Source organism: Nocardioides scoriae, from assembly GCF_900104965.1.
Classification (GTDB): domain Bacteria; phylum Actinomycetota; class Actinomycetes; order Propionibacteriales; family Nocardioidaceae; genus Marmoricola; species Marmoricola scoriae.
The window spans coordinates 3911137-3967313 of record NZ_LT629757.1 but is presented as its reverse complement, the minus strand read 5'-3'; the positions used below and the strand labels follow the sequence as shown (position 1 = coordinate 3967313).

At 74.9% G+C, this 56177-nt stretch carries 53 protein-coding genes (2 of these 53 only partly in view); 23 read left to right on the top strand and 30 right to left on the bottom strand.

Going from position 1 to position 56177, the window contains the following annotated elements; translation table 11 throughout:
- Both cimA and BLU55_RS18775 read right to left on the bottom strand, forming a co-directional pair.
- Positions 1-744 carry the beginning of a citramalate synthase gene (gene cimA / locus BLU55_RS18780; RefSeq protein ID WP_091732954.1) on the bottom strand. The gene continues 837 nt to the left of window position 1, outside the view, so 744 of the gene's 1581 nt are visible here — the first part of the coding sequence; the start codon lies at positions 742-744; its stop codon lies off the left edge, out of view.
- Between the two features lie 174 nt (positions 745-918).
- The gene (locus tag BLU55_RS18775) at positions 919-2553 is read right to left on the bottom strand and encodes a serine/threonine-protein kinase (RefSeq protein WP_091732951.1); all 1635 of its coding nucleotides are present in this window, start codon (positions 2551-2553) and stop codon (positions 919-921) included.
- 250 nt (positions 2554-2803) lie between these two features.
- Here BLU55_RS18775 and BLU55_RS18770 point away from each other — a divergent pair, with 250 nt between their 5' ends.
- The gene (locus BLU55_RS18770; RefSeq protein ID WP_157682946.1) at positions 2804-3253 is read left to right on the top strand and encodes an SRPBCC domain-containing protein; all 450 of its coding nucleotides are present in this window, start codon (positions 2804-2806) and stop codon (positions 3251-3253) included.
- 33 nt (positions 3254-3286) lie between these two features.
- On the opposite strand, the gene BLU55_RS18765 is transcribed toward BLU55_RS18770, so the two are convergent.
- The 3 genes from BLU55_RS18765 to BLU55_RS20080 form a co-directional block, all read right to left on the bottom strand.
- Positions 3287-4387, bottom strand: a complete 1101-nt coding sequence (locus BLU55_RS18765) for a branched-chain amino acid aminotransferase (RefSeq protein ID WP_091732946.1) — start codon at positions 4385-4387, stop codon at positions 3287-3289.
- Between the two features lie 91 nt (positions 4388-4478).
- Complete coding sequence (locus BLU55_RS18760; protein ID WP_091732943.1) at positions 4479-5552, bottom strand: 3-isopropylmalate dehydrogenase; 1074 nt, start codon at positions 5550-5552, stop codon at positions 4479-4481.
- Positions 5553-5562: 10 nt separating this feature from the next.
- Entirely contained in the window at positions 5563-5685 is a 123-nt protein-coding gene (locus tag BLU55_RS20080) for a hypothetical protein (protein WP_269457926.1), read from the bottom strand.
- Between the two features lie 352 nt (positions 5686-6037).
- Here BLU55_RS20080 and BLU55_RS18755 point away from each other — a divergent pair, with 352 nt between their 5' ends.
- Positions 6038-6604, top strand: a complete 567-nt coding sequence (locus BLU55_RS18755; protein ID WP_091732940.1) for an O-methyltransferase — start codon at positions 6038-6040, stop codon at positions 6602-6604.
- Between the two features lie 168 nt (positions 6605-6772).
- Here BLU55_RS18755 and yczE read toward each other — a convergent pair whose 3' ends face one another.
- On the bottom strand, positions 6773-7462 hold the full coding sequence (gene yczE, locus BLU55_RS18750) for a membrane protein YczE (RefSeq protein ID WP_091732938.1): 690 nt from the start codon (positions 7460-7462) through the stop codon (positions 6773-6775).
- Positions 7463-7524: 62 nt separating this feature from the next.
- Here yczE and yczR point away from each other — a divergent pair, with 62 nt between their 5' ends.
- Positions 7525-8976: a MocR-like transcription factor YczR gene (gene yczR / locus BLU55_RS18745; RefSeq protein WP_091732934.1), complete on the top strand. Its 1452-nt coding sequence runs from the start codon at positions 7525-7527 to the stop codon at positions 8974-8976.
- 52 nt (positions 8977-9028) lie between these two features.
- Positions 9029-10768 carry an alkaline phosphatase D family protein gene (locus BLU55_RS18740; protein WP_091732931.1) on the top strand — a complete coding sequence of 580 codons (1740 nt, stop codon included), beginning with the start codon at positions 9029-9031 and terminating at the stop codon, positions 10766-10768.
- A 45-nt stretch (positions 10769-10813) separates the two neighbouring features.
- Here BLU55_RS18740 and serA read toward each other — a convergent pair whose 3' ends face one another.
- Positions 10814-12409, bottom strand: a complete 1596-nt coding sequence (serA, locus tag BLU55_RS18735; protein WP_091732928.1) for a phosphoglycerate dehydrogenase — start codon at positions 12407-12409, stop codon at positions 10814-10816.
- Positions 12410-12493: 84 nt separating this feature from the next.
- Positions 12494-13198 carry a DsbA family oxidoreductase gene (locus tag BLU55_RS18730; protein ID WP_091732927.1) on the bottom strand — a complete coding sequence of 235 codons (705 nt, stop codon included), beginning with the start codon at positions 13196-13198 and terminating at the stop codon, positions 12494-12496.
- 139 nt (positions 13199-13337) lie between these two features.
- Between BLU55_RS18730 and BLU55_RS18725 the strand changes: the two genes are divergently transcribed.
- Entirely contained in the window at positions 13338-14237 is a 900-nt protein-coding gene (locus BLU55_RS18725; protein ID WP_172833937.1) for an ABC transporter ATP-binding protein, read from the top strand.
- On the top strand, positions 14234-15058 hold the full coding sequence (locus BLU55_RS18720) for an ABC transporter permease subunit (RefSeq protein ID WP_231916963.1): 825 nt from the start codon (positions 14234-14236) through the stop codon (positions 15056-15058). Before BLU55_RS18725 ends, BLU55_RS18720 begins: the two co-directional genes overlap by 4 nt.
- A 111-nt stretch (positions 15059-15169) precedes the next feature.
- Here BLU55_RS18720 and BLU55_RS18715 read toward each other — a convergent pair whose 3' ends face one another.
- From BLU55_RS18715 to BLU55_RS18700, 4 genes are all read right to left on the bottom strand, one after another.
- Positions 15170-15694, bottom strand: a complete 525-nt coding sequence (locus BLU55_RS18715; RefSeq protein ID WP_091734255.1) for a rhomboid family intramembrane serine protease — start codon at positions 15692-15694, stop codon at positions 15170-15172.
- Between the two features lie 211 nt (positions 15695-15905).
- A complete protein-coding gene (gene ilvC / locus BLU55_RS18710) occupies positions 15906-16934 on the bottom strand; it encodes a ketol-acid reductoisomerase (protein WP_091732925.1) in 1029 nt (342 codons plus the stop codon).
- A gap of 47 nt (positions 16935-16981) precedes the next feature.
- Positions 16982-17530 carry an acetolactate synthase small subunit gene (gene ilvN, locus BLU55_RS18705; RefSeq protein WP_091732923.1) on the bottom strand — a complete coding sequence of 183 codons (549 nt, stop codon included), beginning with the start codon at positions 17528-17530 and terminating at the stop codon, positions 16982-16984.
- Positions 17530-19353, bottom strand: a complete 1824-nt coding sequence (locus BLU55_RS18700) for an acetolactate synthase large subunit (protein ID WP_091732921.1) — start codon at positions 19351-19353, stop codon at positions 17530-17532. The genes ilvN and BLU55_RS18700 overlap by 1 nt, the downstream gene beginning before the upstream one ends.
- A gap of 311 nt (positions 19354-19664) precedes the next feature.
- Between BLU55_RS18700 and BLU55_RS18690 the strand changes: the two genes are divergently transcribed.
- Positions 19665-20351: an AMIN-like domain-containing (lipo)protein gene (locus BLU55_RS18690; RefSeq protein ID WP_157682945.1), complete on the top strand. Its 687-nt coding sequence runs from the start codon at positions 19665-19667 to the stop codon at positions 20349-20351.
- A gap of 20 nt (positions 20352-20371) precedes the next feature.
- Here the strand turns inward: BLU55_RS18690 and BLU55_RS18685 are convergent, their stop codons facing one another.
- Genes BLU55_RS18685 through BLU55_RS18670 form a run of 4 tightly spaced genes read right to left on the bottom strand, consistent with a single transcriptional unit; the run spans position 20372 to position 24475 of the window.
- Complete coding sequence (locus tag BLU55_RS18685; protein ID WP_231916961.1) at positions 20372-21034, bottom strand: 4a-hydroxytetrahydrobiopterin dehydratase; 663 nt, start codon at positions 21032-21034, stop codon at positions 20372-20374.
- Between the two features lie 33 nt (positions 21035-21067).
- The gene (locus BLU55_RS18680) at positions 21068-21481 is read right to left on the bottom strand and encodes a VOC family protein (RefSeq protein ID WP_091732916.1); all 414 of its coding nucleotides are present in this window, start codon (positions 21479-21481) and stop codon (positions 21068-21070) included.
- Positions 21482-21530: 49 nt separating this feature from the next.
- Entirely contained in the window at positions 21531-23231 is a 1701-nt protein-coding gene (ilvD, locus tag BLU55_RS18675) for a dihydroxy-acid dehydratase (protein ID WP_091732915.1), read from the bottom strand.
- A 59-nt stretch (positions 23232-23290) separates the two neighbouring features.
- Positions 23291-24475 (bottom strand): ROK family transcriptional regulator, encoded by a 1185-nt coding sequence (locus tag BLU55_RS18670; protein ID WP_091732912.1) that lies wholly within the window; start codon positions 24473-24475, stop codon positions 23291-23293.
- A gap of 121 nt (positions 24476-24596) precedes the next feature.
- Between BLU55_RS18670 and BLU55_RS18665 the strand changes: the two genes are divergently transcribed.
- Genes BLU55_RS18665 through BLU55_RS18645 form a run of 5 tightly spaced genes read left to right on the top strand, consistent with a single transcriptional unit; the run spans position 24597 to position 29021 of the window.
- Positions 24597-25613 carry a sugar ABC transporter substrate-binding protein gene (locus tag BLU55_RS18665; RefSeq protein WP_091732909.1) on the top strand — a complete coding sequence of 339 codons (1017 nt, stop codon included), beginning with the start codon at positions 24597-24599 and terminating at the stop codon, positions 25611-25613.
- Positions 25614-25654: 41 nt separating this feature from the next.
- On the top strand, positions 25655-26662 hold the full coding sequence (locus BLU55_RS18660; RefSeq protein ID WP_091732906.1) for an ABC transporter permease: 1008 nt from the start codon (positions 25655-25657) through the stop codon (positions 26660-26662).
- Positions 26659-27468, top strand: coding sequence for an ATP-binding cassette domain-containing protein (locus tag BLU55_RS18655; RefSeq protein WP_091732903.1), 810 nt, complete (start codon positions 26659-26661; stop codon positions 27466-27468). The genes BLU55_RS18660 and BLU55_RS18655 overlap by 4 nt, the downstream gene beginning before the upstream one ends.
- 56 nt (positions 27469-27524) lie before the next feature.
- Positions 27525-28409 carry a sugar phosphate isomerase/epimerase family protein gene (locus BLU55_RS18650; RefSeq protein WP_091732900.1) on the top strand — a complete coding sequence of 295 codons (885 nt, stop codon included), beginning with the start codon at positions 27525-27527 and terminating at the stop codon, positions 28407-28409.
- A gap of 9 nt (positions 28410-28418) precedes the next feature.
- Entirely contained in the window at positions 28419-29021 is a 603-nt protein-coding gene (locus tag BLU55_RS18645) for a nucleoside/nucleotide kinase family protein (protein WP_091732897.1), read from the top strand.
- Here BLU55_RS18645 and BLU55_RS18640 read toward each other — a convergent pair.
- On the bottom strand, positions 29011-30156 hold the full coding sequence (locus tag BLU55_RS18640; protein ID WP_091732894.1) for a sialidase family protein: 1146 nt from the start codon (positions 30154-30156) through the stop codon (positions 29011-29013). The genes BLU55_RS18645 and BLU55_RS18640 overlap by 11 nt on opposite strands.
- 207 nt (positions 30157-30363) lie before the next feature.
- Here BLU55_RS18640 and BLU55_RS18635 point away from each other — a divergent pair, with 207 nt between their 5' ends.
- Together BLU55_RS18635 and BLU55_RS18630 are read left to right on the top strand one after the other, a co-directional pair.
- Positions 30364-30636, top strand: coding sequence for a hypothetical protein (locus tag BLU55_RS18635; protein ID WP_091732890.1), 273 nt, complete (start codon positions 30364-30366; stop codon positions 30634-30636).
- Positions 30618-31532, top strand: coding sequence for an alpha/beta fold hydrolase (locus BLU55_RS18630; RefSeq protein WP_231916960.1), 915 nt, complete (start codon positions 30618-30620; stop codon positions 31530-31532). The genes BLU55_RS18635 and BLU55_RS18630 overlap by 19 nt, the downstream gene beginning before the upstream one ends.
- A gap of 3 nt (positions 31533-31535) precedes the next feature.
- Here the strand turns inward: BLU55_RS18630 and BLU55_RS18625 are convergent, their stop codons facing one another.
- From BLU55_RS18625 to gatC, 8 genes are all read right to left on the bottom strand, one after another.
- Positions 31536-32681, bottom strand: coding sequence for a PQQ-dependent sugar dehydrogenase (locus BLU55_RS18625; RefSeq protein ID WP_091732888.1), 1146 nt, complete (start codon positions 32679-32681; stop codon positions 31536-31538).
- A gap of 10 nt (positions 32682-32691) precedes the next feature.
- On the bottom strand, positions 32692-33537 hold the full coding sequence (locus BLU55_RS18620) for an ECF transporter S component family protein (protein ID WP_231916959.1): 846 nt from the start codon (positions 33535-33537) through the stop codon (positions 32692-32694).
- The gene (locus BLU55_RS18615) at positions 33534-35135 is read right to left on the bottom strand and encodes an ABC transporter ATP-binding protein (protein ID WP_091732885.1); all 1602 of its coding nucleotides are present in this window, start codon (positions 35133-35135) and stop codon (positions 33534-33536) included. The genes BLU55_RS18620 and BLU55_RS18615 overlap by 4 nt, the downstream gene beginning before the upstream one ends.
- Positions 35119-36291: a CbiQ family ECF transporter T component gene (locus BLU55_RS18610; RefSeq protein ID WP_231916958.1), complete on the bottom strand. Its 1173-nt coding sequence runs from the start codon at positions 36289-36291 to the stop codon at positions 35119-35121. The genes BLU55_RS18615 and BLU55_RS18610 overlap by 17 nt, the downstream gene beginning before the upstream one ends.
- A 9-nt stretch (positions 36292-36300) precedes the next feature.
- Entirely contained in the window at positions 36301-37056 is a 756-nt protein-coding gene (locus BLU55_RS18605; protein WP_091732880.1) for an LPXTG cell wall anchor domain-containing protein, read from the bottom strand.
- Positions 37057-37289: 233 nt separating this feature from the next.
- Complete coding sequence (gatB, locus tag BLU55_RS18600) at positions 37290-38801, bottom strand: Asp-tRNA(Asn)/Glu-tRNA(Gln) amidotransferase subunit GatB (protein ID WP_091732878.1); 1512 nt, start codon at positions 38799-38801, stop codon at positions 37290-37292.
- Positions 38798-40333 (bottom strand): Asp-tRNA(Asn)/Glu-tRNA(Gln) amidotransferase subunit GatA, encoded by a 1536-nt coding sequence (gene gatA / locus BLU55_RS18595; RefSeq protein ID WP_172833936.1) that lies wholly within the window; start codon positions 40331-40333, stop codon positions 38798-38800. Before gatA ends, gatB begins: the two co-directional genes overlap by 4 nt.
- Complete coding sequence (gene gatC, locus BLU55_RS18590) at positions 40330-40629, bottom strand: Asp-tRNA(Asn)/Glu-tRNA(Gln) amidotransferase subunit GatC (RefSeq protein ID WP_091732876.1); 300 nt, start codon at positions 40627-40629, stop codon at positions 40330-40332. Before gatC ends, gatA begins: the two co-directional genes overlap by 4 nt.
- Positions 40630-40713: 84 nt before the next feature.
- Here gatC and BLU55_RS18585 point away from each other — a divergent pair, with 84 nt between their 5' ends.
- From BLU55_RS18585 to BLU55_RS18575, 3 genes are read left to right on the top strand one after another with little or no spacing between them, the layout of a single operon-like run.
- Positions 40714-41871 carry a type III PLP-dependent enzyme gene (locus BLU55_RS18585; protein WP_091732874.1) on the top strand — a complete coding sequence of 386 codons (1158 nt, stop codon included), beginning with the start codon at positions 40714-40716 and terminating at the stop codon, positions 41869-41871.
- A 4-nt stretch (positions 41872-41875) separates the two neighbouring features.
- Positions 41876-43285 (top strand): MFS transporter, encoded by a 1410-nt coding sequence (locus tag BLU55_RS18580; protein WP_091732873.1) that lies wholly within the window; start codon positions 41876-41878, stop codon positions 43283-43285.
- Positions 43272-44021, top strand: coding sequence for an SGNH/GDSL hydrolase family protein (locus BLU55_RS18575; protein WP_157682944.1), 750 nt, complete (start codon positions 43272-43274; stop codon positions 44019-44021). The genes BLU55_RS18580 and BLU55_RS18575 overlap by 14 nt, the downstream gene beginning before the upstream one ends.
- Before the next feature lie 6 nt (positions 44022-44027).
- Here BLU55_RS18575 and ligA read toward each other — a convergent pair whose 3' ends face one another.
- Positions 44028-46109, bottom strand: a complete 2082-nt coding sequence (ligA, locus tag BLU55_RS18570; protein ID WP_269457963.1) for an NAD-dependent DNA ligase LigA — start codon at positions 46107-46109, stop codon at positions 44028-44030.
- Positions 46110-46318: 209 nt separating this feature from the next.
- Between ligA and BLU55_RS18565 the strand changes: the two genes are divergently transcribed.
- From BLU55_RS18565 to BLU55_RS18545, 5 genes are all read left to right on the top strand, one after another.
- On the top strand, positions 46319-47005 hold the full coding sequence (locus BLU55_RS18565; protein WP_197681043.1) for an alpha/beta hydrolase: 687 nt from the start codon (positions 46319-46321) through the stop codon (positions 47003-47005).
- Positions 47006-47012: 7 nt separating this feature from the next.
- Positions 47013-48398, top strand: a complete 1386-nt coding sequence (locus BLU55_RS18560; RefSeq protein WP_091732868.1) for an MFS transporter — start codon at positions 47013-47015, stop codon at positions 48396-48398.
- Between the two features lie 120 nt (positions 48399-48518).
- Positions 48519-49289 (top strand): hypothetical protein, encoded by a 771-nt coding sequence (locus BLU55_RS18555; RefSeq protein ID WP_091732867.1) that lies wholly within the window; start codon positions 48519-48521, stop codon positions 49287-49289.
- A 135-nt stretch (positions 49290-49424) separates the two neighbouring features.
- Positions 49425-50051 (top strand): TetR/AcrR family transcriptional regulator, encoded by a 627-nt coding sequence (locus tag BLU55_RS18550; protein WP_231916957.1) that lies wholly within the window; start codon positions 49425-49427, stop codon positions 50049-50051.
- Positions 50048-51715, top strand: a complete 1668-nt coding sequence (locus BLU55_RS18545) for an MFS transporter (protein ID WP_091732861.1) — start codon at positions 50048-50050, stop codon at positions 51713-51715. Before BLU55_RS18550 ends, BLU55_RS18545 begins: the two co-directional genes overlap by 4 nt.
- Positions 51716-51806: 91 nt before the next feature.
- Here BLU55_RS18545 and BLU55_RS18540 read toward each other — a convergent pair whose 3' ends face one another.
- The 4 genes from BLU55_RS18540 to BLU55_RS18525 all read right to left on the bottom strand — a co-directional run bounded on the left by BLU55_RS18540 (position 51807) and on the right by BLU55_RS18525 (position 55765).
- The gene (locus BLU55_RS18540) at positions 51807-52346 is read right to left on the bottom strand and encodes a type 1 glutamine amidotransferase domain-containing protein (protein ID WP_091732857.1); all 540 of its coding nucleotides are present in this window, start codon (positions 52344-52346) and stop codon (positions 51807-51809) included.
- A gap of 68 nt (positions 52347-52414) precedes the next feature.
- The gene (locus tag BLU55_RS18535; protein ID WP_091732854.1) at positions 52415-53389 is read right to left on the bottom strand and encodes a uroporphyrinogen decarboxylase/cobalamine-independent methonine synthase family protein; all 975 of its coding nucleotides are present in this window, start codon (positions 53387-53389) and stop codon (positions 52415-52417) included.
- Between the two features lie 10 nt (positions 53390-53399).
- Entirely contained in the window at positions 53400-54518 is a 1119-nt protein-coding gene (gene mnmA, locus BLU55_RS18530) for a tRNA 2-thiouridine(34) synthase MnmA (protein ID WP_231916956.1), read from the bottom strand.
- Positions 54515-55765 (bottom strand): cysteine desulfurase family protein, encoded by a 1251-nt coding sequence (locus BLU55_RS18525; protein WP_091732852.1) that lies wholly within the window; start codon positions 55763-55765, stop codon positions 54515-54517. Before BLU55_RS18525 ends, mnmA begins: the two co-directional genes overlap by 4 nt.
- 103 nt (positions 55766-55868) lie before the next feature.
- Here BLU55_RS18525 and BLU55_RS18520 point away from each other — a divergent pair, with 103 nt between their 5' ends.
- Positions 55869-56177: the 5' portion of a GntR family transcriptional regulator gene (locus BLU55_RS18520; protein WP_091732849.1), read on the top strand. Its footprint extends 60 nt past the window's final position; only the first 309 of its 369 coding nucleotides appear in the window; it begins with the start codon at positions 55869-55871; its stop codon lies beyond the right edge, outside the window.

Below are 56177 nucleotides of genomic sequence, written 5' to 3'. Positions count from 1 at the left end.
GGCGTTGCCGGTGCGCTCGCCGTAGCCGTTGAGGGTGCCCTGCACGTGGGTGGCGCCGGCGTCCACGGCGGCCAGGGTGTTGGCCACGGCGCAGCCGGTGTCGTTGTGGCAGTGGATGCCGACGCGGCCGCCGGTCGCCGCGACCACGTCGCCCACGACGTCGCCCACCCAGGTGGGCAGCATGCCGCCGTTGGTGTCGCACAGCGCCGCCACGTCGGCCCCGGCCTCGAACGCGGTGCGCAGCACCTCCAGGGCGTAGTCGCGGTTGTCGCGGTAGCCGTCGAAGAAGTGCTCCGCGTCGAGGAAGACCCGCTGGCCCTCGGCGCGCAGGTGGGCCACGGTGTCGCGCACCATCGCGAGGTTCTCCTCCAGCGTGGTGCGCAGCGCCAGCTCGACGTGGCGGTCGTGCGACTTGGCCACCAGCGTCACCACGCCGGCGCCCGAGTCGCGCAGCGCCGCCACGAGCGGGTCGTCCGCGGCGGCCACGCCGGCCCGCCGGGTCGCCCCGAACGCCGCCAGCCGCGCGTGCCGGAGGTCCAGCTCCTCGCGGGCGCGGGCGAAGAACTCGGTGTCCTTGGGGTTCGCGCCGGGCCAGCCGCCCTCGATGAAGCCGACCCCGAGCCCGTCGACGTGGCGCGCGATGGCCAGCTTGTCGGCGACAGACAGGTTGAGGCCCTCCTGCTGGGCGCCGTCGCGCAGCGTCGTGTCGTAGACGTGGAACAGGTCACCGGTGCGGCTGGTCATGGTCCGGGTCCTTCGGTGCGGGGGGCAAAGAAAAAGACCCCCCGTGAGGACGAGAGGTCGGCGCGGCGGCCCGTCGAGCGGGGCCGTCGCGCTAGGCGATGATCAGGCGGCTGAGCACGCGGCCACTCTGCCACGAGACGTCCGCCCCTCGGAACGGCGTACCAGGATGCGGCCTCAGCGGTTCCAGGGAGCCGCGACGTCGGGGGCCCAGTTGGGACCGGCGGAGAGCAGCACGCCGAGCAGGGCGGCGGCGCCGACGGCGCCCATCACCGCGACGAACCAGCCGAGGAACTCGGTGCGGGCGGTCCGGGTGACCAGCGAGCGGGTCGACTCGCGCAGCCGCTGCGACCCGGGACCCCACCACAGCGTGGGCACGAAGCCGATCCCCGCCAGCACGAGGCAGACCGCGATCCGCAGCTGCAGCAGGTAGCCGATGGAGAACATCGCCAGGCCCACCACCGCCCCCACGACCACGCCCGAGACGGTGCCGAGCAGCGCGAGCGCGAGGTAGCCGGGCGAGGCGAGCACCGAGGCGGGCACGTCGTACCACCGCTCGCGGCCGCGCAGCCGGCGCCGTCGGTCGTGGCGCTGGCGGGTGATCGACCCGGCCCGGAGCAGCAGCACGGCCAGGCCGACGAGCGCGGTGCCGAGGTACGGCGCGTAGGCCACCGTCGCTCCGGCCAGCGCGGCGAGGCCGGCCAGCTGCAGCACCCGCTGCGCCCGGCTCGGCTCGGTCGGGGTCGGGGCCAGCCAGGCCGGCGGCCCCGGAGCCAGGGTGGTGGTCGGGGCGGGCGCGACGGCCGGGGGCCGCTGGTAGGGCTCGGCCTCGCGGTACGCCGGGAAGGTGGTCGTCGCGGCCGCGGCCGGGTCCTCCTCGTGCGCCGCCGAGGCCAGCGGCACGACGTCGGTCTCCTGGCCGGGCACCGGGGTCGGCGCGAACGGCATCGTCCACAGCTCGGGGGCCGGGGCGGCCGCCACGGGCAGGTCGCCCCGGCGGGTCCCGTCCTGGCCCGCGCGCTCCTGGGCCAGCCACTGCCGCACCTGCGGCAGCGTCGGCCGGTCCTCCGGCTCGGGCGCGAGGCAGCGCGCCAGCAGCGCCGACATCGGGGCGGGCACGCCGCCGAGGTCGTGCTCCCCGCGCCGGACGCGGTCCATGATCGCCATCGCCGGGCCCCCGCCGTACGGCGGCCGGCCGGTCGCCGCGAACACCAGCGTCGCCGCCCAGGCGTGCACGTCCGAGGCCGGGCTGGCCTCCTCGCCGTAGAGGATCTCGGGCGCCAGGTAGCCCGGCGTGCCGAGCAGCCACCCCGTCTGGGTCAGCCGGGGGTCCTCGGCCACCCGGGCCAGGCCGAAGTCGATGAGGACGGGCGAGCGGCCCTCCATCAGCACGTTGGTCGGCTTGATGTCGCGGTGCAGGACGCCGCCGGCGTGGACCGCGCCGAGGGCCTCGGCCAGGCAGTCGGCGGCGTGCACGAGGTCGCGGCCGGTGATCGGCCCCTCCTCGGCGACGTGGTGGTAGAGGGGCAGGCCGGGCACGTAGCGGGTCACGACGTAGGGCACCGGGCCGTCGGGGTCGGCGTCGAGGATCTCGGCGATCCGGGGGCTGGTGATCCGGCGCAGCGAGCTGACCTCGCGCGCGAGCCGCTCGCGGGCCTCCTGGTCGCCGACGATGTGCGGGCGCAGCACCTTCAGGGCCACCCGGCGGCCGTCGGGAGCCATCGCCAGGTGGACCACGCCCATGCCGCCCTCGCCCAGCGGGGCCAGCAGGCGGTAGGGGCCGACGAAGACGTCCTCGCGTGCGCTGGTCACCCGAACACGGTAGCCGGGCCCACCCGTCCAGCGCGGTCGCGCGACCTGCGCGTCGGCGACGAGCACCCCGCAGTGGCCCCGGTCACTCCGGGACGGGTAAAGTCCCTGACCAGCGACGACGCCCGTCGCTCGTCACCGACCGCGACGGCCCACCTCGGCTCGTGTCCGACCCGGGCCTCGCCGGTCCCCCATCTCGACGACTGGATGCCCCATGTGGAGTGAAACGACGGCGGGCTCGCCCGTCGGACAGGTGGCCCCCCGCGCGGCCGTCGTGCACGTCGACGTCGACGTCGAGCCCGAGGCCGTCTGGTCCGCGCTGACCCGGCCCGTGGAGCTCTCGACCTGGCTCGCCCGCGTCGTCGAGGGCGCTCCCGGTCCGGGCCCCGGCTACTCCCTCGAGCACGACTCGGGGGTGCGCACCCGCCACGTCGTGCGTCGCTGGGAGCGCCGCAGCCGGCTGACCATCAGCTGGGAGGTCCCCGACCAGCCCAAGACCACCGTCGGGTTCGACATGGAGGTCCTCGAGGAGGGCAGCCGCGTGACGGTGCGCCACGAGGACCTCACCGACCCGGTCGAGCAGGCCGCCACGTGGCACCGCCGCCTGGAGTACCTCGCCGCCCACCTCGCCGGCCAGGACCTGCCCATGGACCAGTTCTGGGCCACCCACGACGAGCTCGTGGCGGCGTACTCCCCCTCCTGAGGGAGCTGCCGCCCGCGCCGGGCGGGCACCGGGTCACACGACCCGGTGCATCCACCCGAACGCGTCGTCGGCGCGGCCGAACTGCAGGTCGACCAGGTCCTGGCGGATCTCCATGGTCAGCGGCCCGGCCTCCTCGGTGGCCTCGCCGCTGACCTCGCCGCCGTCCCAGCGCAGGGTGCCGACCGGCGTCACGACGGCCGCGGTGCCGCAGGCGAAGATCTCGGTGATCTCGCCGGAGGCGACGCCCTCGCGCCACTCGTCGATCGCGATCTTGCGCTCCTCGACGCGGTGGCCCTTCTTCTGGGCCAGCTCGATGATCGCCGAGCGGGTGATGCCCTCGAGGATCGTGCCGGTCTCGGGCGTCACGACGTGGCCGTCGCGGTAGACGAAGTACATGTTCATGCCGCCGAGCTCCTCGACGTACCTCCCCTCGGCGACGTCGAGGAACACGACCTGGTCGCAGTCGTGCGCGGTCGCCTCCTGCTGCGCCACCAGCGAGCTGGCGTAGTTGCCGCCCGTCTTGGCCGCCCCCATCCCGCCCCGTCCGGCGCGGGTGTAGTCCTCGGTCAGCCACAGGCTCAGCGGCTTGACGCCGCCCTTGAAGTAGGCGCCGGCCGGCGAGGCGATCACCATGAAGGTCACGTGCTGGGAGGGCCGCACGCCGAGGAAGGACTCGGAGGCGAACATGAACGGCCGCAGGTAGAGGCTCTTCTCCCCCGCGCCCGCGTCGGCGTTCTCCGGGACCCAGCGCTGGTCGACCTCGACCAGCGCGTCGACGCAGCGCACGAAGTCCTCGGGCTCGAGCACCGGCAGCGCCAGCCGGTGGCTGGAGCGGGCCATCCGCGCGGCGTTCTCCTCGGGCCGGAAGGTCCAGACCGAGCCGTCCGCGTGGCGGTAGGCCTTCATCCCCTCGAAGGTCTCCTGCGCGTAGTGCAGCACCGCCGTCGCCGGGTCCAGGCTGATCGGGCCGTACGCCGTGATGCGGGCGTCGTGCCAGCCGAGCTCGGGCGTCCACTCGACCGTGAGCATGTGGTCGGTGAAGTGGGTGCCGAAGCCCGGGTTGGCCAGGATCTCGGCGACCTCGGCCTCGCTGCGCGGGGAGTCCGACGTCGTGACGGTGATGTCGAAGGTCATGGGGGCACGCTATCTCTCGGATCGGAGGGGCCTGGACGTGGCGCTGCTGCCCGCTCCGGTCGCCCCGGGTCGTCGCGCCCCGGGGGCCGCGTCAGCCCACGACGCGCTTCGCGACCGAGTCGCCGACCTCGCTGGTGACCAGGGGGGCGCCGGGGGTGCGGGCGGCGAGCTCGGCGACGACGGCGTCCTCGATGGTGCGGGCGGCGTCCTCGTGGCCGAGGTGCTCGAGCAGCAGGGCGCCGGAGAGGATCGCGGCGACCGGGTCGGCCTTGCCCTGGCCCGCGATGTCGGGCGCGGAGCCGTGGACGGGCTCGAACATCGACGGAGCGGTGCGGTCGGGGTTGACGTTGCCGCTGGCCGCCAGGCCGATGCCACCGGTGATGGCGGCGGCGAGGTCGGTGATGATGTCGCCGAAGAGGTTGTCGGTGACGATCACGTCGAAGCGCGACGGGTCGTTGACCATGAAGATGGTGGCCGCGTCGATGTGCATGTAGTCCACGGTCACGTCGGGGAACTCCGGCGCGACCTCCTGGACCAGGCGCCACCACACGGCGCCGGCGTGGACGAGCACGTTGGTCTTGTGGACCAGCGTGAGCGTGCCGCGGCGCTTGCGGGCCCGGGCGAAGGCGTCGCGCACGACGCGCTCCACGCCGAAGGCGGTGTTGACCGAGACCTCGGTGGCGACCTCGGCCGGGGTGCCGACGCGCAGGGCGCCGCCGTTGCCGGTGTAGGGACCCTCGGTGCCCTCGCGCACGACCACGAAGTCGACCTCGCCCGGGTCGGCCAGGGGTGAGGCCGCGCCGGGGAAGATGCGCGAGGGGCGCAGGTTGACGTAGTGGTCGAGCTCGAAGCGGAGCCGGAGCAGCAGGCCGCGCTCGAGCAGGCCGGGCGGCAGGTTCGGGTCGCCGGGCTTGCCCCCGACGGCGCCGAGGAGGATCGCGTCGTGGCCGCGGACCTCCTCGAGCACCGTGTCGGGCAGCACCTCGCCGGTCGCGAGGTAGCGGTCCGCGCCCAGCTCGTAGGGGGTGGTCTCGAACCGGACGCCGGTGGGCGCGGCCTGCTCGAGCACCTTGAAGGCCTCGGTGGTGACCTCGGGACCGATGCCGTCGCCCGGGATGAGGGCGAGGCGGATCGTCGAGCTGGTGGTGGCGGGGGCGTCGGGCATGCGGGCGATGCTAGTTGTCGTCAGGACGCAGCCCGCTGGTGTCCCGCGGGTCGAGCGCGACGTGCAGCGCGTGGTGGGCGGGGCTGTCGGGGTTGTTCTTGGCCGGGCCCCACTCGGGGAAGGTCTCGTACATGGTCGTCTCCTGGGTTCGCGTGTGGGTGGTGCAGGGACGCGAGGAGGTGAACGAGCTCTCGAAGCCGGATCGCAGCAGAAGACCTGTTCGGCGAGAGGTGAGGGGTGGACGTCTCTGTCTCGCTCGCGGGATCAACAGGCCTGAGGTGGCGTGGGTACGCCGAGCTCCGCGGCGAGGTGGCCTGTCTGTCAGGCCCCGCCACGGCAGCGAATAAGTACGCACAGGTTCCGCATGAGGGCACCAGGGTGCGCCCGGCGACGAGCCGGTGACCACCCCTCGGGAGAACTGTCCCAAGGAATGGGACAACTTCGCCGCGTCACGCAGGGGGCGGCCGGTTTGCGAGGATGGGCCGATGAGTGCCCCTCCCGAGCTGCCGCCGATCGTCTCGCGCGCCTTCGACGTCTCCCGGCGAGCGGGCTACGTGTCCTTCTGCCGCAACGAGACCGGCCGGCTCCTGGCCGCGCTGGCCGCGACCCGCAGCGGGATCATGGCCGAGTTCGGCACCGGCTGCGGGGTCGGCACGGCGTGGCTGCGCTCGGGCGTGCGGCCCGGGACGCACATCCTCTCCGCCGAGCTCGACCCGCGCCTGGCCACGGCCGCGCAGGACATCTTCACCGACGACCCGCAGGTCGAGGTGCTCGCCGCCGACTGGTCGACGCTGCGCAACAAGGGCCCCTACTCGCTGCTCTTCCTCGACCCGTCGGTCCCCGAGGACGCCAGCGCCGAGGCCGTCGCCGACCTCGTCGAGCCGGGCGGCATCGTGGTGCTCGACGACTTCACGCCCTGCGAGTTCTGGCCGCCGATCACCGGCGGGCGGGTCGACGTGCTGCGCGAGACCTGGCTGACCGACGAGCGCTTCACCGCCGTCGAGGTCATGGTCGCCCCCGACGCGGCCGTGCTCCTGGCGACCCGGCGCTGACCCTTCGAGACGGGCCTGACCTTCGGGACGGGCCTGGCCCTTCGAGACGGGCCTGGCGGCCCTCCTCAGGGACCGACGGACGGGCCTGGCGGCCCTCCTCAGGGAGCGAGGGACGGGGCTGACCCTGCCGGTCCCTGAGGAACGACGGAGTCGTGTCTCGAAGGGCCGTCAGCCGCGACGCTCGGGGAGCTCCACCACGCACCAGGGCAGCGCCAGCTGCACCAGTGGCCCGATGGCCAGGGTGTAGACGAGGGTCCCGAGGCCGACGACGCCGCCGAGGAGCCAGCCGAGCGCGACCACGGTCACCTCGATGCCGGTGCGGACCACGCCCAGCGGCAGGCCGGTGCGGCGGTGCAGCCCGGTCATCAGGCCGTCACGGGGACCGGGGCCGAACTGCGAGCCGATGTAGAGGGCGGTGGCCAGGGCGTTGAGGACCACGCCGGCGACGAGCAGGCCGGCGCGCAGGCCCAGGTGATCGGGCGCGGCCACCACGGCCAGCGCCCGGTCGGCGACCAGGCCGACGAGGAACGAGTTGGCGAGGGTGCCCAGCCCCGGCTTCTCCCGCAGCGGGATCCACAGCAGCAGCACCAGCAGGCTCATCACGATCACGGCCGTGCCGATCGACATCGGCAGGTAGCGCGCCAGCCCCTGGTGGAGCACGTCCCAGGGCGCGTTGCCCAGGGTGGAGCGGATCAGCAGCGCCAGCGTGACGCCGTACAGCGCCAGGCCGACCAGCAGCTGGGCCAGCCGGCGCGGCAGCCGTCCGGCGCGGAGCTGGGCCACCGGCCCCAGCGACGCGAGCCGGCGGTCCCGGCGCGCGACGGGAGCGGCGGCCTCGTGGGTGGGGCAGGTCGTCATGGGTCCACCCTGGAGCCGAAGTGGCCTGGTTGACGAGGGCCAATCGTGATTCACTGGCCTGCATGACGCGTCACCTCGCCGCCTCCCGCGTGGCCACCCTGCTGGGCGACTTCGACCGGTCCCCCGCCTACCGCGGGCTCGCCGAGGGGCTGCGGGTGCTCATCACCGACGGCCGGGTGCCGGTCGGCGTGCGGCTGCCGAGCGAGCGCGACCTGACCGAGGCGCTTGAGGTCAGCCGCACCACCGTCGCCCGGGCGTACGCCGAGCTGCGCGACCACGGGTTCCTGGTCTCGCGGCAGGGATCGGGCAGCGTGGCCCACCTGCCGGCCGGTCGCCGGGCCGGCCACGGCGACCACCTGCTGCGGCTGACCGAGCACCCCGACGGCAAGGTCGACCTCACCTGCGCCGCGCCGCTGCCCGGCCCGGGGCTGCTCGCGGCCTACGAGCGCGCGGTCGCCGAGCTGCCCCGCCACCTCGCGGGTCCGGGCTACTTCCCCTCGGGGCTGCTGGTGCTGCGCGAGGCGATCGCCGAGGCGTACGCCGCCCGCGGGCTGCCCACGAGCCCCGAGGAGGTGATGGTGGTGCCGGGCGCGCAGGCCGGGGTCGCGATCGCCGCGCGGGCGCTGCTGGGCCCCGGCGACCGGGCGGTCACGCAGAGCCCGACCTACCCCAACGCCATCGCCACCCTGACCGGGAGCGGCGCCCGCCTCGTGGGGGTCGAGGTGCCCCACGACGACGCCGACACCGAGGCGATGACGACGACGCTGCGCCAGGTGGTGCCGCGCGCGGCGTACCTGATCCCCGACTTCCACAACCCGACCGGCGCGCTGCTGCCCGACGAGGGCCGCGCCCGGGTGGCCGACGCCCTGGCGCGCACGCGGACCACGGCCATCGTCGACGAGTCGATGGCGATGCTGCCGCTCGAGGGCCAGGCGATGCCGCTCCCGTTCGCGGCCCACGCCCGCGACCGCGTCGTCGAGCACGTCAGCGTCGGCAGCGTGAGCAAGCCCTTCTGGGGCGGGCTGCGGATCGGCTGGGTCCGGGCGCCCGCCGCCCGGATGGACGCGCTCTTCCGCGCCCGGCTCAGCCTCGACCTCGGCACCTCGCCGCTCGAGCAGCTGGTGGCCGCCGACCTGCTCCGCGACGGCGCCGACCTGCTCGCCCACCGCCGCGAGCAGCTGCGGGTCTCGCGCGACGCCGCCCTGGCGGCGCTGGCCGAGCACCTGCCCGACTGGCGCACCACCCGGCCCACGGGCGGGCTCAACCTGTGGTGCGAGCTGCCGCGGGCGCTCTCGACGGCCCTGGTCTCGCGCGCCGAGCGCCACGACGTGCTGCTGGCCTCGGGCCCGAGCTTCGCCCCGGAGGGCGGCCTCGACCGCTTCGTGAGGATCCCCTTCACCCAGCCCGCCCACGTGCTCGCCGAGGCGGTCGCGCGGCTCGGGCCGGCCTGGCGCGAGACCCTCGCGGACCCCTACCCGCGACCGCTGCGCGCCACCCCCGGTCTCGTGGCCTGACGTTCACCTGGGGGTCGGCCCCCGGCCCCCGGGGCGGTCGAGCGTGGAGGCCATGCACCCCTCTCGGACCCCTTCCACGCCCACCGCCCCCACCCCGGCGGGCGGGCTCACCTCGCGTCGCACCCTCGTCAGGACGGGCCTGGTCACCGGCGCCGTCGTCGCAGCCGGCGGCCTCGTCGGACCCCGCCCCGCCGGCCTCGACAGCCGGGCCAGCGCCGCGTCGCCCCGGTTGCGCACCGACCCCTTCACCCTCGGCGTCGCCAGCGGCGACCCCAGCCCCGACGGCGTGGTGCTGTGGACCCGCCTGGCCCTGGACCCGCTCGACGACTCGGGCTACGGCGCGATGCCGCTGCGCGACTACCAGGTCCAGTGGCAGCTCGCCCGCGACGAGCGCTTCCGCCGCCCGGTGCACAGCGGCACCGTCCGCGCCGCGGTCGACGCCGCCCACTCCGTGCACGTGGAGCCCGACGGGCTGGCCCCCGGCACGGAGTACTTCTACCGCTTCCGCGTCGGCGAGTGGGTCTCGCCGGTGGGCCGCACCCGCACCGCCCCGTCGTACGACGCCCGCGGCGGCGCCCTGGCGATGTCGTTCGTCAGCTGCAGCCAGTACGAGCACGGCTTCTTCACCGCCTACCGCCGCCTGGCCGAGGACGAGCCCGACCTGGTGCTCCACCTGGGCGACTACCAGTACGAGTACACCGCCCAGGACTACGTCGCCCCCGGCGGCAACGTCCGCGACCACCGCGGCCCCGAGACCACCACGCTCGCGGGCTACCGCCAGCGCCTCGCGCAGTACAAGTCGGACGCCGACCTGCAGGCCGCGCACGCCGTGGCGCCGTGGCTGGTCGTCTTCGACGACCACGAGGTCGACAACAACTGGGCCGACGACGTCTCCGAGCACCCCGAGGAGAGCCCGGCGCTGCCCGCACGCCGCGCGGCCGCCTTCCAGGCCTACTACGAGAACATGCCGCTGCGACGCACCTCGGTCCCGCGCGGACCCGACATCTCGGTCTACCGCCGGCTGCGGTGGGGACGGCTGGCGAGCTTCCACATGCTCGACACCCGCCAGTTCCGCGACGACCAGGCCTGCGGCGACGGCTACGACGACTGCCCCGACGCCGCCCGGCCGGACCGGTCGCTGCCGGGCTTCGAGCAGGAGCGGTGGCTCGCCGAGGGCTTCGCCGGGTCCCGGGCGCGCTGGGACGTGATCGGCCAGCAGGTCTTCTTCGGTCGCCGCGACAGCACCGCCACCCCCGACAACACCGTCTCGATGGACGCCTGGGACGGCTACACCGCCTCCCGCGACCGGGTCGTCTCCTCGTGGGTCAGGGCCCAGGTGCGCAACCCCGTCGTGCTCACCGGCGACGTCCACGCCCACTGGGCCTCGGAGGTGCTCCAGGACTTCCGGGCCGCCGACTCCCCCGTCGTGGGCTCGGAGTTCGTCTGCTCGTCGATCACCTCCGGCGGCGACGGGTACGACGAGCCGACCGGCCAGCACCCGTGGGCGGCGTACAACCCCAACCTGCGCTTCTGGACCAACCTGCGCGGCTACGTCAACACCCGCATCACGCCCGACCAGCTGCGCGTGGACTACCGCTGCGTGACCCGGGTCAAGGTGCCCGACCAGCCGGTCTTCACCCGGGCGTCCTTCGTCGTCGAGGACGGCGTGCGCGGGATGCGGCAGACCTTCGACAACCCGCTGCCGAGCCGGGGCGCGGGCCTGCGGGTGCTGCCGGCGCCGCGCAGCGACGCGCAGAAGATCGCCGACACCATCGAGGCCGAGACGCACTAGGCCGGGACCCACCACCGAGCCGGCAGGGTCCGGGCGGTCAGGCCCTCAGAGGTCGATCGCCCGGACCCGCTCGGCGCGGATGGCGACCCGGATCTGCTCGAGCACCTCGGCGGGGACCGCCGAGTCGACCGACAGCGCGACCAGCGCCTGGCCGCCCTTGCGGTCGCGGCTGACCTGCATGCCGCCGATGTTGACCCCGGCCTCGCCCAGGATGCCGCCCACCACCCCGACCACGCCGGGCCGGTCCTCGTAGCGCAGGAAGGCGAGGTGCTCGCTGGGCTCGAGGTCGACGCCGAACCCCTCGACCTCGACCAGCCGCTCGCGCTGGGCGAGGCCCACCAGGGTGCCCGACACCGAGACCGACGAGCCGTCGCCGAGGGTGCCGCGCAGGGTGATGAGGTTGCGGTGGTCGGGGCTCTCGGGGTCGGTCAGCAGCCGGACCTCGACCCCGCGCTCGGCCGCCAGCAGCGGGGCGTTGACGTAGGAGACCTGGTCGTTGACGACGTCGGCGAACACGCCCTTGAGAGCGGCGAGCTCGAGCACCTTGACGTCGTGGTCGGCGATCTCGCCCCGCACCTCGACGTCGATCTGGTGGGCGACCTCGCCGGCCAGGGCGGTGAAGATCCGCCCCAGCTTCTCCACCAGCGGGATGCCGGGGCGGATGTCCTCGGCGATGGAGCCGCCCTGCACGTTGACGGCGTCGGGCACGAGCTCGCCCGAGAGCGCGAGCCGCACCGAGCGCGCCGCGGCCAGGCCGGCCTTCTCCTGCGCCTCGAAGGTGGAGGCGCCCAGGTGGGGCGTGGCCACCACGTTGTCGAGGTCGAGCAGCGGCGAGTCGACGGCCGGCTCCGCCTCGAAGACGTCCAGGCCCGCCGCGCGCACCCGGCCCTCCTTGAGGGCGTCGAACAGCGCCGCCTCGTCGACGATCCCGCCGCGCGCGGCGTTGACCAGGAGCAGCCCGGGCCGGGCCAGCGCGAACTGGGCGGCGCCGATGAGGCCCACGGTCTCGGCGGTGCGGGGCAGGTGGACGCTCACGGCGTCGGACTCGCGCATCAGCTCGGCCAGGCCGACCATCCGCACGCCCATCTGGGCGGCGCGGCCCGCCTGCACGTAGGGGTCGTGCGCGATCACCGTCATCCCGAACGCCGCCAGCCGCTGCGCGACCAGCACGCCGATGCGGCCCAGGCCCAGGATGCCGACGGTCTTGCCGGCCAGCTCGGTGCCGGTGAAGCGCTGCCGGTCCCACTCGCGGCGCTGCAGCGAGGCGTGCGCCGGGCTGATCTGGCGGGCCGCGGCCAGCAGCAGCGCGACGGCCAGCTCGGCCGCGCTGACGACGTTGGCCGTGGGCGCGTTGACCACCATCACGCCGGCGTGGGTCGCCGCGCGCACGTCGACGTTCTCCAGGCCGACCCCGGCCCGCGCGACCACGCGCAGCCGGGGTGCCAGCCCCAGGGCCTCGGCGTCGACACGGGTGCCCGAGCGCACGAGCAGCGCGTCGGCCTCCGGCAGCGCGGCGAGCAGGGCCTCGCGGTCGTCGCCGTCGAAGCGGCGCACGTCGAAGCCGGGGCCCAGGGCCGCGACGGTGGCGGGGCTGAGCTCCTCGGCGATGAGCACGACGGGCAGGTCGGGCCTTGAGGTCACGGCAGTCCTGACGGAGGGGGCCTGACGGGTGAGCGGCACGACGCTGTGCGCGCCCGCCACCCTAGCCGACGCGGGGCCTGCGCCTCAGAGGGCGCAGCCGTCCGGGCCGCAGGCGTCGTCGCCGCCGCCGACGGTCTGCAGCTGGGGGTGCGCGGCCGTCCACGCCTGGTCGAGGACCTGCAGGAAGGTCTCGGCCGGCTGCGCCCCCGAGATGCCGTAGGCCCGGTCGACGACGAAGAACGGCACGCCGGTGGCGCCGTACGCCGCGGCCTGGCGGATGTCGGCCTCCATGGCGTCGGCGTACTCCTGGGAGGCGAGCACCTCGTCGACCCGGCGGGCGTCGAGCCCGACCTTCGCCGCCGCGGCACGCAGCACGTCGTGGTCGGCGACGTTGTCGGCCCGCAGGAAGTACGCCGCCAGCAGCTCCTCCTTGAGGGCCACCTGGGTCTCGCGCCCCTGCTCCAGGGCGAGGTGCAGCACCCGGTGGGCGTCGACCGTGGCGACGTGCTGGGCCTGGCCGAAGCGGAACAGCAGGCCCTCCTCGGCGGCCACGGCCTCGACGCGGTCGACCATCTGCTGGCCGGCCGCGGTGCCGCCGCCGTACTTGCGACCCAGGGCCTCGGCGATGGTCTCGGTCGCCTCCAGGGGCGCCGAGGGGTCGAGCTGGAAGGAGCGGTAGACGATCTCGACGTCGTCGGCGTGGGCGAACTCGCCCAGGGCCGTCTCGAGGCGGCGCTTGCCGATGTAGCACCAGGGGCAGACGACGTCGGACCAGATCTCGATGAGCATGCCCGTCCAACACCGCGGGGCGTCCCCGTGTTCCGACCCCCGTGCCCGCTCGACCCTGAGCCTCCCCGGGTGGATCCCGGGGTCGGGTCAGCAACCTCCCCGATGTGGCCGGCCCCGCCCGCGGGACAGGCTGCGGGACATGATCACCCTCGAGCACCTCACGAAGCGCTACGCCGGCTTCACCGCCGTCGACGACGTCAGCTTCACCGCCCGTCCGGGCCGCGTGACCGGGTTCCTCGGTCCCAACGGCGCCGGCAAGTCGACCACCATGCGCGTCATGGTCGGTCTGACTCCCCCGACCTCCGGGACCGCCACCGTCGACGGGCGCCGCTACGCCGAGCTGCCCAACCCGGGACGCGAGGTCGGGGTGCTCCTCGACGCGTCGGCCCAGCACGCCGGCCGGACCGGGCGCGAGATCCTGCGCGTGGCCGCCGCGACGATGGGCCTGCCCCGCGCCCGGGTCGAGACGATGATCGAGCGGGTCGGCCTCACCGACCGCGAGGCCGAGCGGCGGGTGCGGCACTACTCGCTCGGCATGCGCCAGCGCCTCGGCATCGCCACCGCCCTCATCGGCGACCCGCGGGTGCTGGTCCTCGACGAGCCCGCCAACGGCCTCGACCCGGCGGGCATCCGCTGGATGCGCGACCTGCTCCGCGGCTACGCCGACCAGGGCGGCACGGTGCTGCTGTCCTCCCACCTGCTCCACGAGATCGAGGTCGTGGCCGACGACCTCGTCGTCATCGGCAACGGCCGGATCGTGGCCCAGGGCACCAAGGCCGAGCTGCTCGCCGGCGCCGGGAGCGTGGTGCGGGCCTCGGACACCGCCCGGCTCGTCGCGGCGCTCGCCGACGCGGGCGTCGAGCACACCGTGGCGCCCGACGGCGCCGTCCTGGCCTCCGCCGAGGCCGCCCGGCTGGGCGCCGTCGCGTTCGCCGCCGGGGTCGTGCTGACCGAGCTCCGGTCGGCCGACAGCGCCGGGCTCGAGGAGATGTTCCTCGAGCTCACCGCCACCAGCCGGCGCGAGGGAGTCGCAGCATGAGCACCCAGACCGTCACCGAGCCGTCGCGGGTCGTCGGCACCCACCGGTCCGCCGAGGTCTCCCCGACCTTCGCCCCGATCCCGTTCTCCCGGGTGGTGGCGGTGGAGGCCCGCAAGACCTTCGACACCCGCTCGGGCTTCTGGCTGCTGGCCGGGATCGCGATCGCCGCCACCGTGGCCACCGCGTCGGTCATCGTCTTCGCGCCCGACTCGGCGCAGGTCTACGGCAGCTTCGCGCAGGCCGTCGGCTTCCCGATGGCGCTGCTGCTCCCCGTCGTCGCGATCCTCTCGGTCACCAGCGAGTGGAGCCAGCGCAGCGGCCTGACCACCTTCACGCTGGTCCCCCACCGCGGTCGGGTGCTGCTCGCCAAGGCCGTCGTGGCCGTCGCCGTCGGCGTGGTCTCGATGCTGCTCGCCATGGCCATCGGGGCCCTGGGCAACCTGCTGGGCGCCGCCATCAACGGGGTCGACCCGGTCTGGGACTCCTCGGTCGGGCAGCTGGCCACCATCGTGCTGGCCAACGTGCTGGGCCTGCTGGTCGGCTTCACGCTGGGGGTGCTGCTGCGCAGCTCGCCGGGCGCCATCACGGCGTACGTCGTCTACTGGTTCCTGCTGCCGACCGTGTTCGGCATGCTGGCGGCCTTCCAGTCGTGGTTCGCCGACGTGCAGGGCTGGGTGGACTTCCAGTACAGCTCCACGATGCTCTACGAGGGCGACCTGGGCGCCACCGACTGGGCCCACCTCGGGGTCTCCGGTCTCGTCTGGCTCGTGCTCCCGCTCACCGTCGGCGTGCTGCTCGTGCGGCGGGCCGAGGTCAAGTAGGCGCCGCGGCGGGTGACTGATCACCCGGACGTCCGGGGAATCAGTCACCTGGCGCGTGTTGCAACAGACGTCAGGTCACCGAGAAGGACGTCGAGTGACCGTGTCGGCCGTTCAACTGCTCGTACGCCGACGGCGCAGCCTGGCCGCGAGCAGGCCGCCGACGGCCCCACCGAGGTGGGCCTGCCAGGAGACGCCGGCCTCCGAGGGCAGCACGCCCCACAGCAGGCCGCCGTAGACCAGGAAGACCACCACGCCGATCGCCACCTGGGCCCCGCTGCGGGCGTAGAACCCGCGGACCAGCACGTAGGTCAGCCAGCCGAAGACCAGACCGCTGGCGCCCAGGGTCACGGCACCAGGCGGGCTGAGGAACCACACCGCGGCGCCCGAGACGACGGTGACGACCATGGTGGTCAGCGCGAACCGGCGCCACCCGTCGAGTGCCACCAACACGCCGAGGCCGAAGAACGGCACCGTGTTGGAGACGAGGTGCGACCAGCCGCCGTGCAGCCACGGCGCGAGGAAGACGTGGTCGAGGCTGTCGAGCCGGCGGGGCTCGATGCCGTAGGGATCCAGCCGGTTGCCGCTCAGCTGGTCGAGGGCCTCCAGGCCCCAGAGCACGGCGACCAGCACGGCCATGCCCAGGACGGCCGAGCCCAGCGTCGTGCGCCGGGGGCGGGCGGTGCTCGGGGCCGGGACCGTGCTCATGGGACCAGTGTCGCGAGCCGGACAAGCGGGCCGAGCGGAGGCACCCAGCCGGAGGAGCTGGAGCCGGGCCGGGGTTGCGACCCCCGCGCAGCGCCGGTCCCCCGAGCGGGCTCGGGAGACCGGCGCTCAGGTGCGCCGCCGATCAGCGGGCCGAGCTGCCCTCGACGTAGTCCGAGTCGTGGCTCTTGACCCAGGCCATCAGCTTGCGGAGCTCGCGGCCGGTCGACTCGATCGGGTGCGACTCGCCCTGCTTGCGGAACTCCGTGAACTCCGGGGAGCCGTTGTCCTGGTCGGTGATGAAGCGCTCGGCGAACTTCCCGTTCTTGATGTCCTCGAGCACCTCGACCATGTGCGCCTTCACGTCGGGGGTGATGACGCGCGGGCCGGAGACGTAGTCGCCGAACTCGGCGGTGTCGGAGACCGACCAGCGCTGCTTGGCGATGCCGCCCTCGTACATCAGGTCGACGATCAGCTTGAGCTCGTGGAGGCACTCGAAGTAGGCGACCTCGGGCTGGTAGCCGGCCTCGGTGAGGACCTCGAAGCCGTACTGCACCAGCTGGGAGGCGCCGCCGCAGAGCACGGCCTGCTCGCCGAACAGGTCGGTCTCGGTCTCCTCGGTGAAGGTGGTCCTGATGCCGCCGGCGCGGAGGCCGCCGATGCCCTTGGCGTAGGACAGCGCGAGGTCCCAGGCCGTGCCCGAGGCGTCGGCCTCGACGGCGACGAGCACGGGGACGCCGCGGCCGTCGACGTACTCGCGGCGCACCAGGTGACCGGGGCCCTTGGGGGCGACCATGAAGACGTCGACGCCCTCGGGCGGGGTGATGTAGCCGAAGCGGATGTTGAAGCCGTGGCCGAAGACCAGCGTGTCGCCGGGGGTGAGGGCGGGCTCGATCTCCTCGGCGTACAGCTTGCGCTGGTGCTGGTCCGGCGCCAGGATCACGATGACGTCGGCCTCCTCCGCGGCCTCGGCCGGGGTGACGACGCGCAGGCCCTCGGCCTCGGCCTTGGCGCGGCTCTTCGAGCCGGGCTGCAGGCCGACGCGGACGTCGACGCCCGAGTCGCGCAGCGAGAGCGCGTGGGCGTGACCCTGCGAGCCGTAGCCGATCACGGCCACGTTCTTGCCCTGGATCAGGGACAGGTCGGCGTCGTCGTCGTAGAACATCTCAGCCACGGGGCTGACTCCTTCGGTTGCGGTTGTGTGGAGGGAAAACGGGTGGTTCAGCCGGGCACGGAGGCGGCGACCGGGACCGGCACCGGCACGGGGCGCAGCGTGCGCTCGGTGATCGACCGGCTGCCGCGGCCGATGGCCACGACGCCGGACTGCACGAGCTCGCGGATGCCGAAGGGCTCCATGACGGCGAGGAAGTCGCGCAGCTTGTCGCTGTTGCCGGTGACCTCGACGGTGATCGAGTCGGGCGCCACGTCGACGACCTTGGCCCGGAACAGCTGGACGGCGTCGACGACCTGGCCGCGGGTCTCGGCGTCGGCCTTGACCTTGACCAGGAGCAGCTCGCGGGTCACGGCCTCGCGGTAGTCGAGCTCGACGATCTTGATGACCTCGACCAGCTTGTTGAGCTGCTTGGTGACCTGCTCGAGGGGCAGGCCCTCGACGTTGACCACGATCGTCATGCGCGAGATCTCGGGGATCTCCGTGGGGCCGACCGCCAGCGAGTCGATGTTGAAGCCGCGGCGGCTGAACAGGCCCGCGATGCGCGCGAGCACGCCGGGCTTGTTCTCCACCAGGACCGACAGGGTGTGCACGCTCATCAGAGCTCGTCCTCCTCGAAGTCGGGCGCCAGGTCCCGGGCGTACTTGATCTCGTCGTTGGAGGTGCCGGCGGCCACCATCGGCCACACCATCGCGTCGCGCTCCACCCGGAAGTCGATCACGACGGGGACGTCGTTGATCTCCATGGCCTTGCGGATGGTCGCGTCGACGTCGGCCGGGTCGTCGCAGGTGAGGCCGACCGCACCGTAGGCCTCGGCCAGCTTGACGAAGTCGGGCACCCGCTTGGAGTGCAGGTCGGTGTTGGAGTAGCGGCCCTCGTAGAACAGGGTCTGCCACTGCCGCACCATGCCGAGCGACTCGTTGTTGATGAGCGCGACCTTGATCGGGATGCCCTCGATCGTGCAGGTGGCCAGCTCCTGGTTGGTCATCTGGAAGCAGCCGTCGCCGTCGATGGCCCACACGACCGCCTCGGGGCGGGCGACCTTGGCGCCCATCGCGGCCGGCACGGCGTACCCCATGGTGCCGAGGCCGCCGGAGTTGAGCCAGGTGTTGGGGTTCTCGTACTGCACGAAGTGGGTGGCCCACATCTGGTGCTGCCCGACGCCGGAGACGTAGACCGCCTCGGGGCCGGCGATGGCCGAGAGCCGCTCGATGACGTACTGCGGGGCCAGGCCCTCCTCGGGGGTGTCGTAGCCCAGCGGGTAGCGCTCCTTCACCCCGGCGAGGAAGGTCGTCCACGGCTCGTAGTCGCCGGTGCGGCCCTGCTCCTGCTCGGTCTGCAGCGCGACCACCAGGTCGGCGATGACCTCGCGGGCGTCGCCCACGATCGGGACGTCGGCCACGCGGTTCTTGCCGATCTCGGCCGGGTCGATGTCGGCGTGGATGACCCGCGCGTGGGGAGCGAAGGAGTCGAGGTTGCCGGTGACGCGGTCGTCGAAGCGGGCGCCGAGGCTGATGATGAGGTCGCTCTTCTGCAGCGCGGCGACGGCGGCCACGGTGCCGTGCATGCCGGGCATCCCGAGGTGCTGCGGGTGGCTGTCGGGGAAGGCGCCGCGCGCCATCAGGGTGGTCACGACCGGCATGCCGGTCAGCTCGGCCAGGGTGCGCAGCTCGCGGCTGGCGCGGGCTCGGATGACGCCGCCACCGACGTAGAGCACGGGCTTGTGGGCGGCGAGGATCTCGCGGGTGGCCTCGCGGATCTGCTTGGCGTGCGGCTTGGTGACGGGCCGGTAGCCGGGCAGGCTCAGCTCCTTGGGCCACGTGAAGGTGGTCTGCGCCTGGAGCGCCGACTTGGCCACGTCGACCAGGACGGGACCCGGGCGACCGGTCGAGGCGATGTAGAAGGCCTCGGCGACGACCCGCGGGATGTCGGCGGGGTCGGTGACCAGGAAGTTGTGCTTGGTGATCGGCATCGTGATGCCGCGGATGTCGGCCTCCTGGAAGGCGTCGGTGCCGATCATGCTGGCGCCGACCTGACCGGTGATCGCGACGAGCGGCACCGAGTCCATGTGGGCGTCGGCGAGCGCGGTGACCAGGTTGGTGGCGCCGGGGCCGGAGGTGGCCATGCAGACGCCCACCTTGCCGGTGGCCGCGGCGTACCCCTGCGCGGCGTGGCCCGCGCCCTGCTCGTGGCGCACGAGGATGTGGCGGATCGAGCTGTCGAAGAGCGGGTCGTACGCCGGGAGGATGGCACCGCCGGGGATGCCGAAGATCTCCGTCACGCCGGCGTGCTCGAGCGACTTGACGAGGCTCTGGGCCCCGGTGACGCTCTCCCCCTGGGGCGCCGGCCCCTGGGGCACTCCCTGCGCGGCCCGCTGGCCGGGGTTCGGCCGCGTCGTCTGCCCCGCGTGCTGCTCGCTCATCTGCTCATCTTCCGTCGTGTGTCGGTGGCAACAAAAAACCCCCCGAGCCGGTCGGCTGACGGAGGGTCGACGCGCGTGCGAGGTCCGGAGGGGACTCAGCTCACGCGTCGCGTGCGTACGAGGAGGTCGGAACGCATGGAAACAGCATGCCTCCCCGGTGCCGCCGGGCTCAACCCAGTGTGACGCTCGTCCCAAGGGATGGGACGCCCGTCCCGGATGGTGGTCACTCGGCGTGGCCCCCGGACCTGCGCGCGGCCCCGCCCCAGACTGGGCTCCGGACCTGGGCCCCACGACCGACCCGGAGGTAGGACATGCGCAGCACCCCGACAGCCCCCGCCCTGCTCGTGCTCGCGCTGCTCGCCGGGGCCTCCGCGTGCGGCGGCTCCGACGACGCCGACCCGAGCGGCTCCCCCACGTCCGCGTCGTCCGCGTCGGGCTCCCCGTCGCCCGCGGACCCGTCCTCGGAGCCGTCCTCCCCGACGTCCCCGACCTCGACGGCCCCGACGTCCTCGGCCTCCCCGTCGGCCGGGTCCGGCTCCGGCGTGCCGTCCTTCCCGGCCGACACCCGGCCCGACGACGGCGGCCTGGGGTCCGGCAACGGGCTGACCCTCACCGGCGTGCGCGTCGGCCGCCAGGACGGCTTCGACCGCGTCGTGCTCGACCTCGGCGGGAGCGGCACCCCGGGCTGGCGCGTGGAGTACGTCGACCGACCGCGCCAGGACGGGTCGGGTGACCCCGTCGCGCTGCGGGGCAGCAGCTTCCTGCAGGTCGTCGTCCGCGGGGTGGGGATGCCCTTCGACACCGGCGTGGAGCAGTACGGCGACGCCTCGACCCGCGTCTCCGGCGCCGGGACCGAGGGGATCGCCGAGATCGCCCCCGGGGCGTCCTTCGAGGGCGACCAGCAGGCCTTCATCGGCCTGGTCGGGCCGAGGCGGCCGTTCCGCGCCTTCGCGCTCGCGGACCCCACACGCGTCGTCGTGGACGTGGCCCACCGCTGAGGACGGCGGGCCCGCGGGGCTCAGTCGCGCGCCTGCCAGGTGCAGATGCACGACCGGTTGCCGTCGGTGTCCTCGAGCACCCAGAACGCCGGCGCGCGGCTGTCGTCGACGAGGCGACCGCCCGCGGCGAGGACGGCGTCGAGCCGGGCCTGCGCGCGGTCGTGGGGCACGCTGACGTCGAGGTGCCAGCGCTGCCGGTCGGGGGCGTCGCTGTCGGAGTCCTGGAACCACAGGGGCACGGTGCGCGACGCCGGGTCGGCGAGGGCGTCGTCCTGGGGCTGGTCGTAGCCGAGCAGGGCGGCGTAGAACAGCGAGACCCGGCCGTGGTCCGCGGTGTCGAGCGCGAGCTCGACCACGTCGGGCGCGGTCCCGACCGGGACGCCGAGCTCGGCCGCCACCCGGCTGATCTCGACGGCCAGGGCGACGTCGCGCCGGGTGAGGGCGTCGACGTCGTGGCTCCGGAGTGCCACCGAGACGTGGGGGTAGCGCAGGTCGACGTCGGGGTGGTGGTCGGCCGCGTCGGCGACCTCGGCCACCCGCTGCACGAAGGCGGTGCCGGCGTTGAAGTCGCCGGTCTCGAAGCGCGCGACGAGCCGGTCGAGGACCACCCGCCAGCCGTCGGGGACGGCGTCGGTGACCTCCTGGGCGCGCATCGGCTGACGGTCCTGCTCACTGACGGCCACGGGTGGCTCCTCTCCTGGTGGGGGTGGACACGGTCACGGGAGCACCAGCTGCCCGATCTCGCCGGGGTTGGTGGCGATCTCCCACCGGAAGCCGTCGGGGTCGGCGAAGTAGCCGGTGTAGCCGCCCCACTCCCGCTCCCGGCCGGCGCTGACCTCCGCGCCGAGCGAGCCGGCCAGGGCCAGGACCTCGTCGACCTCGGCGGCCGTGGCCACGTTGTGGGCCAGGGTCACGGGCACGACGCCCTCGCCCCGCCGCATGGGACCGACCTCGGCCTCGAAGCCGGCCTCGGACCACAGCGAGAGCACCAACCGCTCCCCGGCGCGGATCATCAGCACCTCGCCCGGCACCAGCACCTCCGGGGACCAGCCGAGCCCGTCGACGTAGAAGGCGCGGCTGCGCTCGACGTCGCTGACGGCCAGGGTCACGAAGCTGATGCGCTGGTCCATGGCCCCGACCCTGCCACCGGCCACCGACAGCCGCCAGGGGGTCGCGGCGTCAGCCGCAGACCGCGCCGTGGGCGGCGGACTGCACGACCTTGGCGTACTTGCCGAGCACGCCGCGGGTGTACTTCGGGGCGTTGGGGGTCCAGCCGTCGCGGCGTGCCTCGAGCTCGGCCTCGTCGACCGCGACGTCGAGGCTGCGGCCCGCGACGTCGAGGGTGATCTGGTCGCCGTCGCGCACGAACGCGATCGGGCCGCCGTCGACCGCCTCGGGCGCGACGTGGCCCACGCACAGCCCGGTGGTGCCCCCCGAGAAGCGGCCGTCGGTCAGCAGCAGCACGTCCTTGCCCAGCCCGGCGCCCTTGATGGCGCCGGTGATGGCGAGCATCTCGCGCATGCCGGGGCCGCCCTTGGGCCCCTCGTAGCGGATGACCACGACGTCGCCCGCGGTGATGCGGCCCTCGGTGAGCGCGTCCATCGCGGCCCGCTCGCCGTCGAAGACCCGGGCGGTGCCGGTGAAGGTCGAGTCGTCGAAGCCGGCGCTCTTGACCACGGCGCCGTCGGGGGCCAGCGAGCCGCGCAGGATGGTGAGGCCGCCGGTCTTGTGGATCGGCTGGTCGAGGGTGCGGAGCACCTCGCCGTCGAGGTCGGCCGGCGCCAGGGCCTCGAGGTTCTCGCGCATGGTGCGGCCGGTGACGGTGAGGCAGTCGCCGTGCATCAGCCCGGCATCCAGCAGGGCCTTCATGACCACCGGGATGCCGCCGATCTTGTCGACGTCGTTCATCACGAAGCGGCCGAAGGGCTTGAGGTCGCCGAGGTGCGGGACCTTGTCGCCCACCCGGTTGAAGTCGTCGAGGGTGAGGTCGACCTCGGCCTCGCGGGCGATGGCGAGCAGGTGCAGCACGGCGTTGGTGGAGCCGCCGAGGGCCATCACGACGGCGATGGCGTTCTCGAAGGCCTCGCGGGTCATGATCTGGCGCGCGGTGATGCCCTGGCGCAGCATCTCGACCACGGCCTCGCCGGAGCGGTGGGCGAACCCGTCGCGGCGGCGGTCGACGGCCGGCGGGGCGGCGGAGCCGGGCAGGCTCATGCCCAGCGCCTCGGCGACGGCGGCCATGGTGTTGGCGGTGTACATCCCGCCGCAGGCGCCCTCGCCGGGACAGATCGCCCGCTCGACCCGGTCGACCTCCTCGCGGGTGATCTTGCCCGCGAGGCAGGCACCGACCGCCTCGAAGGCGTCGATGATGGTGACGTCCTGGCCGTCGACCTGGCCCGGCATGATCGAGCCGGCGTAGAGGAACACCGAGGCCAGGTCGAGGCGCGCGGCCGCCATCAGCATGCCGGGCAGCGACTTGTCGCAGCCAGCGAGCAGCACCGAGCCGTCGAGCCGCTCGGCCATCATCACGGTCTCGACGGAGTCGGCGATGACCTCGCGCGAGACCAGCGAGAAGTGCATGCCCTCGTGGCCCATCGAGATGCCGTCGGAGACCGAGATCGTCCCGAACTCCAGCGGGTAGCCGCCGCCGGCGTGCACGCCGTTCTTCACGGCCTTCGCCAGGCGGTCGAGCGAGAGGTTGCAGGGGGTGATCTCGTTCCAGCTCGAGGCCACGCCGACCTGCGGCTTGAGGAAGTCGTCGTCGTCCATGCCGACCGCGCGGAGCATGCCGCGGGCCGCGGTCGCCTCGAGGCCGTCGGTGACGGCGCGCGAGCGGGGCTTGATGTCGGGTCCGGTGGCGGCGGCGGGGGCGTCGGTCATGCGGCAAACCCTAGTCCCGCACGCGCACCGGCCCGCGGGGCCGTTCGACCGGTGATCCCTCAGCCAGCGGCTGCGCCGAGCAGCACCCGGCGGCTCAGCTCGTGGGCCAGCCCGCGCACCCCGGCCTCCACCCCGAGGCGCCCGCCCTGGATGCGCAGCGTGCGCGTGGCCAGCGGGAGCGAGCGGGCGTAGACGCGCTGGCGCACACCCGCGACGAGGTGCTCCCCCACCAGGCCCAGCGCCCCGGCGAGCAGCACCTGCTCGGGGTTGAGCAGCGACACCGTGGTGGCGACGGCGCTCCCGAGGACCTGGCCGGCCTCGGCGGTCAGCGCCCGGGCGACCGGGTCGCCGGCCACGAGGCACTCCAGGAAGTCGTCGAGCCCCTCGACCTCGAGGCCGCGCTCGCGGGCGTCGCGCACCAGCGCCCAGCCCCCGGCGTACGCCTCGACGCACCCGAGCTTGCCGCAGCGACACAGCGGCCGGTCGCTGCGCACCCCGGCCACGTCGGCCTCGGTGTGCCCGATGTCGCCGGCCGCGCCCGCGGCACCGCGCAGCACCTGACCACCGCTGATGATGCCGGCGCCGACCCCGGTGCCGACCTTGACGACCAGCACGTCCGAGAGCGACCCGCCCGCCTCGGTGACGGCGGCGACCTCGCCCAGCGCGATCGCGTTGGCGTCGTTCTCGACGTGGGCCGTGGTGCCGAACCAGGTGGCGAGCTCGTCGCGGACGCCGTAGTCGTTCCAGCCGGTCATGATGGGCGGGTCCACCACCCGACCGGTCGAGAGCTCGACGGGACCGGGCAGGCTCACCGCCACGCCCCACACCGGGGGCGCACCCTCCATGAGGTCCTCCCACCCGGCGCGCACCACGCCCAGCACCGCGTCGGGTCCGTCCCCGATCTCGCTCGGCAGGTGCTGCGAGGGACCGGGCCTCCCGGCGAGGTCGCAGCGCGCCACCCGCAGCCCGCTGGCCCCGATGTCGGCCACCAGCAGCGAGCCGGCGTCCACCGCGAGGCGGTAGTGGGTCGCCGGGCGCCCGCGGCCGTTGACCCGGCTCTCGAAGCTCTCCAGCAGGCCGTCCTCGAGGAGCCGCTCCAGCCGGGCCGTGACCGTGACCCTGGCCCAGCCGGTGCGGCCGGCCACCTCGGCGCGGCTGAGCCGCGCGCCGGTGGCGAACAGGGCGAGCGCGGCGGCCACCCCCGGCTCGGACACCGAGGCGGGCACGGGCGAGGTGACGACCACGACGACCTCCGATTCGGGTGCAGGGATGCGGGCAGCCTCCCGCACCTGGGGGCATTTGTCTATTGACGGACGTCACACCCGGTGCTTAATGTCTAGCCACAGACATAAAGGAGACCCACTCATGCGCACCCCCCACCGCTCCCTCGTCGCCCTCGCCCTGGGCGGCAGCCTGGTCCTCGCCGGTTGCGGCTCCTCCTCCGACGACGGGGGCAGCGGCTCGACCGCCTCCGGCGGCGACACCAAGGTCGCGGCCGTCATCAAGGGCCTCGACAACCCCTTCTTCCAGGCGATGGAGCAGGGCATCGACGAGCAGGCCGACCAGGACGGCGTCGACGCCACCGTCCAGGCGGCCCAGAGCATCACCGACACCACCGGCCAGTCGGACAAGCTGACGGCGCTGGCGCAGCAGGACTACGGCTGCTTCGTGGTCAACCCGATCTCGGGCAGCAACCTGGTCAACGGCCTGGCCCGCATCTCGGCCTCGGACACCCCGGTCGTCAACATCGACTCGCCCGTGGACGCCGACGCCGCCGAGGAGGCGGGCGTCGACATCGCCACCTACATCGGCACCGACAACACCGAGGCGGGCGGCAAGGCCGGCGACGAGATGGTCGAGGCCGTCTCGTCCGGCAAGGTGGCCCTCGTGGGCGGCATCTCCGGCGACGTCACCAGCAACGCCCGCCTCGACGGCTTCACCCAGGCGGTCGACGGGAAGCTCGACGTCGTGCAGACGGTCGCGGCCGACTGGGAGCGCCAGAAGGCCCTCACCGCGGCGACCACCCTGATGCAGGACAACCCCGACCTCAAGGGCTTCTTCGCGGCCAACGACGACATGGGCCTGGGCATCGTGCAGGCGGTGAAGAACGCCGGCAAGGCCGACTCCATCACCGTCATCAGCGTCGACGGCAACAAGGACGCCCTGCAGTCGGTCAAGGACGGCGACCTGCACGCGACGGTCGCGCAGTACCCCTACGCCATCGGCCAGCTCGGGGTGCAGGCCTGCGAGAAGGCCGCCGCCGGCGACGACCTGCCCGCCGAGATCGTCTCGCCCACCGCGGTCGTCACCTCCGGCGTCGCGGACCAGGCCCTGGCGAAGTTCCCCGCCCCCTTCGAGTCCTTCGACAACCCCCTGGACTGACCGTGACCGCCACCCACCCCTCACCTCCCCCGGGACCCGCCATGAGCACCACCGACCCCACCGCCCCCCGCGCCGGGACCGAGCCGGGCGTCGCACCCCCGGCGCCCCGGCCCACCGCGCGCCAGCGGCTGGGCTCGGTCGCCTGGCCCGAGGTGGCCGCGCCCGCGGCGCTGGTGCTGCTCCTGGTCGGGTTCGGCATCGCCGACCCGGGCTTCCTGGCCACCGGCAACCTCGGGGCGATGCTCCAGGCCGCCGCCATCTTGATGGTCCTGGTCCTCGGCCAGACCTTCGTGGTGGCGACCGCCGGCATCGACCTGTCGGTCGCCTCGACGATGACGCTCTCGGCCATCGCGCTCGGCGAGACCTACTCCCGCACCAGCTCGATCCTGCTGGCCGTGGTCGTCGCGCTGGTCACCGGCGTGGCGGTGGGGGTGCTCAACGGCCTGCTCATCACCAAGGGCCGCATCACCGACTTCATCGTCACCCTGGGGATGCTGTCCGCGGCGTCCGGCCTGGCGCTGATCGTGGCGGACGGCAAGCCCACGCAGGTCATCGACCGGTTCCTGCTCGACCTCACGGTCCGCGGCTTCGGCATCGTCACCTGGGCCGTGCTGCTCGCCCTGGTGCTGACGGTGCTGGCCCACCTGCTGCTCTTCCGGACCTCCTTCGGCACGCACCTGCTGGCCGTCGGCGGCTCGGTGCGGGCCGCACGGGCCTCCGGCGTGCGCACCGACCGGGTCAAGATCGCGGCGTACGCCCTGTCCGGCAGCTGCGCGGGCACCGCGGCCGTGCTGCTCGTCGGCCGGGTCGGCGCCTCCGAGCCCGCCAGCAACACCAGCTTCCTGCTCAACTCCGTGGCCGCCGTCGTCCTCGGCGGGGTCAGCCTCTTCGGGGGCCGCGCCACCATCGTCAGCCCGATCGCCGGCGCCCTGCTGCTGACCGCGCTGGTCAACGGCCTGACCCGGTTCGGGCTTTCGGAGTTCTACCAGCCGCTCGCGGTCGGCGTGGTCGTCATCGCCGCCGCCTTCCTCGCGAGGTTCGACCGATGACCGCCACCCAGCACGAGACCCCCACCGCCGCCCCCGAGGGCGAGCTGCTCCTCCGGGCGAGCGGCCTGACCAAGTCCTACGGCCAGGTCCAGGCGCTGCGCCAGGGCGACCTCGAGGTCCGGGCCGGCCGCGTCACCGCCATCATCGGCGACAACGGCGCCGGCAAGTCCACCCTGGTCGGGTGCCTCTCGGGCATGCACCGCTCCGACGGCGGCGAGCTGCGGGTCGGCGACGAGCAGGTGTCGTTCACCGGCCCCCAGCAGGCGCGCGCGGTCGGCATCGAGACCGTCTACCAGGACCTCGCCCTCGTCGACACGCTGCGGGTGTGGCAGAACCTCTACCTCGGCCGCGAGGACGGCGTCGGCCGCGGGCCGCTGCGCTGGCTGCGGCGCGGGGCGATGCGGGCGGAGGCCGCCCGCATGGTCGGCGCGCTCGCCGTCAACGTGCCGTCGGTCGACGCGCGGGTCAACGGCCTCTCCGGCGGCCAGCGGCAGGCGGTCGCCCTGGCCCGGGCCGCCGGCTGGGGCTCGCGCATCGTCATCCTCGACGAGCCCACCGCCGCCCTCGGCGTCCAGGAGACGGCCAAGGTCGAGGAGATGATCCTGCGGCTGAGGTCGCAGGGCCTCGGCCTGGTGCTGGTCAGCCACAACTTCGACCAGGTGCTCCGGGTCGCCGACGACGTGTTCGTGATGCGCTCGGGCCGCACCGTCGCCCACCGCGCGACGGCCGGCACCACCGGTCCCGACCTGGTCGCCCTGGTCACCGGCGCGACCGTCGAGCCGCGCCCACCGGCACCCGACGCCTGACCGCGCGGCTCCCTCACCTGCCCCTCCCCGCTCCCTCCCCGAAAGGCACACCTGCCATGAACCCCCTGGGTCTGCACGCCCTCGTCTGGGTCGGCGACTGGTCCGCGGCCTCCGCCGCGCACGCCATCTCCTCGACCGCCCGCCTCGGTTTCGACCTCATCGAGGTCCCCCTGCTCGACCCCGCCACGGTCGACGCCGCGATGACTCGATCCCTGCTGGAGGAGCACGGCCTCGGTGCCGCCTGCTCCCTCGGCCTGGACCACAGCGCCGACGTCTCCAGCGAGGACCCCGCGGTCGTCGCCCGTGGCCGCGACCTGCTCGCCCGGGCCGTCGACGTCGCGGCCGAGATGGGCGCCGGCGACCTGTGCGGGGTGCTCTACTCCGTGCTCGACAAGTACCCCGCCCCGATCAGCCCCCGCTCGCGCCAGCACGTCGTCGAGTCGATGGCGTGGCTCTCCGAGCGGGCCGCCGGGAGCGGGCTGCGGGTCAACCTCGAGGTGGTCAACCGCTACGAGACCAACGTCGTCAACACCACGGCCGAGATGCTCGACCTCATCACCGAGACCGGGGCCGACCTCGGCGTCCACCTCGACACGTACCACATGAACATCGAGGAGGACGGCATGGCGCAGGCGGTCCACCAGGCCGACGCCGCCGGCCGGCTGCGCTACGTCCACGTCGGGGAGTCCCACCGCGGCTACCTCGGCTCGGGCAACGTCGACTTCGCCACCTTCTTCGCGGCGGTCCGCGAGTCGGCGTACGACGGCCCGGTGGTCTTCGAGAGCTTCAGCTCCGCCGTCGTGCACCCGACGCTGTCCAACACCCTGGCGGTGTGGCGCAACCTGTGGGACGACAGCGAGGACCTGGGCCGCCACGCCCACGAGTTCATGGCCCGCCACCTCGGCGCCGGGGCGGACCAGCCGGCAGCAGCCGCCCGGTAGGTTGCTGCGGTGCGACAGATCATCGGCATCGCGGGGGCGCCCGGCGCCGGCAAGACGACGTACGCCGTGCAGCTCGCGGCCCGGCTCGGCGGGGTGCACCTGCCGATGGACGGCTTCCACCTCGCCGACGTCAGCCTCGACCGCCTCGGCCTGCGGGCGCGCAAGGGCGCGCCGGAGACCTTCGACGCCTGGGGGTACGCCGCGCTGCTGCGACGGCTGCGCGAGGACACCGGCGAGACCGTCTACGCGCCGGCGTTCGAGCGCGACCTCGAGCAGCCGCTCGCGGGGGCGATCGCGGTGCCGCCGGAGGCGCGCGTCGTGGTGACCGAGGGCAACTACCTGCTGCTCGACCGCCCCGAGTGGCGCGCCGCCCGCGAGCAGGTCGACGAGTGCTGGTGGCTCGAGGTGGACGACGACCTGCGTCGTGCCCGTCTGGTCGCGCGCCACGTCCGGTTCGGCAAGACGCCGGAGGAGGCCGCCGCCTGGGTGGCCGCCGTCGACGACCCCAACGCCGCGCTGGTGCGGTCGTTCCGCGACCGGGCCGACCGCGTCGTGGAGGCGGAGCCGCTGCCGCCCGCCGACCCGGGAGTGGTGCAGCCGCTCAGCCGGTGACGGCCGCCGCGCGCACCACCATCACGTCGGGCAGGTCGCTGACCACCTCGCGCCACGAGCCGCCGCCGTCGGTGCTGCCCCACACGGCGCCGTTGCGGGCCCCGAAGTAGAGGCCGGGCGCGGCGTGGTCGTCGGCGCACATCGCGTCGCGCATCACCGCGACGTAGAACGCGTCGGGCAGCCCCTCGCCGAGCTCCTCCCAGGTCTCGCCCGCGTCGCGCGAGCGCCACACCCGGGCCCGCGCCTGCGGCGGGTAGCGACGCTCGCCGCCGTTGATGGGGAAGACGAACACGGTGTCGGGCTCGTGCGGGTGGACCACCACGGGGAAGCCGAAGTCGGCGGGCAGGCCCTCGGCGATCGAGGTCCACGAGCCGCCCTCGTCGTCGGAGCGGTAGACGCCGCCGTGGTTCTGCAGGAACAGCCGCTCGGGCCGCGAGGGGTGCCGCGCGACCTTGTGGACGCACTGGCCGAACTCGGGGTACTGCTGGCCCTCGGGCAGGAACTCCGCCCGGATCCCCTGGTTGCGCGGCGACCAGGAGGCGCCGTCGTCGCGGGTCTGGTAGACGCCCCCGGTCGAGAGCGCGACCGTCACCGAGGTCGGGTCGTCGGGGTGGGGCAGGATCGTGTGGAACGCCTGCCCGCCGAACCCGGCCTGCCAGTGCTCGCGGTGGGGGTGGTCCCACAGGGCCCGCTCCAGGGCGAAGGTCGCGCCGCCGTCGGTCGAGCGCCACACCGCCCCCGGCTCCGATCCGGCCCACACCACGCCGTCGACCGCGCCCGGCACCAGCTGCCACACCCGCTCCACGCTGGCCTCGACGTCGTCGGGGAAGCGCAGCCCGCCCTGCTCGGACTCGTCCCAGGAGGCGCCGAGGTCGTCGGAGCGGCGCACCCGCGGGCCCAGCCAGCTCGACGACGCCCCGGCGAGCAGCCGCGCGCCCCCGGTGCCGCCCCTCTCGCTGCCGCCCCGGGTGTCGACGGCGCAGGAGTAGACCTCCTCCATGTCGAAGTGGGGACCGGTCCACTCCCAGTCCTCGCGGGCCTCGTCGGAGCGCCCGACCCACAGGCCCTTGCGGGTCCCGACCATCAGCACGGTCCGGGGCGTCGCGGTCGGCTGCGGTGCGGTCTGGTCCGTCATGGGGTCTCCTCGGGTCGTGGTGCGGGTGGTCCGGCACCTGAGCAGACCACCGAGCACCGACGAAGTCATCGCCCCGGCGTGTCGGGGCCGACACCCGGAGGCGTTCACGCACTCGTCACACGTGCGTGACGCCCGGGACTCCACGGCTGCCTAGCGTGGTGCTCCCGACGCACCGCACCGCCCGCAGCACCCGAGCAGGAGACGCCCATGACCGGTCACCGCGCGCGCCTGTCCCTGCACCTGCGCCCGACCCGGGTGCCGCCGCTGGTCCCGGTGCTGGTGCCCCTGGCCCGGTGGGCCGAGCGCAGCCAGCGCCAGGCCTGCCGCAACGCCCTGGTCGCCTCCACCTCGCTCTCCCAGGGCCGCCGGGAGCGCGACGAGGTCGCGGAGTACGTCGAGACCGTGCTCGCCCACCGGTCGGGCGACCTGACGGCGGACCGCTCCTCGGGCATGATCCCGGGGTGGCCGACCGCGCTCTGACCCTCGCCCCTCCTGCCGACGACGGCCTCGCGCTGCGCTACTACGCGGTGCCCAGCCGCGACGGCACGGTGCTCCAGGCCTGGACCAACGACGTCGAGGGCCCCACGGTGCTGCTGTGCAACGGGCTCGGCACCAACCCCTACGCCTGGCCCTCGCTGCTGGACCCGGCGTGCGGCGTGCGGGTGGTGTCGTGGAACCACCGCGGCACCGGCGGGTCCCACCGTCCGGTGGACCGCGAGCACGTCGGCATCGACGCCTTCGCCGAGGACGCCCTGGCGGTGATGGACCACGCCGGGCTCGACAGCGCCGTGCTGATGGGCTGGTCGATGGGCGTCAACACCATGTTCGAGGTGGCCGTGCGCCACCCCGAGCGGGTCGATGGCCTGTTCGCGGTCGGTGGCGTGCCCGGTGACACCTTCGCCTCGATGCTGGCGCCGCTGCGCGTCCCCCGGCCCGTGAGCAAGGCCCTCACCGTCGGCGCCGCGCGGGTCGCCAAGGTGGTCGGACGCGGCGTCACGCCGTGGACCACGGGGCTGGCCGTCGGGCCCGCCACGCTGCGGGCCCTGAGCCACAGCGGCTTCATGCTCCCGGTCGCCGACGAGGAGCTCTCCCGGCGGGCGGTGCGCGAGTTCCTCAGCACCCCGGTCGAGTGGTACGCCCACCTCGCGCTGCACTCCTCCCTCCACCGCCGGGTCTCGCTGCGGGGCATCGAGGTCCCGACCAGCTTCCTGGCGGGGAGGTACGACGTGCTGGCGTCCTCGCGCGACATGCGCACCGCCGCCGACCGGATCCCGGGCGCGGTCTACGAGGAGCTGCGCGCCACCCACTTCCTGCCCATGGAGCGGCCCCACGAGGTGATCACCGCGCTGCGGGCGCTGCTGGCGCGGGTGGGCTGACGCCTAGGGCGCGACCAGCAGGATCCGGTCGTCCTGGGGGGCCGGGTCGCCGCGGCCGTCACGGTTGGAGGTCGTCACCCACAGCCGGCCGTCGGGCGCGGTGACGACCGTGCGGACCCGACCGTGGTCGCCGACGAGGAAGCCGCGCTCCCCCGTCGCGCGGGCGCCGTCGACGTCGACGCGCCACAGCCGCTCGCCGGCCAGCGCCCCCATCCACAGCCGGCCGTCGCGGAAGGCCAGCCCCGAGGGTGAGTTGTCGTCGGTGGCCCACTGCACCTGCGGGTCGGTGGTGCCGGCGGGACCGCCGCGACCCTCGGTGCCGGGCCAGCCGTAGTCCCCGCCCTTCCTGATCAGGTTGAGCTCGTCCCAGGTGTCCTGGCCGAACTCCGAGGCCCACAGCCGGCCGCGGTCGTCGAAGGCCAGGCCCTGGACGTTGCGGTGGCCCCGGGACCAGACCGGCGAGCCCGGGTCGGGGTTGCCGGGAGCGGGGTCGCCGTCCTGGGTGATCCGCAAGATCTTGCCGGCCAGCGAGCCCCGGTCCGGGGCCAGCTCGGGCTGCCCGGCGTCGCCCGTGGAGACGTAGAGCCGGTCGTCGGGCCCGAAGGCCAGCCGGCCGCCGTCGTGGTAGCTGTTCCTCGGGATGCCGGTCAGCACGGGCCGCATCCGGCCCAGCCGGCCGTCGCGGAAGGTCGTGCTCACCACCCGGTTGTCGTCGGCGGTCGTGGCGTAGAAGAAGACCCGCGCGTCCTCGTCGTACGACGGCGACACGGCCACCCCGAGCAGCCCGCCCTCGCCCTGCGGCGTGGCCAGCTCGACCGAGCCGACGCGGGTCACCTCCCCGTCGGCGACCCGGAGCACCCGGCGGGTGTCGCGCTCGGTCACCAGCGCCGACCCGTCGGGGAGGAAGGCGATCCCCCACGGCACCTGCAGGCCCCGGGCGACGGTGCCGACCACGCGCGGGCGAGCGGAGGTCGACGGCCCCGAGGAGGCGCTGGGCGAGGCGCTGGGCGAGGCGCTGGGTGAGGCGCTGGGCGACGCGCTCGCCGACGGCGTGTCCCCCGCCTCCGGCTCGGCGGCCGGATCGGACCCCCCGCAGCCCGCCAGGGCCAGCGCGGGCACGAGCAGCAGCGGAGCCAGCCTCGGCGTCATGGCGTCGAGGCTAGCCAGCGCGGCCCAGCGGACCGGCCGGCTGCTCGGTGCGCACCACCGTCGCCCGGCGCACCGCCCGCCGCAGCGTGGCCAGCACCGCGGGACCCAGCACGACCAGCGCGACCGAGGTCGTCACCGCCCGGCCGGTGTCCCACGACCCGGTCGAGGTCAGCAGCGTGTAGACGCCGAACCGGTGCAGGTTGGCCAGCAGTGGGTCGCCGGGCACGAAGGACAGCGCCCCCTCGTAGCCCGGCACCGCGACCCCCAGGGCGAAGGGCCAGCTCATCAGGTTCATCACCAGCCCGAAGGCGTACGCCGCGACCACGGCGTACGCCACCAGCAGGGCGATCTCGGCCCGCCCGCGCACCCGGCGGGGCAGCAGCCCGGCGCCCATGCCCACCCAGGCCGAGGCCATCATCTGGAACGGCAGCCACGACCCGACCCCGCCGGTCAGCAGCGCCGAGGCGAACAGCGACGTGCAGCCCAGCACGAAGCCGAAGCCCGCGCCGAAGACCCGGCCCGCGAGCACCAGCAGGAAGAAGACCAGCTCGACGCCGGCGATGCCGGCCGAGAGTCCACGCAGCACGGCGTTGACGGCCGTCAGGACGCCCAGCATCGCCAGCACCTTGGAGTCCATGCCGCCCTCGGTGAGCTCGGCCAGGCACACCACGATCACCACGGGCAGCAGCAGCATGAACACGAAGGGCGGCTGCACCGTGTCGGCGTCGACGCGGACGCGCACCAGCAGCGGCCAGCAGAACATCAGCAGGCCCGCCAGCGACGCGGCGGCCAGCACGGCCGCCGACCGGGGCCGCAGCCGCAGGCGGGGGGCGTCAACCCGGGAGGGCGCGCTCACCTCGACGCCGCCACGACCTGGTCGACGGTGAGCCAGTCGCCGCCGAGGATCTTGTGCACCTGCGGGGCGAAGGCGGGCGACTCGGCGACCACCCGGCTGGTGGGCCCGGCCGAGACGATCTCGCCGTCGGCGAGCACCACCACCTGGTCGGCGACCTGGGCGACGAACTCGACGTCGTGGCTCGCGACCAGCACCGCCCGGCCCTCGGCCGCCAGGCCGGTGAGCACGCGGCCCAGCTGCTGCTTGCCGGGGTAGTCCAGGCCGCGGGTGGGCTCGTCGAGCAGCAGCACCGGCGGCCGGGCCGTCAGCACCACCGCGAGCACGACCGCCAGCCGCTGACCCTCCGAGAGGTCGCGCGGGTGGGCGTCGCGGTCGATGCCCGGCACCAGGCGCTCGAGCAGGGCCGCCGCCGTCCCGGGCGCCGCGTGCGCGTCGCGGTCGGCCACGTCGCACTCGGCGGCGACGCTCTCCAGGTAGAGCAGGTCGGCCGCGGTCTGGGGCACCAGTCCGACGTGGGCGCGGCGCGCGTCGGCGCCGAGCCGGGCGGGGTCGCTGCCGTCGACCTCGACGCGGCCGCCGCGCCGGGCGCGCGCGCCCTGGAGCGTCCACAGCAGCGTCGACTTGCCCGAGCCGTTGCGGCCCATGAGGGCGGTCACCTGCCCGCGGCCCAGGCTGAGGTCGACGCCGCGGAGCACCAGCCGGCGTCCGAGGGCGACCTCGACGTCGCGGGCCACCAGCGCGGGGGTGGACGGCGCCAGCACGGCCTCGGGCCCCGGCGCCGGGACGGGGCCGGACTCGGGCAGCGCCAGGCGCCCGGCACGACGACGCGCGTCGCGCACGCTCAGCGGCAGCGGCGACCAGCCCGCCCAGCGGCCGAGCTCGACGATGGGCGGTGCCACGGGCGAGCGCTCGAGCATGGGGGCCGGCTCGCCCGCGGTGACCCGGCCGTCCTGCTCGACGAGCACCACCCGGTCCACGAACGGCACCACCCGCTCGAGCCGGTGCTCGGCGACCACGACGGTGACCCCGAGGTCGTGCACCAGCCGCGTCAGCGTGGCCAGCACGTCCTCGGCCGCGGTCGGGTCGAGCGCCGAGGTCGGCTCGTCGAGCACCAGCAGCCGGGGGTGCATGGTCAGCACCGACCCGATGGCGACCCGCTGCTGCTGGCCGCCGGAGAGCGAGCGCAGGTCGCGCGAGCGCAGGTCGGCGACCCCGAGCAGGTCGAGGGTCTCCTCCACCCGCCGCCGCATGGTGGCGGGGTCGAGGCCGAGCTGCTCCATGCCGTAGGCCAGCTCCTCCTCGACCGTGTCGGTGACGAAGCCGGCGGTGGGGTCCTGGCCGACGTACCCCACGACGTGGGCGCGCTCGCGCGGCGGCAGGTGCAGCACGCTGCGGCCCTCGAGCAGCACGTCGCCCCGCAGGCTGCCGCCGGTGAAGGCCGGCACCAGCCCGTTGAGCACCCCGAGCAGGGTCGACTTGCCGACGCCGGTGCGCCCGGCGACCAGGACCAGCTCGCCCTCGTCGAGGGTCAGGTCGACGCGGTCGAGGACGGGCGGGCCGTCGGCGTACGCGAACGTCACCTCACGCAGCTCCAGCACGCGCCGCCTCCCGTCGTCCGGGGGACGTGCGGCGGTCGGCCCGCTCGCCGTCGGTCGCCAGCACCGGCGGCGGCGCCACCACCGCGGCGGCCAGGCCGAGCAGCACCGCCAGCACGGCGGCGTCGCTGATCCCGGGGGCGCCGGTGACCAGCGGGTGCAGCACCGGCTCGTCGACCAGCAGCCGCAGCGCGACCGCCGAGCCGAGACCGGCCAGGGCCACCCCGGCCTCCTCGGCGTGCCAGCGGTCGGGTCGGTAGCGGGTGCGCTGCACGCGACGCCCGGCCGACCACAGGCCCAGGGCGGCCAGCGCCACCCCGCCGAGCATGCCCGGCACCACCAGCCAGCGCGGCGCGGTCTGGTCGAGCCAGGCGTAGCTGCCCACGCAGATCCCGCACAGGCCGAGCAGCAGCAGCGCGCCGGTGGTGGCCCGTCGGCCCCGGCCCAGCGACCCGCTGCGGCCGTAGCCACGCGCGTCCATGCCGGCCGCGAGCGCCATCGAGCGCTCGAGCGCGTCCTCCAGCACCGGCACCACGACCCCGCGCAGCCGGCGGACGCGGCCGCCGGGGACCCCGCGCAGCGCCCGGGCCGCCCGCACCCGGCGCAGGCTGTCGGCCAGCTGGGGCAGCAGCGCCACCGCGACGACAACCGCGGTGCCGACCTCGTGGAGTGCCGGGGGCATCGAGCGCAGCAGCCGCTTGGGGTTGGCCAGCGCGTTGGCGGCGCCGACGCAGATGACCAGCGCGGCCAGCCGCAGGCCGTCGTACAGCCCGGCCAGCAGGGACTCCAGGGTCACCGGGCCGAGCAGCGTCACGCCCGCGACCCAGCCGGGCAGCGGCACCGCCGGCAGGTCGAGCAGCACGGTGCTGCCGACACCGCCGCCCAGCAGCACGCGCAGCACCAGCCGGACCACGACGATGACCAGGCCGAAGAGCAGGTAGAGCCGGAAGGAGCCGGACCAGGGGTGGTCCGAGCGCCGCAGGCCGACGGTGAGGCAGGCGACGGCGACGACGCCCAGCAGCAGCACCGGGTTGGTGGTGGCGGTGGCGGTCGCGGCCAGGCCCAGCGCCCACAGCCACCAGGCGCCGGGGTGCAGGTCGCGTGGCAGCCGGGAGCGACGCTCCACGTGGGCGTCACCGCCCGCCGCGGACCCGCTCACCGCGACCGCCTACTCGCCGGCGTTGCGGCGGCGGCGCACCAGCAGCACGCCGCCGGCACCACCCAGGACCAGCAGGCCGATGAACGGCACCACCCAGTCGCGGCCGTTCTCGGTGCTCTCGACCGCGCTCTCGCCGGTGCCGTCGCCCGAGCCCGGGCTGGTGGTGGCGTCCGAGGAGGGCGAGGTGCTCGGCGAGGGGCTGGCCCCGTCGGAGGCCTCACCCGAGGAGTCGGCCGCGGTCGCGGCCACCGGCTCCACCGAGGGCGGGGTCGCCTTCTTGGTGCCCTGCCAGGCGAACGCCACGAAGTCGCCGTCGCTCAGCTCGAGCTCGTCGGCACCCTTGGGGGCGTAGTCCCACGCCGCGTCCTGGGCCAGGAACAGCCCCCAGTAGGCGTTGGCGGGCGGCATCTGCGCGCAGCCGCCGGAGGCGGGCTCGCCGTCGACCTTGCAGGCGGCACCGGGGAAGGCCCCCACGGGCGTGAGCTCGTGGCCCGCCTCGGAGAAGACCTTCGTGGCGACCTGGCCGTCGCCGTCGGCGACGCAGTCCTGCTGGACGCCGCCCCCGAGGGCGCCGAAGTCGACGACGACGTTGACGCCGGTGTTGCCGGTGCACAGCGAGCCCTGAGCGTCGGCCGCGCGCACGCCGCCGGCGGCGGTCGCCGGCGCGCCGGCCCCGACGAGGACGAGCAGCCCGACCAGGGCAGCGAGGGGGGCGACGACGAGCGAGGTCAGCGTCCTCGACGAGGGGCGGACAGTGGTGCGCATGGTTCCTTCCCGCAGCAGCAGCGGGAGGACCTCGGGCCGAGGCACACCCGCTGCGTTCCACGACAGCATCGATGGGGTGTCGCCCCCGGCAGGCGTTCCGGCTCGCCGTCCCGCAGGACGACCCACGGTTGCGGGTCAGCGCCGGCTTCGGTCCGGCTTCCCCCGCACGGGGACCACGTGTTCACGTACCCGGTGAGGGCATCCTCACGCTAGCACCAGGCCGGAGGAGGGCCTCAGGCCAGGCGCTCGAGGACCAGCTCGCGCACCCGTCCGGCGTCGGCCTGGCCGCGCATCTCCTTCATGACCGCGCCGATGAGGGCGCCCGCGGCCGCCACCTTGCCGTCGCGGATCTTGGCCGCCACGTCGGGGTTGGCCGCGATCGCCCGGTCCACGGCCTCGCCGAGCGCACCGTCGTCGGAGACCACCGCGAGCCCGCGGGAGGCGACGACCTCGTCGGGCGTGCCCTCGCCGGCCAGGACGCCGTCGAAGACCTGCCGCGCGAGCTTGTCGTTGATCTGGCCCTCGTCGACCAGCGCCTGGATCCGGGCCACGTCGGCCGGGGTGATCGGCAGCGCGGCCAGCTCGGTGCCGGTCTCGTTGGCACGGCGGGCCAGCTCGGAGAGCCACCACTTGCGGGCGGCCTGCGGCGAGGCGCCGGAGTCGATGGTCTCCTGCACCAGCTCGAGCGCCCCGGCACCGGCGGTGTCGCGCATCTCGAGGTCGGAGAAGCCCCACTCGCGCTGCAGCCGGGCGCGGCGCTCGCGCGGCGGCTCGGGCAGCGTGCCGCGGAGCTCCTCGACCCACTCCCGCGACGGCGCGACCGGCACCAGGTCGGGCTCGGGGAAGTAGCGGTAGTCCTCGGCGTCGGACTTCTCGCGGCCCGCGGTGGTGACCCCGGTGTCCTCGTGCCAGTGGCGGGTCTCCTGGCGGATCGAGCCGCCGCCGTCGAGGATCGCGGCCTGGCGGCCGATCTCGTAGCGCGCGGCCCGCTCCACCGAGCGGAACGAGTTGACGTTCTTGGTCTCGGTGCGGGTGCCGAGGGTGCCCGACCCCGCCGGGGCCAGCGAGAGGTTGACGTCGGCGCGCAGGTTGCCCTGGTCCATCCGGGCCTCGGAGACCCCGAGGGCCACGATCAGCTCGCGCAGGTGGGCGACGTAGGCCCGGGCCACCGCGGGGGCGTGCTCGCGGGCCCCGGTGATCGGGCGGGTGACGATCTCGATCAGGGGGATGCCGGCCCGGTTGTAGTCGACCAGCGAGTAGTCCGCGCCGTGGATGCGGCCGGTCGAGCCACCGACGTGCAGCGACTTGCCGGTGTCCTCCTCCATGTGGGCGCGCTCGATCTCGACCCGGAAGGTCTCCAGGCCCGAGCCGGTCTCGACCTCGACGTCGGTCCAGCCGTCGAAGGCGATCGGCTCGTCGTACTGGCTGGTCTGGAAGTTCTTCGGCATGTCCGGGTAGAAGTAGTTCTTGCGCGCGAAGCGGCACCACTCGGCGATCTCGCAGTTGAGCGCGAGGCCGATGCGGATCGCGGACTCGACCGCCTTGGCGTTGACCGCCGGCATCGAGCCGGGCAGGCCGAGGCACGTGGGGCAGGTCTGGGTGTTGGGCTCGCCGCCGAAGGTCGCCGGGCAGCCGCAGAACATCTTGGTCGCGGTGTTGAGCTCGACGTGGACCTCCAGGCCCATCGCCGGGTCGTACGCCGCCAGGGCGTCCTCGAAGGACACCAGGGTCTCGCTCGGGCTCATCGGGCCACCGCCTCGTCCAGCTTGTCGGGATGGAGCAGCGGGCCGCCCCAGCGGTGCTCCAGCGCCGCCTCGAGGGCCGCGCCGACGCGGTAGAGGCGGTCGTCGGCGGTCGCGGGGGCCAGCACCTGGAAGCCGACCGGGAGGTCGTCCTCGGCGGCGAGGCCGGCGGGCACCGAGATGCCGGGGATGCCGGCCAGGTTGGCCGGGATGGTGGCGACGTCGTTGAGGTACATCGCCAGCGGGTCGTCGAGCTTCTCCCCCAGCTTGAACGCCGTGGTCGGCGCGGTCGGGGACACCAGCACGTCGGCCTTGTCGAAGGCGCGCTCGAAGTCGCGGCTGATGAGGGTGCGGACCTTCTGCGCCGAGCCGTAGTAGGCGTCGTAGTAGCCGCTGGACAGGGCGTAGGTGCCGAGGATGATGCGGCGCTTGACCTCGTCGCCGAAGCCGGCGTCGCGGGTGGCGCGCATGACGTCCTCGGCGCTCGGGGACTCGACGCCCTCGGGCACCACCCGCAGGCCGTAGCGCATGGCGTCGAAGCGGGCCAGGTTGGACGACGCCTCGCTCGGCATCACCAGGTAGTAGGCCGCCAGGGCGTGCTCGAAGGACGGGCAGCTGACCTGCACGATCTCGGCGCCCGCCTGCACGAGCAGCTCGACGGCCTCGTCGAAGCGCTCCTGGACGCCGGGCTGGTAGCCCTCGCCGCCGAGCTCGCGGATGATGCCGACCCGCAGGCCGGCCAGGTCGACCGACGCGCCCGCGCGGGCGGCCTCGACGACGGCCGGGACGGGCTGGTCGATGCTGGTCGAGTCGAGCGGGTCGTGGCCGGCGATGACCTCGTGGAGCAGGGCGGCGTCGAGCACCGTGCGGGTGACCGGGCCGGCCTGGTCGAGCGAGTTGGCCATCGCCACCAGGCCGTAGCGCGAGACGCCGCCGTAGGTCGGCTTCACGCCCACGGTGCCGGTGACGGCGCCGGGCTGGCGGATCGAGCCGCCGGTGTCGGTGCCGATCGCCAGCGGGGCCTCGTACGCCGCGACGGCCGCGGCCGAGCCGCCGCCGGAGCCGCCGGGGATCCGGTCGAGCGCCCACGGGTTGTGGGTCGGGCCGTAGGCCGAGTGCTCGGTGGAGGAGCCCATCGCGAACTCGTCCATGTTGGTCTTGCCGAGGATCGGCAGGCCGGCCGCCCGGAGCCGGGCGACCACCGTCGCGTCGTACGGCGGGATCCAGCCCTCGAGGATCTTCGACCCGCACGTGGTGGGCAGGCCCTCGGTGGCCAGGACGTCCTTGACCGCGACGGGCACGCCGTCCAGCGGCGAGGCGAGCCGGCCGGCGGCGCGGCGCTCGTCGGAGGCCCGCGCGGCGGCGAGCGCCCCCTCGGGGTCGACGTGGAGGAAGGCGTGGACCTCGCCGTCGACCGCGGCGATGCGGTCGAGGAAGGCCTGGGTCAGCTCGACGCTCGTGGTCTCGCCCGCGGCCAGGGCCTGCGCGAGGTCGGCCGCCGGGCGCTGGACCAGGGGCGTGCCGGCGGCGCTCACTGCTCGTCCCCGAGGATCCGCGGCACCGCGAAGCGCTGCTCCTCGACCAGGGGGGCGCCGGACAGCGCCTGCTCGGCGGTGAGCGAGGGACGCACGACGTCCTCGCGGAAGACGTTGGTCACCGGCAGCGGGTGGCTCGTGGGCGGGACGTCGGCGGCGGCGGCCTCGCTGATGGAGGCGACGGACTCGAGGATCACCGAGAGCTGCGGCGCGAGGTGGTCCAGCTCGGCGTCGTCGAGCTCGATGCGGGCGAGGTCGGCCAGGTGGCGCACCTGTGCTCGGCTGATGTCAGGCATGGACTTCATCCTAGTCAGCGGCTCCGGGCCGCCCAGTAGTGGACCACCGGTATCCCCGGGCGGCCACGGCCCTCCTCACCGGGCATGCAGAGCACGCTCCTGGCCCGCCAGCGGACGGCCCCCGAGGTCCGCCGCACCACGCCCTACCTCGCGCTCGACCCGACCGTCGTGGAGCGGCGCTTCCACGCGCTCGCCGCGGCGCTGCCGGGGGCCGAGGTCCACTACGCCGTCAAGGCCAACCCGCACCCCGCGGTGCTCGAGGCCCTGGTCGGATGCGGCAGCCGCTTCGACGTCGCGACGCCCGCCGAGGTGCGCGCCGCGCTCGCGGCGGGCGCCGACCCGGGCGACCTGGTCTGCTCGCACCCGGTGAAGCGGCGCGAGGACGTCGCCGAGGCCCACGCCCTCGGGGTGCGGCTGTTCGTCGTGGACTCCCCCGCCGAGACCCGCAAGGTCGCGCAGGCCGCGCCGGGGTCGGCCGTGCTGTGCCGCCTGGCCACGACCGGGGCGGGCTCGGAGTGGCCGCTGTCGGGCAAGTTCGGCGTCTCCCCCGTGCAGGCGGTCGAGATCCTGCTGGAGGCCGCCCGCCTCGGCCTCGAGGCGGCCGGGGTCTGCTTCCACGTGGGCTCGCAGCAGCGCGACCCCGAGGCGTGGGCCGCGCCGGTCCGGGACGCGTCGCGGGTGCTGGCGGCGCTGCGCCACAGCGGGCTCTCCCCGTGGCTGCTCGACCTCGGCGGCGGCTTCCCGGCCCGCTACTCCCACGACGCACCGCCCCTGGCGGCGTACGGCGCGGCCATCGAGCGGGCGCTGCAGGAGGGCTTCGGGACGGGCGGCCGTCCGCGGGTGCTGGTGGAGCCCGGCCGCGGGCTGGTCGGCGACGCGGGCACGCTCGTCACCTCGGTCGTGGGCGTCGTGGAGCGGGGCCCCCGGGAGGCGCCGGTGCGGTGGGTGTTCCTCGACGCCGGCGTCTTCACCGGCCTGGTCGAGACCCTCGGCGAGGCGATCCGCTACCGGCTGCGGACCGACCGCTCGGGGCCCACCGGCCCCTGCGTGCTGGCCGGCCCCACCTGCGACAGCGCCGACGTGCTCTACGAGCGCGAACCGGTCGAGCTGCCGCTGGCGCTCGCCGAGGGCGACCTGGTCCGCCTCGAGGCCGCCGGCGCCTACACCTCGAGCTGCTCCAGCGTGGGCTTCAACGGGTACGCCCCGCTGCCCACCCACCTCACCCGCGACACCGGCGCGTGACCCGGTGGAGCCCCTCGACCCGGTGACGCGACGGGTGCTGGTCGCCCACGTGCTGGCCTCGCTGGCCCTCTCGGTGCCCTGGCCGCTGCTCCTCGTGCTGGTCGACGAGCGCAGCGACGACCCGCTGCTGCTCGGCCTGGCCGGGGCGGCCCGGATGCTGCCGTACGTCGTGTGCTCCTGGGCCGCCGGTCGGCTCGCGGACGCCGTGCGCCGGGACCGGCTGGTGCGGGTCACCTTCGCGGTGCGCGGGCTGCTGATGGTCGTCGCCGCCGCGGCCCTCCTCGCCGACCAGGTGTGGCTGGCGGTGGTCGCCAGCACGCTCGTCGTGGCGGTGGCCACGCCGGCGTACCCCGCCCTGGTGGCGGCGATGCCCGGGCTGGCCGGAGCGCAGCACCGGCGGGCGACCGAGGTCCTGGTGACCGTCGAGGTGGGGGCGTTCGTCGTGGGCGCCGCCCTGGGCGGGCTGCTGCTCCACCCGGCCCTGCGCGGGGCGCTGCCCTGGGTGCCGGTGGCGCTGACGCTGGTCGCCTGGCCGCTGCTGCGCGGCGTGCCGATGCCCGCACCGCGACGCGCCGTCCCGGACGGGCGGGGGCCCGACGAGCACGCCGCCGGGACCCCGTCGGCGCTGGCCGCCCTGCTGGCCGCGCCCGCCGCGCTCCGGGCGGTCGCGGTGATGGCGTGCGTCAACCTGGTCGCCGCCACCCTGGTGCTGGCGCTGCTGCCCCTGGCGCTGGAGGCCTGGGACGGCGACGCGGCCGGCTACGGGCTGGCCACCGGCGTCTTCGGGTTCGCGGCCCTGGCCGCCCCGCTGCTGGCGCGGCTGCTGGCCCGGCTGGGGCGCACCCCGGAGCGTGCCGCCGCCCACGGGCTGGGCCTGCTGGCGCTGGGCGTGCTGCTGCTGGCCCCCACCCCGTCGCTGGCGTGGGCCCTGGGCCCCCTCGCGCTGGCCGGCTCGGTCTCCGTGGCGGTCGAGGCGGCGGCCACCGGCGTGCTGCAGGACGAGGTCCCGGACGCCGTGCGCGGCACCGTGCTGGGCCTCAACGACACGGTCATCGTCACCGCCGCGCTGCTCGGCTCCCTGCTCGCCCCCACCGCGCTGGACCTGCTGGGCGGCGACCTCGTGCTGGGCGCGACCGCGCTGCTGGTGCTGCTGGCCGCGGTGTCCAGCCGGGTGGCGGCTAGGTTCGAGGGGCCCGCCGCCCCGACCCCCCCGAGGCCCGATGTCCCGCTCCGCCCTGCTCCGTCCGCGGCTCCTGGCCGCCACCGCGCTCCTCGCCCTGGCGACGAGTGCGTGCTCCGGGTCCCCCGGCAGCGCGAGCGACCCGGAGGACGCGTCGGGGAGCCGTCAGGACGCCTCCAGCCAGGGGGGAGCAGCCGCCGGGACGCAGGTCCGGCGCTACGTGGCGCTGGGTGACTCCTACAGCGCGGCTCCGCTGGTGCCGGTGACCGACGTGGCGCAGGGCTGCTTCCGCTCCAGCGCCAACTACCCCTCGCTCGTCGCCGAGGCGCTCGGCGCCGAGCTCGACGACCGCAGCTGCGGCGGCGCCCGCACCGAGGACCTCACCCGCAGCCAGCTGGCCGGCGTGCCCCCGCAGGCGCGGGCGTTGCAGCCCGACACCCAGCTGGTCACCGTCGGCCTCGGCGGCAACGACGGCGGCGTCTTCAGCAGCCTGGTCAACCGGTGCTCCGCGCTCGCCCGCCAGGACCCCGAGGGCTCGCCGTGCGAGACCACCATGACCGCGGGCGGCACCGACCGGCTGCTCACCACGCTGCAGGCGACCCGGGCCCGGCTCACCACCGCGCTGCGCGAGGTCGAGCGCCGCTCCCCCGACGCGCGCGTGCTGGCCGTGGGCTACCCGCAGATCGTCCGGGCCGGCTCCCCCTGCCCCGAGCTGCCCCTTGCGGCGGGCGACTACGCGTACGCCGAGCGCGTCAACCGGGCGCTCACCGACGCCGTGCGCGGTGCGGCGAGGGCGGCCGGCGTGACCTACGTCGACGTCTGGGCGGCCAGCCGCGGCCACGACATCTGCTCCGACCAGCCCTGGGTGAACGGCTCGGTCACCGACCAGTCGGCCGCGGCGGCGTACCACCCCTTCGCCGTGGAGCAGCGGGCCGTCGCGAAGCTGGTGCTGGCGGCCGCCCGGGGCTGAGCGGTCTCAGTCCCCGTCCGTCGCCGGAGCCGGCTCCGCGTCCTCGGGACCGTGCTCGAGCAGCCGCTTGAACCCCGCCTCGTCGAGCACGGGGACGCCGAGCTGCTCGGCCTTCTCGGCCTTGGAGCCGGCGTTCTCCCCGACCACGACGTAGTCGGTCTTCCTCGACACCGAGCCCGAGGCCTTGCCCCCGCGCACGATGATCGCCTCCTTGACCGAGTCGCGGGTGAAGTCGACCAGCGAGCCGGTCGCCACGATCGTGAGGCCCTCGAGGGTGCGCGGCACCGACTCGTCGCGCTCGTCGGCCATCGAGACCCCCGAGGCCTCCCAGGTGTCGACGATGCGCACGTGCCAGGGCTCCTCGAACCACTCGATCACGGCCGCGGCGATCGTCGGACCGACGCCCTCGGCCGCGGCGAGCTCGGCCTCGGAGGCGCCCCGGATCGCGGCCATCGAGCCGAACTCCTGGGCCAGCGCCCGGGCGGCGGTGGGACCCACGTGGCGGATCGAGAGCGCCACGAGCACCCGCCAGAGCGGGACCTCGAGGCGTTGCCGCAGGTGGGCGAGCAGGCGTTGCCCGTTGGCGCTCAGCTGCGGCCCGTCCTCGCCCTTGCGCGGCGCGCGCGTGAACAGCGGCGCGCTCAGCAGCCGGGCCTCGTCGAGGTCGAACACGTCCCCCTCGTTGGCGATGGCCCCCGCGTCGAGCAGGGCGACCGCGGCCTCGTACCCCAGCCCCTCGATGTCGAAGGCGCCGCGGCCGGCGACGTGGAACACGCGCTCGCGCACCTGGGCGGGGCAGTGCTCGTGGTCGGGGCAGCGGAGGTCCTTGTCGCCCTCCTTCTGCTGGGCCAGCGCCGTCCCGCAGGCCGGGCACTCGGTGGGCATCTCCCACTCGGGGAGCCCCTCGGGCCGCAGCGCCAGCACCGGGCCGAGGATCTCGGGGATCACGTCGCCGGCCTTGCGCAGCACGACGGTGTCGCCGGGGCGAACGTCCTTGCGCCTCACCTCGTGCGCGTTGTGCAGCGTGGCGTTCTCGACCGTCGAGCCCGCGACCTTGGTCGGCTCCATCACGCCGTAGGGCGTCACCCGGCCGGTGCGGCCCACGTTGACCTCGATGGAGAGCAGCCGGGCGTTGACCTCCTCGGGCGGGTACTTGAACGCGATCGCCCACCGCGGTGCCCGGCTGGTCGAGCCCAGGCGCCGCTGCAGCGCGACGTCGTCGACCTTCACGACCACGCCGTCGATCTCGTAGGGCACGATCGTGTGGCGCTGCTCGCCGACGCGCTCGACGTAGGCCTCCACCGCGGGCAGGCCCGTGACCACCTCGACCTGGTCGGAGGTGGGCAGGCCCCACGCGCGCAGCGCCTCGTAGGACTGCGACTGCGCGCGGGGCTCGAACCCCTCCCGGGCACCGATGCCGTGGCAGACCAGGCCCAGCGCCCGGGTCGCGGTCACCCGCGGGTCCTTCTGGCGCAGCGACCCCGCGGCGGCGTTGCGGGGGTTGGCGAACATCGGCTTGCCGGCGTCGGTCATCGCCTCGTTGAGCCGGTCGAAGGCCAGGACGGGCAGGAACACCTCGCCCCGGACCTCGAGCACCCGGGGGGTGGGGAACTCCTCGCTCTCGTGCAGCCGGTGCGGCACCGCGTCGATCGTCCTCACGTTGGGCGTGACGTCCTCGCCGGTGCGGCCGTCGCCGCGGGTCAGCGCCCGGACCAGGCGACCGTCCTCGTAGAGCAGGTTGATGGCCAGGCCGTCGACCTTGAGCTCGCACAGGTAGGCCGGGTCGGTGATGCCGTCGCGGGTGAGCCGCTGCTCCCACGAGGCCAGCTCCTCGGTCGAGAAGGCGTTGTCGAGGCTCTCCATCCGCTGCAGGTGGTCGACGGCCGTGAACTCGGTCGACACCGCGCCACCCACCCGCTGCGTCGGGGAGTCGGGCGTGCGCAGGTCGGGGACCTCGGCCTCGAGCTCCTCGAGACGCCGCATCCGGGTGTCGAAGTCGGCGTCGGACAGCGTCGGGTCGTCGAGCACGTAGTAGCGCCAGCGCGCCTGCTCGACCTCCTCGGCCAGGCGGCGGTGCTCCTGCCGCAGCTCGGCCTGCGGGTCGCGGTCCGGCGCCTGGTCGGCCGGCGCGGGTCCTGCCGAGCGGCTCGACGGGGTGCTCGAGGGGGTCTGCTGGCTCACGGACCCATCTTGCCGTGGTCCACCGACAGCGCCCATCCGGCCGCGCGGCCGGGCCGAACCACGGTCGTCACCCCGGATCTGCCCCGCCAGCCGGCCCCCTCGGATTGGATGGCCCCGTGCCCGCACCCGACCTGCTCCGCTCCACCGCCCCCACCCGCGCGACCGGCGTGGTGGTGCTGCTCCACGGCGGCGCCAAGACCGGCACCCAGGACCTGGCCTCCTCCCGCAGCGCCTCCCGGTGGCGCGCCGACCGGTTGCGCCGGGTGCTGGAGCCCCGGCTGGTGGCCGCGGGCCTCGAGTCCTACCTGCTCACCTACGCGGTGCGCGGCTGGAACGACGGCCTGGCGGCGGAGCCCTCCCCGGTGCCCGACGCCCGGTGGGCGCTCGAGCAGGTGACCGCGGCCCACCCCGGCCTGCCCGTGGTCCTGCTCGGCCACTCCATGGGCGCCCGCACCGCGGTCCGCGTCGCCGACCACCCGGCCGTGGTCGGGGTGGTCGGCCTGGCGCCCTGGTTCGAGCCGGGCGACCCGGTCGCGGCCCTGGCCGGGCGCCACCTGCTCGTCGGCCACGGCAGCCGCGACAAGATCACCTCCGCCCGCGCCACGCGGGCCTACGTCGCGCGCGCCCGGCCGGTGGCCGCGTCGGCGGAGTTCGTCGACATGGGTCGGCTGGGCCACTACATGCTCGCCCGCCCGGCCGCCTGGAACCGCTTCGCGCTCCGCGCGACGCTGACCGTGCTCGAGCGGTCCGGTGCACCGCGCCGGGACCCGGCGACGGAATGCCCGGGCGGCGCCGCGGGTTGAGGCCCCGATGACCTCCACCACCCCTGCCCGGGCCACCACGACCGACGAGCCGGACGCGCACGCGACCGCGTCGGGTGCCGACCGCTGGGTGCCGGTCCTCATCGGCCTGCTGTTCGGCCTCGCCGGGCTGGGCAGCTCCTCGGCCGCGATCGCGCTGCCGACCATCGCCTCCGACCTCGGTGTCACCACCGGGGTCAGCGCCTGGGCCATCAGCCTCTACGCGCTGATGCTGGCCGTCGCCACGGCCGTCTACGGCCGCGTCTCCGACCTCGTCGGGCTGCGGCTGCCGCTCGCCGCCGGCGTGGCCCTGATGACGACGGGCGCCCTGGTGGGCGCCCTGGCCCCCGACTTCGGGCTGCTGCTGGCCGCCCGGGTGCTGCAGGGCGCCGGCGCCGCGGCGGTCCCCACGCTGGGCGTGGCGATCGTGTCGCAGCGGTTCCACGGTCCCGCCCGCGGCGTGGCCCTGGGCCAGGTCGCCGGGCTCGCGGCGGCGGTCAGCTGCCTGGGCCCGCTGGCCGGCGGCACCGTCGAGGGCCTGCTGGGCTGGCGGGCGGTGATCGCGCTGCCGATGCTCGGGGCGCTGCTGCTGCCCCTGCTGTGGCGCTCCATCCCGACCGACGGCAGCGGGGCCCGCCTCGACCTGGTCGGCGCCGTCCTGGTCGCCGCCACGGCCGCCGGGGTGGTGCTGCTCGTGCAGTCGCCCTCGACCGGTCCCGTGGTCGCCGTCGCCGGCGGCGTGCTCGCAGTGCTCGGCGCCCCCGCCGTCGCCGCGTGGGTCCGCCGCCGTCCCCAGGGCTTCCTGCCCGTCGAGGTCATCCGCAACGCCACCGTGGTGCGCAGCGCCCTGGCCGCCGGCGCCGTCCCGGCCGCGTGGTTCGCGCTGCTCATCGCCGTGCCCGCCGTGCTCGTCGCCGACGGCTGGCAGCCCTGGCAGGTGGGCCTCGCCCTGCTGCCCAGCGCCGCCACCGGCCTGCTCGCCCCCCGCATCGCCTCGCCGCTGCTCAACCGGATCGGCCCCACGTCCGGGCTGCTGCTGGCGGCCTCGGTCTCCGCGGTCGCCCTGGTCGTCGCGGCGCTCGGCGCCCGCGAGACCTCGGCCGTGCTGCTGGTCACCGCCGTCGTGGCCGTCACCTTCGCCTTCGGACTGGGCCAGCCGGCCCTCATGGAGGCCGTGGGCGACGCCGTCACCGAGGACGTGCGCGGCGTGGCCCTCGGCATCGCGACGCTGTTCTTCCTGGTCGGCGGCGGCATCGGCTCCGCGGTGGTCGGCGGCCTCGGCGACCTGCTCGGCGTCGACGGCGCCCTGCTGCTGCTCGCGGTGCTGCCCGTGCTCGGGCTGCTGGTGCTGGTGCCGCAGCTGCGCTCGCGGGACGCTCGCCGACCCCTGCCGTGACCCCTGGCCGGCGCCGGCGCGGGCCCGACGTGGGAGAGGTCACGCCCCCACCCGGGAACGACGAGGTGGGTCCCGGGCGTCTTACCGTGGGTACGCCCGTTCCCCCACCCGTCGAGGACCATGACTGACGACGACACCCCCCGCAAGCTCGAGCTCTCGCCGATCCAGGTCATGGCGAGCGCCCTGGCCGCGGTCTCCGCTGCCTTCTTCGCCTCCTGGGCCGGCACGGCCGGCACCCTGATCGGCGCCGCCGCCGGCAGCGTGGTCGCCACGGTCGGCGCCGCGACGTACTCCTACTCGCTCAACCGCTCCGCCGAGGCCGTGCGCCGTCGCGCCGCGGCCGTGCGCGAGAGCACCCTGCTCGGCAGCGGGCTGGGGTCGGGGCTGGGCCGGCCGGGACGCTCGACGGCGACCGGCACCGAGCAGATGGAGGCCATCGCGGAGGACGAGCGCCGCGAGGCCCCGAGCCTGTGGCAGCGCCTCGACCCCCGCCGCGCCGACCTGCCCTGGGGCAAGGTCGCCCTGGCCAGCGTGGCCGTGCTGCTCGTGGCGATGGTCGCCATCACCTCGCTCGAGGGCCTGACCGGACGCTCGCTGGCCTCGCTCGCCGGCAACGACACCAGCAGCAGCACCACCGTCGGCAACGTGGTCTCCGGCGGTGGCTCGGGCTCGAGCACCGACGACACCCCCGCGCCCAGCCCGCAGCCGACCCCGTCGCCGACCGACACGGCCACGCAGGACAGCACCGAGGCCCCCACCCCCTCCTCCGACCCGACGCCGACCGAGGACGCTTCGCCGTCTGCCGACCCGACGCCGAGCCAGGACCCCAGCCCGACGGCCGACCCGACCACGGGCACGAGCCCCTCGGCCGACCCGACCACGGCGCCCTAGCGCCTCGTGGCGGGCGCCTGCTGGGCCACCCGCGACTAGACCACCTGGGGGCCTGGGAACAGGTTCCCGGGGTGCTGGGTTCATGATCGATGGAACGGAACCGTTCCGTTCCATCGACATCGGAGGTGCCCCGTGGTGCCACTCGCGGCCGGCATCCGTCCCCGCGTCGCCGGTGCGCGCGAGGAGGAGATCCTCGACGCCACCGTGCGGCTGCTCCTCGAGGTCGGCTACGACCGGCTGACGCTCGACGCCGTCGCCAAGGAGGCGCGGGCCGGCAAGGCCACCCTCTACCGCCGGTGGGAGAGCAAGGCCAGCCTGGTCGTGGACGCCATGGTGCGCGCCAAGCAGGCGCCCCACGTCGAGGCCCACGACACCGGCTCGCTGCGCGAGGACCTGCTGCGGACCTTCTGCGGCCAGCACGGCCCGGTCGGCAGCGACGCCACCGCCCTCATGGGCGCCGTGGTCACCGCGCTGGCCAGCGACCCCGACTTCGCCTCCCGCTTCCGCGAGCAGGTCATCGCCCCCAAGGTGGCCGTCTCCGACGAGATCTACCGCCGGGCCGTCGCCCGCGGCGAGATCTCCGCCGACCTCGACCTCGAGGTCATCGGTCCCGCGCTCGCCGGGATCGTCCTGCACCGCACCTTCGTCCTCGGGCTCGTCAGCGACGACGAGTCCGTCCAGCGCGTGGTCGACCACGTGATCCTCCCGGCGTGCGGCCTGGTGCCGCCCGCCCCCTCCTCCCAGGAAGCCGACCGGCCATGACCGACGTACGCGAACCCGCACCTCCCCTGACCCCTGGACCCGACGCCACGCCCACCGAGGAGCCCGGTGGCTCCACCCGCCTGGGCTGGGCGCTGCTGCTCATCTCGGTGGCGCAGCTGATGGTCGTCCTCGACGCCACCATCGCCAACATCGCCCTGCCCTACATCCAGTCCGACCTCGACATCTCGCAGGCCAACCTGCAGTGGGTCGTGACCGGGTACGCGCTGGCGTTCGGTGGCCTGCTGCTGCTGGGCGGCCGCCTCGGCGACCTCTACGGCCGTCGCCGCATCTTCATGGTCGGCGTCGCGATCTTCGCCGTCGCCTCCGGCGTGGGCGGCCTGGCCGCCAACGAGGCCATGCTGCTCGCCTCGCGTGGCCTGCAGGGCCTCGGCGCCGCACTGGCCTCCCCCGCCGCGCTCGCGCTGATCACCACGAACTTCCCGGCCGGGCCCCAGCGCAACCGCGCCTTCAGCATCTACGCCGCGATGTCGGGCGCCGGCGCGGCCGTCGGCCTGCTGCTCGGCGGCTGGCTGACCGGGCTGACCCCCGACCTGTTCGGCGCCTCCGTGGACGGCTGGCGCCTGACCTTCCTCATCAACGTGCCGATCGGCCTCGCGGCCGCCTTCGCCGCCCCCCGCGTGCTGGCCGAGAGCGAGTCGCACCCCGGCGAGCTCGACGTGCCCGGCGCCCTGTCCGGCACCGCCGGACTGGTGGCGATCGTCTTCGGCCTCTCCCGTGCCGGTGAGCCCAGCCACGGCTGGGGCGACCCGAGCACCCTGACCGCGCTGGTCCTCGGCGTGCTGCTGCTGGGCGCCTTCGTGGCCATCGAGCGTCGGGTCGAGCACCCGCTGCTGCCCTTCCGGATCCTGCTCAGCCGCACCCGGGCCACCGCCTTCGTCACGATGATGATCGTGCCCGCGGCGATGTTCGCGATGTTCTACTTCCTCTCGCAGTTCGTGCAGAACGTCATGGGCTACTCCCCGCTGCAGACCGGCGTCGCGTTCCTGCCCTTCAGCCTCGGCATCGTCATCGCCGCGACCGTGTCGTCCAAGCTGATGGCGATGGTCGACCCCCGCTGGATCGCCGGCATCGGCACCGCCATGGCCGGCGCCGCGCTGTTCGGCTTCTCGCGGCTCTCGGTCGACTCCTCGGCCGGCTCGATCCTCTCGGCCGTCACCGGCGGCGAGACCCACCTGGGGACCGACGTGAGCTACTGGGCGAGCATCTTCCCCTACATCTCGCTGATGTCGCTGGGCATGGGCGCGACCTTCGTGCCGATGACGCTGGCCGCCGTCCACGGCGTCTCCCACCGCGACTCGGGCATCGGCTCGGGCGTGCTCAACACCATGCAGCAGGTCGGCGGCGCGCTCGGGCTCGCGGCCCTGTCGACCGTGGCGGTGCACTTCTCGACCGACCGCGCCACGCAGATCACCTCCGACCTGCAGGCGGCCGGCCAGGCCTCCGGCGTGCGTCCCACCGAGGCGATGCAGCAGGCCGTGGGCAACCTGGCCTACCAGGGCGCCTTCACCGACGGGGCGACCAACGCCTTCCTCGCCGGGGCCTTCATGATCTGGGCCGCCAGCCTGATCGTGTGGATCTTCCTCAGCGTCAGGCACGAGGAGCTGGCGGTCGACGACGCCCCCGCCGGGGTGCACGCCGGCTGAGGCACCACCGACGCACGACGACGGGCCCGGAGATCGCTCTCCGGGCCCGTCGTCGTGCTGCGTCGTCGTGCTGCGTCGCCGGTGGTGCGGCTCAGTCCTGCAGCGCCTCGGCGATGGCCTCCACGAAGGCCGGCAGGTCGTCGGGGTTGCGGCTGGTGACCAGCCGACCGTCGACCACGACCTCCTCGTCGCTCCACTGGGCCCCGGCGTTGCGCAGGTCGACCGCCAGGCTCGGGAAGCTGGTCAGCCGCTTGCCCGAGGCCACGCCGGCCGAGACCAGCAGCCACGGGCCGTGGCAGATCACGGCCAGCACCTTGTCCTGCTCCAGCGCCTGGCGCACGATCTCCTGCGCGTCCTCGTCGGTGCGGATGGTGTCGGCGTTGATCGTGCCGCCGGGCACCACGACCGCGTCCACGCCGGCCACGTCGAGGTCGGTGAAGACCCCGTCGACCGACACCTTCTGGGTGGGGTCGGTGTCGTTCTCCACCGCCTGGATGGCCTCGGCCGTGGTCGAGTAGACCTTGACCTCGGCGCCCATCGCGGCCAGCTCGTCGCGCGGCGTGACGAGCTCCGCCTCCTCGAAGTGCGAGGTGGCGATGATGGCGATCCTCTTGCCGTTCAGGTCCGGCACGTCGTGCTCCTCTCGTCGGTGCTGACCCGGTACCCAGGCACCGCCGCGGGACACCCGCCGTTCGGGCCTCAGCCGAGCTCGCGAGCGGCCTCGCGCAGGGTCCGCATCACGCCGCGGGCGTACGCCGGCGTGGCACCCGCCAGCCCGCACGTCGGCGTCAGCACCAGCTGGTCGGCCACCTCGGGCGCCTCGAAGCCGAGCATGTCGAGCAGCCGCTGCGTGCGCTCGACCACCGACCGCGTCGTCGGGACGGTGGTGCCGGTCGAGGCCACCACGCCCAGCAGCAGGGTGGCGCCGTCGTCCAGGACGCCGGCCAGGTCGTCGTACGCCGCGACGGGCAGGGCGGTGACGTCGAGCGAGACCGCCCCGGCGCCGGCGCTGCGCAGCAACCCGACCGGGACGGCCGGGTCGCAGCAGTGCACCGCGACGAGTCGCTCGCCGGCGGCCGCCACCACCCAGCCGAGCGCCTCGGAGGCCTCGGGCGGGTGCACGGTGCGGTGCCTGCCGAAGCCGGAGGCGGTGGGCACGCGGCCGCCGAGCACCGCGGGCAGCGCCGGCTCGTCGACCTGCAGCACCACCGTGGCGGCGGGCACGCGGCGCGCGACGTCGGCGAGGTGGCGCCCCACGCCCTCGGCCAGGGCCTGCGCCAGCTCGCGGCGGGCGCCGTGGTCGCTGAGCACCTTGTCGCCGCGTGGCTTCTCGACGGTGGCGGCCAGCGTCCAGGGACCGGCGACCTGGACCTTGAGGGTGCCGTCGAAGCCCTGCGACTGCTCCTCGAGCACGTCGAGGTCCTGGGCGAGCAGCGAGCGGGCGCGTCGGTGGTCGACCCCGGGGGCGTCGGTCAGGCGCCACCCGGCCGGCTGCAGGTCCAGGCCCAGCTCGCCGACGACGGCGACCGCACGGCCCACCATCCCGGCGGTGGCGCCCCGGTCGGGCAGCTCGGGCAGGTGGGGCAGGTCGGGGAGGTCCTCGAGGACGACGCGCACCGCCCCCAGGAAGTCCTCGCCGGGGAGCGACCCGATGCCGGTGGCCCGGACCCCCATCAGCGCCCCGTCATCGCGACGCCGCGGCGGCCGCGACCCGGTGGGTGGAGTCGATGGTCGCCGAGCCGACGACACGGGTGCCGTCGTAGACCACGACCGCCTGGCCGGGGGCGATGCCGGTGGCGTGGTCGAGCAGGACGACCTCGACGGCGTCGTCCTCGACCCGGACCCGGGCGCGGTGCTCCTCGCCGTGGGCCCGCAGCTGCACGGTGCACTCGAGCTCGCCCTGCGGTGCGGCGCCGCACCAGCGCGGGTCGGTGCCGGTGAGACCGTCGACGGCGAGCGCCTCGCGCGGGCCGACGGTGACGGTGCCGGAGACGGGCTCGATGTCGAGCACGTAGCGGGGCCGGCCGTCGGCGGCCGGCGTCCCGATCCGCAGCCCCTTGCGCTGGCCGACGGTGTAGCGCCACGAGCCCTCGTGGGTGCCGAGGACCTCGCCGTCGTCGTCGACGAGGAGGCCGGAGCGGTTCACCTCGACGCCGCGGTCGGCCAGCTTCTCCGAGAGCCAGCCCCCGGTGTCGCCGTCGCTGATGAAGCAGATGTCGTGGCTGTCGGGCTTGTCGGCGACCCGCAGGCCGCGCCGGGCGGCCTCCTCGCGCACCAGCGGCTTGGGGGCGTCGCCCAGCGGGAACATCGCGTGCGCGACCTGGTCCTGGGTCAGCACCCCGAGGACGTAGCTCTGGTCCTTGGCGAGGTCGGCGCTGCGGTGCAGCTCGACCGTGCCGTCCGCGCCGGGTCGCAGCTGGGCGTAGTGGCCGGTGGCCACCGCGTCGAAGCCGAGCGCCAGGGCCCGGTCGAGGACCGCGGCGAACTTGATCCGCTCGTTGCAGCGCAGGCACGGGTTGGGGGTGCGGCCCTCGGCGTACTCCTCCAGGAAGTCCTCGACGACGTCCTCGTGGAAGCGCTCGCTCAGGTCCCAGACGTAGAACGGGATCCCGATCACGTCGGCGGCCCGGCGGGCGTCGAGGGAGTCCTCGACGGTGCAGCAGCCCCGGGCGCCGGTGCGGTAGCTCTGCGGGTTGCGCGAGAGCGCGAGGTGGATGCCGGTGACGTCGTGGCCCTGCTCGGCGGCCCGCGCGGCGGCCACGGCGGAGTCCACCCCGCCGGACATCGCGGCCAGCACCTTCACGGCGTCGCGCCGCTCCGGTCGCTGCGACCCGCCCGGCCGGCGCGTCCCGGACGGCCGGGGCGTCCGGCGCGCGTGGACAGCGCCGCGCCGCGGGCGCGCTCGACGACGGGCCCGATGGCCTCGACCACGGCGGCCACGTCGGCCTCGGTCGAGGTGTGGCCCAGGGAGAAGCGCAGCGAGGAGCGCGCGAACTCCTCGTCGTGGCCGGTGGCGAGCAGCACGTGGCTGGCCTGCGGGACGCCGGCGTCGCAGGCCGAGCCGGTCGAGCACTCGACGCCGCGCGCGTCGAGCAGCATCAGCAGGGAGTCGCCCTCGCAGCCCGGGAAGGCCAGGTGGACGTTGCCGGGCAGCCGGTGGTCGGGCCCGGTGGCGGGGTCGCCGTTGTGGACGGCGTCGGGCACGACGCGGCGGACCCCCGCGACGAGCTCCTGGCGCAGCGCGTCGAGCCGGGTGGCGAGCTCGGGCTGGCGGGCCACGGCCAGCTCGCAGGCCACGGCGAAGCCGGCGATGGCGGGCGGGTCGATGGTGCCGGAGCGGACGTCGCGCTCCTGGCCGCCGCCGTGCAGCAGCGGCGTCAGCTGCAGCTCGCGGCGCAGGAGCAGGGCGCCGACGCCGTAGGGCCCGCCGACCTTGTGGCCGGTGATGGTGAGGGCGTCGACCCCGCTCGCGGCGAAGTCGACCGGGAGCTGGCCCAGCGCCTGCACGGCGTCGGTGTGGACGGGGATGCCGTGGGCGTGGGCGATCTCGACGACCTCGGCGAGCGGCTGGACCGTGCCGACCTCGTTGTTGGCCCACATCACGGTGACCAGGGCGACGCTCTCGGGGTCGGACTCGACGGCGTGCCGGAAGGCCTCCACGTCGAGGCGCCCGAGCCGGTCGACCGCGACGTGCTCGACCTTGGCGCCCTCGGAGGCCAGCCACTGCAGCGGGTCGAGCACGGCGTGGTGCTCGATCGGCGTCGAGAGGATCCGCACCCGGCGGGGGTCCTGCCCGCGCCGCGACCAGTAGAGGCCCTTGACGGCGAGGTTGTCGGACTCGGTGCCGCCGGAGGTGAGGACGACCTCGCCGGGGCGGCAGCCCAGCGCCCGCGCGATCCGCTCGCGCGACTCCTCCACGACGCGCCGGGCCGCGCGCCCGGAGGCGTGCAGCGAGGACGCGTTGCCCACGGCGGTCAGCTGCGCGGTCATCGCCGCGGCGGCCTCCGGGAGGATCGGCGTCGTCGCCGCGTGGTCGAGGTATACGGTCATCGCCGGCCAAGCCTACGCGCCGCCGCGCGAGGTCCGGACCGCCGTCCGCACCACCGCACCCGCCCGAAGCACGCGACCGAAGCACCCGACCGGGGAGGCCGACATGACCAGGCCGGAGAGCTCGCTGGGCATCCGCGTCGACGAGGGCGCCACGGCGCCGCCGTACGAGCAGGTCCGCGAGCAGCTGCGCGAGCGCGTCGGCAGCGGCGAGCTGGCCCCGGGGACCCGGCTGCCACCGGTGCGCCGGCTGGCCGAGGACCTGGGCCTGGCGCCCGGCACGGTCGCGCGGGCGTACCGCGAGCTCGAGGCGCTGGGCGTCATCGAGACCCGCGGCCGGGCCGGGAGCGTGGTCACCGGTGGCGGGGTGGAGCAGGCGGCTCGCGAGGCGGCCGCGGCGTACGCCGAGCGCACG

Bases quoted from the DNA above. Each gene is read 5' to 3' on its own strand.
- BLU55_RS18765 (WP_091732946.1), bottom strand. From the start codon at position 4,387: ATGACCTTCGACATCACCGTCACGACGTCGGACTCCCCGCGCAGCGAG.
- BLU55_RS18760 (WP_091732943.1), bottom strand. From the start codon at position 5,552: ATGCCCGACGCCCCCGCCACCACCAGCTCGACGATCCGCCTCGCCCTC.
- BLU55_RS20080 (WP_269457926.1), bottom strand. From the start codon at position 5,685: ATGTACGAGACCTTCCCCGAGTGGGGCCCGGCCAAGAACAACCCCGAC.
- BLU55_RS18755 (WP_091732940.1), top strand. From the start codon at position 6,038: ATGAGTGCCCCTCCCGAGCTGCCGCCGATCGTCTCGCGCGCCTTCGAC.
- yczE (WP_091732938.1), bottom strand. From the start codon at position 7,462: ATGACGACCTGCCCCACCCACGAGGCCGCCGCTCCCGTCGCGCGCCGG.
- yczR (WP_091732934.1), top strand. From the start codon at position 7,525: ATGACGCGTCACCTCGCCGCCTCCCGCGTGGCCACCCTGCTGGGCGAC.
- BLU55_RS18740 (WP_091732931.1), top strand. From the start codon at position 9,029: ATGCACCCCTCTCGGACCCCTTCCACGCCCACCGCCCCCACCCCGGCG.
- BLU55_RS18730 (WP_091732927.1), bottom strand. From the start codon at position 13,198: ATGCTCATCGAGATCTGGTCCGACGTCGTCTGCCCCTGGTGCTACATC.
- BLU55_RS18725 (WP_172833937.1), top strand. From the start codon at position 13,338: ATGATCACCCTCGAGCACCTCACGAAGCGCTACGCCGGCTTCACCGCC.
- BLU55_RS18720 (WP_231916963.1), top strand. From the start codon at position 14,234: ATGAGCACCCAGACCGTCACCGAGCCGTCGCGGGTCGTCGGCACCCAC.
- BLU55_RS18715 (WP_091734255.1), bottom strand. From the start codon at position 15,694: ATGGCCGTGCTGGTCGCCGTGCTCTGGGGCCTGGAGGCCCTCGACCAG.
- ilvN (WP_091732923.1), bottom strand. From the start codon at position 17,530: ATGAGCGTGCACACCCTGTCGGTCCTGGTGGAGAACAAGCCCGGCGTG.
- BLU55_RS18700 (WP_091732921.1), bottom strand. From the start codon at position 19,353: ATGAGCGAGCAGCACGCGGGGCAGACGACGCGGCCGAACCCCGGCCAG.
- BLU55_RS18690 (WP_157682945.1), top strand. From the start codon at position 19,665: ATGCGCAGCACCCCGACAGCCCCCGCCCTGCTCGTGCTCGCGCTGCTC.
- BLU55_RS18680 (WP_091732916.1), bottom strand. From the start codon at position 21,481: ATGGACCAGCGCATCAGCTTCGTGACCCTGGCCGTCAGCGACGTCGAG.
- ilvD (WP_091732915.1), bottom strand. From the start codon at position 23,231: ATGACCGACGCCCCCGCCGCCGCCACCGGACCCGACATCAAGCCCCGC.
- BLU55_RS18665 (WP_091732909.1), top strand. From the start codon at position 24,597: ATGCGCACCCCCCACCGCTCCCTCGTCGCCCTCGCCCTGGGCGGCAGC.
- BLU55_RS18660 (WP_091732906.1), top strand. From the start codon at position 25,655: ATGAGCACCACCGACCCCACCGCCCCCCGCGCCGGGACCGAGCCGGGC.
- BLU55_RS18655 (WP_091732903.1), top strand. From the start codon at position 26,659: ATGACCGCCACCCAGCACGAGACCCCCACCGCCGCCCCCGAGGGCGAG.
- BLU55_RS18650 (WP_091732900.1), top strand. From the start codon at position 27,525: ATGAACCCCCTGGGTCTGCACGCCCTCGTCTGGGTCGGCGACTGGTCC.
- BLU55_RS18640 (WP_091732894.1), bottom strand. From the start codon at position 30,156: ATGACGGACCAGACCGCACCGCAGCCGACCGCGACGCCCCGGACCGTG.
- BLU55_RS18635 (WP_091732890.1), top strand. From the start codon at position 30,364: ATGACCGGTCACCGCGCGCGCCTGTCCCTGCACCTGCGCCCGACCCGG.
- BLU55_RS18625 (WP_091732888.1), bottom strand. From the start codon at position 32,681: ATGACGCCGAGGCTGGCTCCGCTGCTGCTCGTGCCCGCGCTGGCCCTG.
- BLU55_RS18605 (WP_091732880.1), bottom strand. From the start codon at position 37,056: ATGCGCACCACTGTCCGCCCCTCGTCGAGGACGCTGACCTCGCTCGTC.
- gatB (WP_091732878.1), bottom strand. From the start codon at position 38,801: ATGAGCCCGAGCGAGACCCTGGTGTCCTTCGAGGACGCCCTGGCGGCG.
- gatC (WP_091732876.1), bottom strand. From the start codon at position 40,629: ATGCCTGACATCAGCCGAGCACAGGTGCGCCACCTGGCCGACCTCGCC.
- BLU55_RS18585 (WP_091732874.1), top strand. From the start codon at position 40,714: ATGCAGAGCACGCTCCTGGCCCGCCAGCGGACGGCCCCCGAGGTCCGC.
- BLU55_RS18560 (WP_091732868.1), top strand. From the start codon at position 47,013: ATGACCTCCACCACCCCTGCCCGGGCCACCACGACCGACGAGCCGGAC.
- BLU55_RS18555 (WP_091732867.1), top strand. From the start codon at position 48,519: ATGACTGACGACGACACCCCCCGCAAGCTCGAGCTCTCGCCGATCCAG.
- BLU55_RS18545 (WP_091732861.1), top strand. From the start codon at position 50,048: ATGACCGACGTACGCGAACCCGCACCTCCCCTGACCCCTGGACCCGAC.
- BLU55_RS18535 (WP_091732854.1), bottom strand. From the start codon at position 53,389: ATGGGGGTCCGGGCCACCGGCATCGGGTCGCTCCCCGGCGAGGACTTC.
- BLU55_RS18525 (WP_091732852.1), bottom strand. From the start codon at position 55,765: ATGACCGTATACCTCGACCACGCGGCGACGACGCCGATCCTCCCGGAG.